At 72.8% G+C, this 57,671-nt stretch carries 36 protein-coding genes and 1 rRNA gene (2 of these 37 running past the window's edge); 12 read left to right on the top strand and 25 right to left on the bottom strand.

Annotation, left to right across the window (positions count from 1 at the left end):
* Window positions 1–930, bottom strand: a 16S ribosomal RNA gene (locus FRAQA3DRAFT_RS27195); it reaches 580 nt to the left of the window's first position.
* A gap of 1,730 nt (window positions 931–2,660) precedes the next feature.
* Here FRAQA3DRAFT_RS27195 and mftE point away from each other — a divergent pair.
* Window positions 2,661–3,395, top strand: a complete 735-nt coding sequence (mftE, locus tag FRAQA3DRAFT_RS27190; protein ID WP_157468765.1) for a mycofactocin biosynthesis peptidyl-dipeptidase MftE — start codon at window positions 2,661–2,663, stop codon at window positions 3,393–3,395.
* Window positions 3,392–4,198: a mycofactocin-coupled SDR family oxidoreductase gene (locus tag FRAQA3DRAFT_RS27185; protein WP_009742263.1), complete on the top strand. Its 807-nt coding sequence runs from the start codon at window positions 3,392–3,394 to the stop codon at window positions 4,196–4,198. Before mftE ends, FRAQA3DRAFT_RS27185 begins: the two co-directional genes overlap by 4 nt.
* Window positions 4,199–4,378: 180 nt before the next feature.
* On the opposite strand, the gene FRAQA3DRAFT_RS27180 is transcribed toward FRAQA3DRAFT_RS27185, so the two are convergent.
* The 3 genes from FRAQA3DRAFT_RS27180 to FRAQA3DRAFT_RS27170 form a co-directional block, all read right to left on the bottom strand.
* Complete coding sequence (locus tag FRAQA3DRAFT_RS27180) at window positions 4,379–5,491, bottom strand: ROK family protein (RefSeq protein WP_009742262.1); 1,113 nt, start codon at window positions 5,489–5,491, stop codon at window positions 4,379–4,381.
* Window positions 5,492–5,755: 264 nt separating this feature from the next.
* Complete coding sequence (locus FRAQA3DRAFT_RS27175) at window positions 5,756–6,718, bottom strand: electron transfer flavoprotein subunit alpha/FixB family protein (protein WP_009742261.1); 963 nt, start codon at window positions 6,716–6,718, stop codon at window positions 5,756–5,758.
* Window positions 6,719–6,730: 12 nt separating this feature from the next.
* Entirely contained in the window at window positions 6,731–7,516 is a 786-nt protein-coding gene (locus FRAQA3DRAFT_RS27170; RefSeq protein WP_009742260.1) for an electron transfer flavoprotein subunit beta/FixA family protein, read from the bottom strand.
* Between the two features lie 544 nt (window positions 7,517–8,060).
* Here FRAQA3DRAFT_RS27170 and FRAQA3DRAFT_RS27165 point away from each other — a divergent pair.
* Both FRAQA3DRAFT_RS27165 and FRAQA3DRAFT_RS27160 read left to right on the top strand, forming a co-directional pair.
* Complete coding sequence (locus FRAQA3DRAFT_RS27165; RefSeq protein WP_009742259.1) at window positions 8,061–9,437, top strand: hypothetical protein; 1,377 nt, start codon at window positions 8,061–8,063, stop codon at window positions 9,435–9,437.
* A gap of 190 nt (window positions 9,438–9,627) precedes the next feature.
* Window positions 9,628–10,701, top strand: coding sequence for an endonuclease/exonuclease/phosphatase family protein (locus FRAQA3DRAFT_RS27160; RefSeq protein WP_009742258.1), 1,074 nt, complete (start codon window positions 9,628–9,630; stop codon window positions 10,699–10,701).
* 138 nt (window positions 10,702–10,839) lie between these two features.
* Here FRAQA3DRAFT_RS27160 and FRAQA3DRAFT_RS27155 read toward each other — a convergent pair whose 3' ends face one another.
* Window positions 10,840–11,616: an enoyl-CoA hydratase/isomerase family protein gene (locus FRAQA3DRAFT_RS27155; protein WP_009742257.1), complete on the bottom strand. Its 777-nt coding sequence runs from the start codon at window positions 11,614–11,616 to the stop codon at window positions 10,840–10,842.
* 290 nt (window positions 11,617–11,906) lie between these two features.
* Here FRAQA3DRAFT_RS27155 and glgX point away from each other — a divergent pair, with 290 nt between their 5' ends.
* Window positions 11,907–14,177: a glycogen debranching protein GlgX gene (glgX, locus tag FRAQA3DRAFT_RS27150; RefSeq protein WP_009742256.1), complete on the top strand. Its 2,271-nt coding sequence runs from the start codon at window positions 11,907–11,909 to the stop codon at window positions 14,175–14,177.
* Between the two features lie 47 nt (window positions 14,178–14,224).
* Here the strand turns inward: glgX and glgP are convergent, their stop codons facing one another.
* The 13 genes from glgP to FRAQA3DRAFT_RS27085 form a co-directional block, all read right to left on the bottom strand.
* Window positions 14,225–16,783 (bottom strand): alpha-glucan family phosphorylase, encoded by a 2,559-nt coding sequence (gene glgP / locus FRAQA3DRAFT_RS27145; protein WP_009742255.1) that lies wholly within the window; start codon window positions 16,781–16,783, stop codon window positions 14,225–14,227.
* Between the two features lie 142 nt (window positions 16,784–16,925).
* Window positions 16,926–18,938, bottom strand: coding sequence for an acetate--CoA ligase (gene acs, locus FRAQA3DRAFT_RS27140; protein WP_051054653.1), 2,013 nt, complete (start codon window positions 18,936–18,938; stop codon window positions 16,926–16,928).
* 126 nt (window positions 18,939–19,064) lie between these two features.
* Window positions 19,065–19,907 carry a hypothetical protein gene (locus FRAQA3DRAFT_RS27135; protein WP_009742253.1) on the bottom strand — a complete coding sequence of 281 codons (843 nt, stop codon included), beginning with the start codon at window positions 19,905–19,907 and terminating at the stop codon, window positions 19,065–19,067.
* Entirely contained in the window at window positions 19,904–21,145 is a 1,242-nt protein-coding gene (locus FRAQA3DRAFT_RS27130) for a cysteine protease StiP family protein (protein ID WP_009742252.1), read from the bottom strand. The genes FRAQA3DRAFT_RS27135 and FRAQA3DRAFT_RS27130 overlap by 4 nt, the downstream gene beginning before the upstream one ends.
* Entirely contained in the window at window positions 21,142–22,629 is a 1,488-nt protein-coding gene (locus FRAQA3DRAFT_RS27125; protein ID WP_009742251.1) for a phosphoribosyltransferase family protein, read from the bottom strand. The genes FRAQA3DRAFT_RS27130 and FRAQA3DRAFT_RS27125 overlap by 4 nt, the downstream gene beginning before the upstream one ends.
* The gene (locus tag FRAQA3DRAFT_RS27120; protein WP_009742250.1) at window positions 22,626–23,834 is read right to left on the bottom strand and encodes an HpcH/HpaI aldolase/citrate lyase family protein; all 1,209 of its coding nucleotides are present in this window, start codon (window positions 23,832–23,834) and stop codon (window positions 22,626–22,628) included. Before FRAQA3DRAFT_RS27120 ends, FRAQA3DRAFT_RS27125 begins: the two co-directional genes overlap by 4 nt.
* Window positions 23,835–24,256: 422 nt before the next feature.
* Window positions 24,257–26,113 (bottom strand): glycoside hydrolase family 26 protein, encoded by a 1,857-nt coding sequence (locus FRAQA3DRAFT_RS27115; RefSeq protein WP_035921588.1) that lies wholly within the window; start codon window positions 26,111–26,113, stop codon window positions 24,257–24,259.
* A 477-nt stretch (window positions 26,114–26,590) separates the two neighbouring features.
* Entirely contained in the window at window positions 26,591–30,364 is a 3,774-nt protein-coding gene (locus FRAQA3DRAFT_RS27110; protein WP_009742248.1) for a hypothetical protein, read from the bottom strand.
* Window positions 30,365–30,739: 375 nt separating this feature from the next.
* On the bottom strand, window positions 30,740–32,410 hold the full coding sequence (locus FRAQA3DRAFT_RS27105; protein ID WP_009742247.1) for an Hsp70 family protein: 1,671 nt from the start codon (window positions 32,408–32,410) through the stop codon (window positions 30,740–30,742).
* Window positions 32,411–32,462: 52 nt separating this feature from the next.
* Window positions 32,463–35,090 (bottom strand): co-chaperone GrpE, encoded by a 2,628-nt coding sequence (locus FRAQA3DRAFT_RS37760; RefSeq protein WP_009742246.1) that lies wholly within the window; start codon window positions 35,088–35,090, stop codon window positions 32,463–32,465.
* Window positions 35,091–35,157: 67 nt separating this feature from the next.
* On the bottom strand, window positions 35,158–35,835 hold the full coding sequence (locus FRAQA3DRAFT_RS27095) for a protein involved in stress response (protein WP_009742245.1): 678 nt from the start codon (window positions 35,833–35,835) through the stop codon (window positions 35,158–35,160).
* 222 nt (window positions 35,836–36,057) lie between these two features.
* Entirely contained in the window at window positions 36,058–37,281 is a 1,224-nt protein-coding gene (locus FRAQA3DRAFT_RS27090) for a DUF475 domain-containing protein (protein WP_035923580.1), read from the bottom strand.
* Between the two features lie 384 nt (window positions 37,282–37,665).
* Complete coding sequence (locus FRAQA3DRAFT_RS27085; protein ID WP_009742243.1) at window positions 37,666–38,241, bottom strand: TerD family protein; 576 nt, start codon at window positions 38,239–38,241, stop codon at window positions 37,666–37,668.
* Between the two features lie 818 nt (window positions 38,242–39,059).
* Between FRAQA3DRAFT_RS27085 and FRAQA3DRAFT_RS27080 the strand changes: the two genes are divergently transcribed.
* The 4 genes from FRAQA3DRAFT_RS27080 (at window position 39,060) to glgB (ending at window position 47,109) form a co-directional block, all read left to right on the top strand.
* Window positions 39,060–41,084, top strand: coding sequence for an alpha-1,4-glucan--maltose-1-phosphate maltosyltransferase (locus FRAQA3DRAFT_RS27080; protein ID WP_009742242.1), 2,025 nt, complete (start codon window positions 39,060–39,062; stop codon window positions 41,082–41,084).
* Window positions 41,084–42,808, top strand: coding sequence for a maltose alpha-D-glucosyltransferase (treS, locus tag FRAQA3DRAFT_RS27075; RefSeq protein WP_009742241.1), 1,725 nt, complete (start codon window positions 41,084–41,086; stop codon window positions 42,806–42,808). Before FRAQA3DRAFT_RS27080 ends, treS begins: the two co-directional genes overlap by 1 nt.
* Window positions 42,809–43,037: 229 nt before the next feature.
* Window positions 43,038–44,408 (top strand): phosphotransferase, encoded by a 1,371-nt coding sequence (locus tag FRAQA3DRAFT_RS27070; protein WP_009742240.1) that lies wholly within the window; start codon window positions 43,038–43,040, stop codon window positions 44,406–44,408.
* A gap of 436 nt (window positions 44,409–44,844) precedes the next feature.
* On the top strand, window positions 44,845–47,109 hold the full coding sequence (gene glgB / locus FRAQA3DRAFT_RS27065) for a 1,4-alpha-glucan branching protein GlgB (RefSeq protein ID WP_085950049.1): 2,265 nt from the start codon (window positions 44,845–44,847) through the stop codon (window positions 47,107–47,109).
* A gap of 81 nt (window positions 47,110–47,190) precedes the next feature.
* Here glgB and FRAQA3DRAFT_RS27060 read toward each other — a convergent pair whose 3' ends face one another.
* A complete protein-coding gene (locus FRAQA3DRAFT_RS27060) occupies window positions 47,191–48,123 on the bottom strand; it encodes a tetratricopeptide repeat protein (protein WP_009742239.1) in 933 nt (310 codons plus the stop codon).
* A gap of 185 nt (window positions 48,124–48,308) precedes the next feature.
* Window positions 48,309–48,614, bottom strand: a complete 306-nt coding sequence (locus FRAQA3DRAFT_RS27055; protein WP_009742238.1) for an MTH1187 family thiamine-binding protein — start codon at window positions 48,612–48,614, stop codon at window positions 48,309–48,311.
* Between the two features lie 227 nt (window positions 48,615–48,841).
* Here FRAQA3DRAFT_RS27055 and FRAQA3DRAFT_RS27050 point away from each other — a divergent pair, with 227 nt between their 5' ends.
* Window positions 48,842–50,557 (top strand): hybrid sensor histidine kinase/response regulator, encoded by a 1,716-nt coding sequence (locus FRAQA3DRAFT_RS27050; RefSeq protein ID WP_009742237.1) that lies wholly within the window; start codon window positions 48,842–48,844, stop codon window positions 50,555–50,557.
* Window positions 50,558–51,479: 922 nt separating this feature from the next.
* Here the strand turns inward: FRAQA3DRAFT_RS27050 and FRAQA3DRAFT_RS27045 are convergent.
* The 5 genes from FRAQA3DRAFT_RS27045 to FRAQA3DRAFT_RS27025 all read right to left on the bottom strand — a co-directional run bounded on the left by FRAQA3DRAFT_RS27045 (window position 51,480) and on the right by FRAQA3DRAFT_RS27025 (window position 56,021).
* Complete coding sequence (locus tag FRAQA3DRAFT_RS27045; RefSeq protein ID WP_009742236.1) at window positions 51,480–51,941, bottom strand: cupin domain-containing protein; 462 nt, start codon at window positions 51,939–51,941, stop codon at window positions 51,480–51,482.
* Window positions 51,942–51,994: 53 nt separating this feature from the next.
* Entirely contained in the window at window positions 51,995–53,047 is a 1,053-nt protein-coding gene (gene meaB / locus FRAQA3DRAFT_RS27040; RefSeq protein WP_009742235.1) for a methylmalonyl Co-A mutase-associated GTPase MeaB, read from the bottom strand.
* A complete protein-coding gene (locus tag FRAQA3DRAFT_RS27035; protein WP_009742234.1) occupies window positions 53,044–54,231 on the bottom strand; it encodes an acetyl-CoA C-acetyltransferase in 1,188 nt (395 codons plus the stop codon). Before FRAQA3DRAFT_RS27035 ends, meaB begins: the two co-directional genes overlap by 4 nt.
* 243 nt (window positions 54,232–54,474) lie before the next feature.
* Entirely contained in the window at window positions 54,475–55,467 is a 993-nt protein-coding gene (locus tag FRAQA3DRAFT_RS27030) for a VCBS repeat-containing protein (protein WP_009742233.1), read from the bottom strand.
* Entirely contained in the window at window positions 55,464–56,021 is a 558-nt protein-coding gene (locus tag FRAQA3DRAFT_RS27025; RefSeq protein ID WP_009742232.1) for a SigE family RNA polymerase sigma factor, read from the bottom strand. Before FRAQA3DRAFT_RS27025 ends, FRAQA3DRAFT_RS27030 begins: the two co-directional genes overlap by 4 nt.
* Before the next feature lie 216 nt (window positions 56,022–56,237).
* Between FRAQA3DRAFT_RS27025 and ccrA the strand changes: the two genes are divergently transcribed.
* Window positions 56,238–57,587 carry a crotonyl-CoA carboxylase/reductase gene (ccrA, locus tag FRAQA3DRAFT_RS27020; RefSeq protein WP_009742231.1) on the top strand — a complete coding sequence of 450 codons (1,350 nt, stop codon included), beginning with the start codon at window positions 56,238–56,240 and terminating at the stop codon, window positions 57,585–57,587.
* Between the two features lie 74 nt (window positions 57,588–57,661).
* A protein-coding gene (locus FRAQA3DRAFT_RS27015) for a sugar-binding protein (protein ID WP_009742230.1) crosses the window boundary here: on the top strand, window positions 57,662–57,671 show its start. 713 nt of this gene lie beyond the right edge of the window; 10 of the gene's 723 nt are visible here — the first part of the coding sequence; its start codon is at window positions 57,662–57,664; its stop codon lies beyond the right edge, outside the window.

Here is a 57,671-nt window from a genome sequence, read left to right as displayed (position 1 = left end):
GAATTAAGCCACATGCTCCGCCGCTTGTGCGGGCCCCCGTCAATTCCTTTGAGTTTTAGCCTTGCGGCCGTACTCCCCAGGCGGGGCGCTTAATGCGTTAGCTGCGGCACGGAGGCCGTGGAAGGTCCCCCACACCTAGCGCCCAACGTTTACGGCGTGGACTACCAGGGTATCTAATCCTGTTCGCTCCCCACGCTTTCGCTCCTTAGCGTCAGTTCCGGCCCAGAGACCCGCCTTCGCCACCGGTGTTCCTCCTGATATCTGCGCATTTCACCGCTACACCAGGAATTCCAGTCTCCCCTGCCGGACTCTAGCCTGCCCGTATCGACTGCAGGCCCGGGGTTGAGCCCCGGGTTTTCACAGCCGACGCGACAGGCCGCCTACGAGCTCTTTACGCCCAATAATTCCGGACAACGCTTGCACCCTACGTATTACCGCGGCTGCTGGCACGTAGTTGGCCGGTGCTTCTTCTGCAGGTACCGTCACTTGCGCTTCGTCCCTGCTGAAAGAGGTTTACAACCCGAAGGCCGTCATCCCTCACGCGGCGTCGCTGCGTCAGGCTTTCGCCCATTGCGCAATATTCCCCACTGCTGCCTCCCGTAGGAGTCTGGGCCGTGTCTCAGTCCCAGTGTGGCCGGTCGCCCTCTCAGGCCGGCTACCCGTCGTCGCCTTGGTAGGCCATCACCCCACCAACAAGCTGATAGGCCGCGGGCCCATCCCGAGCCGATAAATCTTTCCACACCACCAGATGCCCGGCAGTGTCATATCCGGCATTAGCCCCGGTTTCCCGAGGTTATTCCAGAGCTCGGGGCAGGTTGCCCACGTGTTACTCACCCGTTCGCCGCTAGGAGCCGAAGCCCCTCGCTCGACTTGCATGTGTTAAGCACGCCGCCAGCGTTCGTCCTGAGCCAGGATCAAACTCTCCATCAATGATTTCGAGAGTGCCGGAAAACCGGCAGACCCCGACATCGACACCACAAACATGATGCCGTGTCCAAAGGAATCCCTCACAACCCCAAACCAGCCACCCCCCACACACCATCCGGCATGCGAAGAACAACCAGCCAGGCCATGAACGGGGTAAAACCATTGGCACTGACAATCGGCACGCTGTTGAGTTCTCAAGGAGCAGGCGCTACCAGATTCCGACCCTTGCGGGCTTTCGTTCTGGTGCTTCTGTGTTCTGGTGCTTTTTTAAGTTACTCGCCTCTTCGTTCGGTGTCAAATCGCCTCGTTTTGTGCGAGATGAACCTTTTCGAACAGGTACTGCTTTTTCTTGCTGTTCGCCCTTGCGGGCTTCGTTCTGGTGCTTCTTTAACTTACTTGGCCTCTTCGTTCGGTGTCAAATCGCTTCGTTTTGTGCGAGATGAACCGTTTCGAACAGGTACTACTTTTTTCTGCGCACCCGAGACAATTCGCCTTGCGGTGATTGGCTCGTGCGATGTTTCTAGGTTACGAGCTTTGGCTGGATTGTGTCAAATCGCTCCGGCTTTCGGGGTTTCCCACCGACTTGCCGGCGATCGCCACTTTCACACCTTATCGCACCGTCCGCGGCCCGTTTCCTCGGGGGGTCTGTGCCCCCTCGGAGGAGATTTGGTCCTGCGCGACATCGGGCTCTTTGCGGAGCTCGTTGGGCGACGAAGGAGAACTATACACGAGAGGAGCCGGCGTGGGTGAACGCGACGGCATAACTTTCTGACACCGCCGATGGACGGTGCGCTAACCCTCGCCCTGGTCCAACGGCCGGGGCGCCGGGATGATTCCGAGCCAGCGGAGCCGCGCCGCCTGGCGCCTGGCCGCCAGCCCCTCGCCGTCTGCCCAGGTCAAACGACCGAGACAGCGACCGGGTTCCCGGCTGCCGGCTCTCGCCGGCGGTGGGCTCCGACGGGGGTGTGCCCCGCGGTGGCCCGGCCCAAACCTTCCTTGTCAGACCGACGCTCATCGGCACGCCGGCCCGCGGGGCGGACGAGACACACGGGAGCGATCGCTGCAGCGGGGCGGAACGCCTCCTGCGGGCGTCGGACTCGGTTCGCGGGTCGGCGCGGACCCTGGGCGAGCGCGAGACGCGCTGGGACGCCGGACCGGTTGCACCCGGATGCCGACCCCCGCCACACCTGTCGACCGCGGATCCCTCCGCATGCTGGGATGTACCCGATGCGGGTGCCATGCCGCGATCGCCCCGGATCCCGCCGTCGACCAGACCCGACCGATCGGGACGGAGCGGTCACCGGCTCTGGTGACCCGGCTCGCCAGCATCAGATCCAGGGCAGGGGCGGCCGCGAAGCGGGGCCGTACCCGTGCCAGCGGCGGTGCGGCGGCCGGGGTCGGGTCACGGCTGCCGGACGTGTCCCGGCCGGGTACCGCCGACGTCCCGGCCAAGGGGGCAGTCGGAACCGGTGCGTATGGCGAGACGGACGTCACGGGCCGGATGGGCCCCAGCCGGATCGACGCCCTGTCCGGACGGAGGGCGCAGGCGGCAGAGGCGAGGCACCAGGCGGGTCGGACGCCCGCCCCGGAGAGGCAAGGACGTGGCCGTCGCGCGGGACGGGACCCCCGCGGGAGTCGGGACCATCCCAGGGGTCCCCTGAGACGCAGGGGTCCCCTGAGACGCAGGGGTCCCGGGAGACGCAGGGGTCTGGGAGAGGAGAGACAAGGTGTCGATGCTCGGCCGGGCCACCTGGCGGGAGCTCATGGACGACCGCCCGCTGCTGGTACTGCCGCTGGGCAGCACCGAGCAGCATGGACCGCACCTCCCGCTCGACACCGACACCCGGGTCGCGTCCGCCGTCGCCCACGGTCTCGCGGACCGACTGGAACCTCTGCTCATCGGGCCGGTCATGCCGTACGGGGCCAGCGGGGAGCACGCCGGGTTCCCCGGCACGGTCTCCCTGGGCACGCAGGTGCTCGAGCAGGCCGTCGTCGAGCTCGTCCGCTCGGCCGACGACACGGCCCGCGCCGTGGTGGTGGTCAACGGGCATGGCGGGAACACCGCCGCCCTGCAGTCGGCACGGCGGATCCTGGCCGGCGAGGGTCGCCCGGTGCACCTGTGGGCCCCGACCGCAGCCCTGGCCGGGGCCGTGGGCGTCCCGGCGGCGGAGCGCGACCTGCACGCAGGTCGCTCGGAGACCTCGCTGCTGCTGCACCTGGCCCCGGACCTGGTGCGGCTGGACCTCGCGGCGGCCGGCCCCAGCCCGTCGTTGGACGAGCTCATGGCTCACGGCGTCGCCACGCTCAGCCCGTCGGGGGTGCTGGGGAACCCGGCGGGCGCGTCGGCGGCCGAGGGCGCCCGCCTACTCGACGCCTACGTCGACAACGCCGTCGAACGGCTGCTGAGCTGGGCGCGGCGGCATGGCATCACGCCCCCCGCGGTGCGGCCCGTGGACCGGTCCGCGTGACGCGCGGCAATGGCGGCGCGGCCTCGTCGCCGGCGCCCGTCGCACTGATCACCGGGGCGGCACGCGGCCTGGGCGCCGCGGTCGCCGAGGCGCTCGACGTCGCCGGTTATCGCCTGGTCCTCGCCGATATGGCGGTGCCGGAACCGCCGACGAAGGGCTATCCCTACGCGACCGGACGGGATCTTGACGCGGTTGCCGCCCGCTGCCGCGACGCGGTCGCGGTCCGCGCGGACGTCCGCCGGCAGGCCGACGTCGACGCGGCCGTCACCGTTGCCCGGGAGCGCTACGGCCGGCTCGACGCGGCCGTCGCCGCCGCCGGCATCATCGCCGGCGGACCCCCGATCTGGCAGACCGACGACGACTCCTGGCAGACGCTGCTCGCCGTCAACCTCACGGGCGTGTTCCACGTCATCCGGGCGGCGATCCCGGCGCTGCTCGAGGCGTCCGCCGGCCGGTTCGTCGCGGTCTCCTCCGCGGCGGGAACCCGACCGCTGCCCCGGCTGGCCGCCTACTCCGCCGGCAAGCACGGCGTCGTCGGGCTGGTGCGCAGCCTCGCCGCGGACCTCGCGGGGACCGCGGTGACGGCGAACGTCGTATGCCCCGGTTCGATGGACACCACGATGCTGGCCGAGTCCGCCAGGGTCTACGACCTGCCCGACGCCGGGGAGTTCGCCAGCCACGCCTACCTGCGCCGACTACTGCGACCCGAGGAGGTCGCCGCCGCCGTGGCCTTCCTGTGCTCACCGGCGGCGAGCGGGATGACCGGTTCCGTGCTGGCCGCGGACGGGGGCTTCACCGGCTGACCCACCCGCCCGAGGTCGGGCCTGCCCGAGGTCGGGACCCCAACGCCGCGCCAACACGGGCCGTGCGCGGACCGTGCGCGGACCGTGCGCGGACCGTGCGCGAGCCGTGCGCGAGCCGTGCGAGGAATCCCCGGCGGAAGGCGCGGCGGCCCGGTGCGGGGGTGGGTGTAGTGAGGCGGGTCAGTCCGGCCAGCCGTAGCGTTGCGGCGCCAGGACGAAGGCGGCGGCTCCCCGCAGCGCGATCCGGGCCGGATCGTCGCTGCGCCCGATGCGCATCCGCCGGACAAAGGCGAGGCCGGCATGGCGCTCGAAGCCGGCGAGCAGGGCGTCCCAGAAGATCGGGCCGGACTGCGCGAATCCGCCGGCCACCACGGCCGCCTGCAGGTCGAGCAGGCTCGCGCTGGAGGCGAGCCCCGCGCCGACGGCGGCCCCGGCCCGGGCGAGCTCCCGGCGGGCGATCTCGTCCCCGGCCGCGGCCGCGGCGGCGAGGGTGTGGCCGTCGGCTGGCTGACCCGCGGCGGGGGTCCAACCGGCCACCCGCGCCCGGTGCACCGTCCGCGGACCGGAAGCAAGGGCCTCGACGCAGCCCCGGCCGCCGCACGGGCAGTCCGGTCCGTCCACGTCCACGACGAGGTGACCGATGTGGCCGGCGTTGCCGGAGGTGCCGTGGAACAGCCGGTCCCCCAGCACCAGCCCGCCACCGACGCCGGTCGAGACCGTCACCGCGAGCAGGTTGCGCACGCCCCGCCCCGCCCCGGCCCAGTGCTCACCGGCGGCGAGCGCGACGCCGTCGTTGTGGACCAGCACGGGCCGCCCCGGGAACAGCTCCCGCAGCCGGGCGCGCAGTGGGAACGCCCGCCAGGACGGGATGTTCAGCGGCGAAACCTCCCCCGCCGGCCATTCCATGGGCCCGGCGCACCCGCAGCCGACCCCGACGATCGCATCCGGCGCGACCTCGGCCGACGCGAGCGCCGCGCCGACGCACTCCCGCACCGCGCCGAAGACCTCCTCGGCGGACCCGCCCGCACCGCCGTCCGGCTCGCCCTCGGACAGCCGGACCTCGGGCTGCGGGGCCTCGGGGTCGGACGGTCGGACCTCGGACGGCCGGACAGCAGGCACGGGGCGACGCGCCGTCGCGAGGATCGTGCCGTCCGCGTCGACGACCGCGGCCGCAATCTTGGTGCCGCCGATGTCGACAGCGAGCGCACGCCGGGCGCCGGAGCCCCTCGTCCCGACCCCGATCGCCGTCGCGGACGGTTCGCCCTCGAAGGCTCCCTGCGGCTCTGACGACATGGCGATACCCGGTCCCTCCACTCGGCCCGATCCCCCCACTCGGCCCGCGGACGCCTGCTTCCACCGCGGCCCGGCCCTCACCGTAGAGCTCGGCGGGAAGGAGGGAGAGCTCGGCGGGAAGGAGGGAGAGCTCGGCGGGAAGGAGGGAGAGCTCGGCGGGAAGGAGGGAGAGCTCGGCGGGAAGGAGACGGAAACAACAACGGCCGGGCTCCAGCCTCGTCAGGGACGGGTGGAGGCCCGGCCGTGGCCGGTCCGGGGAACCGATCAGCCAGCCTTGCGCTTCTCGATCGCCTCGGTGAGCTGCGGGACGACGTTGAACAGGTCGCCGACGAGCCCGTAGTCCGCGAACTCGAAGATCGGCGCCTCGGGGTCCTTGTTGACCGCGACGATCGTCTTGGACGTCTGCATGCCGGCCCGGTGCTGGATGGCACCGGAGATGCCCACCGCGATGTAGAGCTGCGGCGACACCGTCTTGCCAGTCTGGCCGACCTGGTTCTGGTGCGGGTACCAGCCGGCGTCGGTCGCGGCACGCGAAGCGCCGACGGCGGCACCGAGGGTGTCGGCCAGCTTCTCCACCAGCGCGAAGTGCTCGGCGGCACCGAGACCGCGACCGCCGGAGACGACGACCTGGGCCTCGGTGAGGTCCGGCCGGCCGGACTTGGCCTCGACCACCCGGTCGACGATCTTCGCGCCCTTGGCGGCGTCGGAGATCGCGACGTCCACGGTCTGCTCGGCCGGCGTCGACGACGCCGCCTCGGGGGCCGTGGAGTTCGGCCGGACGACGACCACCGGCACGCCCTTGGTGACCTTCGAGGTGACGATCGTCGAACCGCCGAAGATCCCCTGGGTGGCGACCAGGTCCGCGGACAGCGCGGTGGCGTCCCAGATCAGGCCGGACTCGGTCTTGGCGGCGACCCGGGCCGCGACCTCGCGGGAGTCCGCGGTGGCCGCGACCAGCACGGCCGCGGGCGACGTCTCGCCCACCAGCTTGGCCAGCACCTCCGCCGCCGGTCCGCCGACGTAGCTCGCGATGTCGTCCGACTCCGCGACGTACACCTTGGCGGCGCCGTACTGGGCGAGGTACTCCTTGGCCTTCGCATAGGTGCCCGGGGCACCGAGGAACACCGCGGACGGCTCACCGAGCGTGCGGGCGAGCGTCAGCAGCTCGGCGGTGACCTTCTTGGGTTCACCGTCGGCGTGCTCGACGAGTACGAGAACTTCAGCCATCGAACAAACCCCTCAGATGAGCTTCTGCGCGGCGAGGAACTCCGCGACCTTCGTTCCGCCGTCGCCCTCGTCCTTGACGATCGTCCCGCTCGAGCGCGGCGGGGCGGGCTCGGACGTGACGACCGCCGAGGCGGCGCCCGCGAGGCCCACCGCGGCGCCGTCGAGCCCGGCGTCGGCGGCGGACAGCGTCGTCAGCGGCTTCTTCTTGGCCGCCATGATGCCCTTGAACGAGGGGTAACGCGGCTGGTTGATCTTCTCGACGACGCCGACCACGGCGGGCAGGCTCGCCTCGACGAGGGCGTAACCGTTGTCGGCGAGCCGCTCGATCGTCACCTTGCTCGCGCCCGGGTCCACCGTGACCTTGCGGGCCTGGGTGAGCTGGGGCAGCCCGAGGCGCTCCGCCAGCAGGGCACCGATGACGCCGCCACGGGCGTCCGAGGCCTCGGAGGAGGTGATGACGATGTCCGGGGACAGCGTCGAGATCACCTTCGCGAGCGCCGCGGAGGTCGCCAGCGCGTCCGACCCGTGCAGCGAGTCGTCCGTGAGGTGAACGGCCTTGTCCGCGCCCATCGACAGGGCCTTGCGGATCGTCTCGACCGCCTTGGCGGGTCCCATCGTGACGACGGTGACCTCACCCCCGTGCGCTTCCTTGATCTTCAGGGCCTCTTCGACCCCGTACTCGTCCATCTCGTTCATGACGTTGTCGACGCTCTTGCGGTCGACGGTCTTGTCCGCGGCGTCGAGCTTCTTCTCCGCCCAGGTATCGGGAACCTGCTTGACGGTAACGACGATGTTCACGCCTTGGGGCCTCCGTAGCCAACATCCGATGTCAGTGCTCTTGACATCGTCGCATCTGGGGCGCTCACACGCCCGATGATCGGCGGCGTGACGCGGACCGCACTGTGCCCCTGACCTGGACAGCCAGCTCGGGACGGTTATCGACTACACGCCGTCACCAAGACTAGTCCGTGCGCCCCGCTGCAGCCATACCCCGCGGTGGGCACATCACGCCCGGCCAGTTCCCCCCAGAGCGGGACAAGGCCTCCCCTGCGGACATCACTTTCGGGAGCATTTTGTACCGCGGTTCGGAATGCACGTGCATAAGTTCCATGCATATGGATGAGCAGATGACTGGCCATCCACGTTCCGTGACATTGCCGCGGAGCCATCCCCGCCCCTCACTGCAGCGCTAGAGGCATCGGTCCCGGCCAGGCGTGCAATCTGGCCGGGTTGTGCACACCCTCTTCCCTTAATAGTGACCGTTCCACTACTTTCTGCCTCAAGCGGTGTGCACGGCCGGGCCACCGCCGACTTAGGTTGACCTAACTTCGACGGGGGACAGATGTCGAATACGCCGCCGGACAATCCCGCAGCCACCACCCCCTTCGCGCGTCTGCTGCGCGAAGCCGGGGTATCGGACACCAGGTTCGCCTGTCAGGTGAACGCCCGTGCCCGCCAGCAGCGCCAGATCGAACTGGGCCTGGCCAGGACGACTGTCGGTCACTGGCGACGGGGGATGCGCCCGCGCGACCCGATGGTCGCCGAGCTGGCGGCCGCCGAGATGTCAGCCGCCCTGGGCTATCCCGTCCTGCCGGCCGACCTCGGCTGGCGCGGGGAGTCCTACCGCCACGACGACCTGGGGCTGTGCGGAGCGAACGCACCCGTCGAGACCCTGCGCACCCTTGCCGGACTATCGGGACGAGACATGCGGCGACGTGACCTCCTGCAGGACGGATCGGCCTTCATCGCGTCTGCCTTCGCCGATCCGGTCCTCTCCAGCCTCACCGGCGTCGTCGACCGGATCGTCGGGGTGCAGCCGCCGATCGTGGGCGGTGGCGCCCTGATCCGCGACGTGACCGAGACCTTCCGCAAGCTGGACGCCAAGTTCGGCAGCCGAGAGATCCGCCCCCAGGCGGTCAGCTTCCTGCACGACCAGACCCGGGCCGCCCGCGACAACCGCCCCAACCCGGACCTGTTCAGCGCCCTGGCGGAGCTGACCCAGTTCTGCGGCTGGCTCGCCCAGGACAGCCGGCGCGAGGCGCTCGCCCAGCGCTACTACATCCAGGCCCTCAGCCTCGCCGAGCACGCCGACGACGCCATGCTCGCCGGGCGGGTGCTGTCCGGGATGAGCGACCAGGCCGCCCAGCTCGACCATCCGCGCCAGAGCCTGGCGCTGGCCCGGGCCGCCCTCGGCCGCTCGCTGCGGCACTCCACCAGCGCGGTGCAGGCCATGCTGCACGACAAGCACGCCTGGGCGCTGGCCCGCAACAACGACGAGGCCGGCTGCCGGCGCGCCCTGGACCGGATGGACGCGGCCATCGCCCGCGACGACGGCGACGGGCCGCCTTGGGCGGGCCACTACAACGCCGGCGACGCCGCCGAGTGCCGCGGTCACTGCCTGCTGCTGCTGGGCCGGGCCCAGGAGGCGGAGGAGAATCTGGTCGAGGCGCGCGCGCTGCAGGGCCCGGCCCGCGCCCGCACCCGCAGCTACGCCGAGGCCGACCTGGCGCTCGCCTACCTGCGCCGGCCCGCGCCGGAGCTGGAGGGCGCCCTGGAGGCGGGCTACCGGGCGGTCTCCGTCGCCGGGCAGGTCTCCTCGCAGCGGATCGCCAGGAAACTGGCCGAGCTCGACCAGGCCCTCGGCCAGCACCCGACCGTCGCGGTGCGGGAGTGGCGCGAGCACGCCCGGCCGCTGCTCGAGTCCGCCCCCGCCGCCTAGAGGCCTACCGCCCAGCGAGGCCCACCGCGCCCAGCGCGCCGCCCGGAGCGGGCCCCTCCCCCACCCGACGCCCTCCTCACAGGCCCGCCCCCCGTGCGGCCCGGCGCTCCTGCCGGGCCGCACGGGGGTCCCCGCCAGGTCACCCGGGTCACCCACCGCTCGGGTGCCCCGGTGCGCCGGGCACTCTGGGATGGTGACATCCGCGCAGGAATCCGGGCGCACGGCGCCGGACGCCAAGACCGACACCGGACCGGACGACATCCCGGTCGCCGCCCCCGAGCCCAGAGCCCGGCCCTCCATCCGGGTCGGCACCGTCATCACGGTGATCGCCTGGGTGGTCGCGGCCGGCCTCGCCCTGTTCGCCCTCGGCCGACTGGTCCACCTCGACGACGGTCTCGACTGGCCCTACTCGGCGATCAACGCCGTCACCCCGCTGCTCTACCTGCCGGCCTACGCCACGCTGGCCGTGGCCTTCGCCCTGCGCCGCAACCTGCTGCTGATCCTGTCGGTCGTGCTGGTTGCCGTCCATCTGTTCTGGGCGGTGCCCGAGGTGCTCCCGGGCGGCGCCGAGGACGCGCCCCAGGGGTCGGCCAGGCTACGGATCATGTCGGCGAACCTGCTCTACCACAACGCCCACGCCGACCGGCTCGGCGCGCAGATCCGCTCGGCCAACCCCGACGTGCTCGTCCTCGTCGAGCTCTCGCCGCTGACGCTGTCCCGGGTGAACGCGTCCGGGGCCCTGGCCGGCTTCCCGTACCGGGAGGTGCACCCGGACGACGGCGCGTTCGGTGCGGCGATCTACTCCCGGTTCCCGCTGCGCGACGCCGCCGCTCCCGTGGTCGGCAGGTCGATGTCGCTGCGGGCCACCGTCGAGGTCGACGAGAACCGCCGCTTCGTGATGTACGCGGTGCACACCATCTCGCCGACGTCCGGCTCGTTCACCAACCGGTGGCGCACCCAGCTCACCGCGCTGCGCCACGAGGCCCAGCACGCCACCCTGCCGGTGGTCATGGCCGGCGACTTCAACGCCACCCGCGACCACCGGCCGTTGCGCAAGCTCGTCAGCGCCGGGGTCCGCGACGCGCATGACGTGGTCGGCGGCGGGTGGGAACCGACGTGGAATGCCCGCTCGGTGCTGCTGCCGCCGGTGCTGCGCATCGACCACGTGCTGGCCTCGCCCGCCTTCGCGGTCACCGGCTTCCAGGTCGGCCGCGGCTTCGGCAGCGACCACCTCCCCGTGATCGCCGACCTGGCCATGCGGTAGTCCCCAGATGGCGCCTTCGGCGATCCTGCCGGGGCGAGCTTTCCTGCGTCTCCAGAGGGTTTGGCGTCTGCTTCGTCCCTCGGGATACGCAGGAAAGGGGGGTGGGCAGTGCAGGGGGGCGGGCAGCGCAGGGGGCGGTCAGCGGCCGGTGAAGTCGGCCTTGCCGGGGCCGTGGGCGAGGAAGGACTCCATGCCGATCCGGCGGTCCTCGGTGGCGAACAGGCCGGCGAACAGGGCGGCCTCCAGGCGCAGGGCCTCGGCGAGGGCGAGCTCCGAACCGTCGTCGACGGCCTGCTTCGCCGCCGCCAGCGCCATCGCGGGTCCGTTCGTGTAACGCCCGGCGATCTCCCGGGCTCGGTCGTACACCTCGGCCGCGGGGACGACGACGTCGGCCAGCCCGATCTGCGCGGCCTCGTCGGCGCGCACCTGCCGGCCACTGAAGATGAGGTCCTTGGCCCGCGACGGGCCGATCAGCCGCGGCAGGCGCTGCGTCCCGCCAGCGCCTGGGATCACCCCGAGCAGGATCTCGGGCTGGCCGACCTTCGCGTTGTCGGCGAACACCCGGACGTCGGCGCACAGCGCGAGCTCCAGCCCGCCGCCGAGGGCGTAACCGGTGACCGCCGCGACCACCGGCTTGGGGATGCGGGCGACCACCTCGAAGGTGGAGTTCAGGTCGCCGACCCAGGCCGACGCCTCGGCGTACCCCAGCGGCGCCATCTGCTTGATGTCCGCACCGGCGGCGAAGACCTTCTCGCCGCCGTAGATCACCACCGACCGGATCGCCGGGTTGCGAGTCGCCTCGACAGCGGCCGCCCGCAGCTCGGCGGCGACGCCGGAATCCAGCGCGTTCATCGGCGGCCGATCCAGCCGGATGGTGCCGATCCCGCCGTCGACCTCGAGCCGCACGACGCTCATCCACGGTCCTCCCGCTCTGGCCCGCGCCGAGGCAGGCGGGGCGTCCATCACCCGGCCGGGCCGGGCGACCGTGCGCCGACGCCGACCGCTGCCCGGCCTGGTCGTCGGTCGCTCCAGGGGTGGGTCGCGTCGGCTGCCCGGGGTCGGGTCGTGCGGATCGGTGGGGTGGTCGGAGGTCACGATAGGCCGACCGGCGCTGATCTTCATGCGATCGCGGCGGCGGGAGCCGGGCAGGGCGGAGGTATCCGATCGGCCTACCGCGGGCGAGGGCGTCCACTAACGTCACCGAGGTGTCCGACGCAGGCGGCAATACCCGCACACCCGATCTGTCACCCCACTCCGGCGGCGGCCTGCGCCCGGGCCGGTCCAGCCCGCTCGGGGTGACCTGGGACGGCACCGGGGTCAACATCGCCGTCGCCGCCCCCGGCGCCGAGGCGGTCGAATTCTGTGTGTTCGACGCCGACGACCGGGAGACCCGCCACCGCCTGCCGGAACGCGACGGCGCGGTCTGGCACGGCTACCTGACCGGTGTCGGGCCAGGGCAACGCTACGGCCTGCGCGCGCACGGCCCGTACGACCCCGGCCGCGGCCAGCGTTACAACCCGGCGAAGCTGCTGGTCGACCCGTACGCCCGGCTGCTGACCGGGGCGTTGCGGCCGGATCCGGCGATCTACGGGTTCGGCGGCGGCGATCCCTACGGCTTCGAGCCCGACACGCGGGACTCCGCCCCGTTCGTGCCCCGCTGCGTCGTCGCCGGCCCGGCACGTCGGGACGGCTCTCGCCGCCGCGGCAGGGGCCGGCACCCGGCGGACAACAGGCCCTCGATCCCGTGGTCGCAGACCGTCCTGTACGAGGCGCACGTGCGTGGCTTCACCCGACTTCATCCGGGCCTGCCGGCCCGGCTGCGCGGCACCTACGCGGGGCTGGCCCATCCCGCCGTGGTCGACCACCTGCACCGGGTGGGCATCACCGCGCTCGAGCTGCTGCCGGTGCAGGCCTCGGTCTCCGAGCCGGCCCTGCTCGAACAGTCGAAGATCAACTACTGGGGTTACAACACCCTGGGGTTCTTCGCACCGCACGCCGCGTACGCGGCGACCAAGGACCCGATCGGCGAATTCCAGTCGATGGTGGCCACGTTGCACGCCGCCGGCATCGAAGTGATCCTCGACGTCGTCTACAACCACAGCGCCGAGGGCAGCGAACGCGGCCCGACGCTGTCCCTGCGCGGCCTGGACAACGCAACCTACTACCGGGTGGAACCCACGGACCCGCGGCGCTACCGCGACGTGACCGGCTGCGGCAACACCCTGAACACGTCGTCGCCGCACGTGGTGAAGCTGATCTGCGACTCCCTGCGCTACTGGGTGAGCGAGATGGGCGTCGACGGCTTCCGCTTCGACCTGGCCACCGCGCTCGCCCGCAACCCGGACGCCTTCGATCCCGCCGCCGGCCTGCTGACGGCGATCCACGCCGACCCGCTGCTGTCTTCGGTGAAGCTGATCGCCGAGCCGTGGGACGTCGGCTGGGGCGGTTACCAGGTGGGATCGTTCCCGGCGCCGTGGGCGGAATGGAACGGGCGCTTCCGGGACACGGTGCGGGACGTGTGGAACGGCCGGACCAGCGGGGTCGCCGACCTCGGCTACCGGGTGACGGGCTCGTCCGACCTGTTCGAGCACGATGGGCGCCGGCCGTGGGCGTCGGTGAACTTCGTCACCGCCCACGACGGTTTCCCCCTGGCCGACCTGGTCTCCTACGCACAGAAGCACAACGAGGCCAACGGCGAGGGCAACCGGGACGGGGAGTCGGACAACCGCTCGTCGAACTACGGTGCGGAGGGCCCGACCGACGACCCGGCGATCCTCGCCACCCGCCGCCGGGTGCGCCGCGGCCTGCTGGCCACGCTGCTGCTGTCGGCCGGGGTGCCGATGCTGCTCGCCGGCGACGAGTTCGGCCGTTCCCAGGGCGGCAACAACAACGCCTACTGCCAGGACAACCCGGTGTCCTGGCTGGCCTGGCCGGGCTCCCGACCCGAGGCCGGACCCGACGCCGGGGCTGGCGGGCGCGACCCGGCCGGACCAGACGCGGCCCTGCTACGCCTGGTCAACGGCCTGATCTCGCTGCGCCGCCTCGAGCCGGCACTGCGCCGCGCGGTCTTCTTCCACGGCGGTGAGTCGAGCCCCGGCCGGCTCGCGGACATCACCTGGTTCCGCGCCGACGGACAGGTGATGTCCACGGCGGACTGGAACGCGCCGAAGGTCGCCACGCTGGTCGCCCACATCGCCGCGGGCGCCATCTCGGGCGCCACCGAGGAAGCACGGCGCGGCGCCGGGGGCACGCCGGGCCTGCTGGGCGTGATCCACCCCGACGGCGCGGACACCGCCGTCACCCTGCCCGCGGCGCCATGGGCGCAGCGCTACGACCTGCTGCTCGACACCGCCGACGAGGACCTCGCGGGTTTCCCGGCGACCCTCGCCGATCCCCGCCGGACCCTGCCGCCGGGCACCGTCGTGCCCGTCTGCGCCCGCAGCGTCCTACTGCTGCGGGCGCATCCCCCGACCTGACCAGCCGGCCGGCCTGGGCCAACGGGCGGGCGACTACGGGCGGGCGACTACGGGTTGGCGACGAGGCCCAGCTCGGCGACGCTGGCGGTGAGGCGGTGGCGGGGCAGCACCCGCACGGTGTAGCCGAACGGGCCGGTGCGGCCGAGCGGGATCGTGCCCTCGTAGCGGTGACCGCCCTCGCCCTCGCCGACGAGTTGCAGCGACAGCACCTCCGGGGCGAGGATCCGGTCGGTCTGGTCGATCCGGCCGTAGGAGGCGAGGACGTCGACGTCGGCGGGGGCGAGCCCGCCGAGGTCGATCGTGGCCCGCACCACCAGGGACTGGCCCACCTGGGGGGTGTCACCGAGCCCGGCGGAGTCGACGTTGAGCACCCGCACCCCCGACCAGGCGGCGCGGACCCGGCTCTTCCAGGCGGCGAGGTCCCGGGCGCCGGCCAGGGCGTCGGCGGCGGCGGCCCGGGCGGAGACGCTGGCCGGCACGTAGTACCGCTCGACGTACTCCTGCACCATCCGGCTGGCCAACACCTGCGGGCCGAGGCTGGACAGGGTGTGCTTGACCATCGCCGTCCAGCGCCGCGGCGGGCCGTCGCCGGCGTCGCGGTCGTAGAACCGCGGGGCGACGGTGTTCTCCAGCAGGTCGTACAGGGCGGCGGACTCGATGTCGTCGCGCCGGTCGGGGTCCTCGACGCCGTCGGCGGTCGGGATCGCCCAGCCGTTCTGGCCGTCGAACATCTCGTCCCACCAGCCGTCCCGGATGGACAGGTTGAGGCAGCCGTTGAGCGCCGCCTTCATCCCGGACGTGCCGCACGCCTCCAGCGGGCGCAGCGGGTTGTTCAGCCAGACGTCCGAACCGGAGTAGAGGAACCGCGCCATGCCGATGTCGTAGTCGGGCAGGAACACGATGCGCGAGCGCACGGCCGGGTCGTCGGCGAACTGGACGATCTGCTGGACGAGCTGCTTGCCGCCGTCGTCCGCGGGGTGCGCCTTGCCGGCGATGACCATCTGGATCGGCCGCTGCGGGTGCAGCAGCAGCCGGCGCAGCCGGTCGGAGTCACGCAGCATCAGCGTGAGCCGCTTGTAGGACGGCACCCGGCGGGCGAAGCCGATGGTGAGCACGTCGGGGTCGAAGACGGACTCGACCCAGTCGAGCTCGCCGGGGGCGGCGCCACGCTCCAGCCAGGAGGCACGCACCCGGCGGCGGACCTCGGCGACGAGCCGTTCCCGCAGCTGGCGGCGGGTGGCCCAGACGACCTCGTCAGGCAGGACGGAGATCTTGGCGAAGCCGGCCGCGTCGTCGGCGAGCAGGCCCGGCCCGGGCTGGCGGTCGGCCAGCTCGATGACCGCCCGCGACACCCAGGTCGGGGCGTGCACGCCGTTGGTCACCGAGCCGATCGGCACCTCGGCGGCGTCGAACCCGGTCCACAGCCCGGCGAACATCTCCCGGCTGACGATGCCGTGCAGCTTGCTGACGCCGTTGGAGCGCTGGGCGAGCCGCAGCCCCATGTGGGCCATGTTGAACACGTTCGGGTCGGGCTCGACCCCTAGCTCCAGGATCCGTTCGACCGGCACGCCAGGCCAGGAGTTGTCCCCGCCGAAGTGGCGGGCGACGAGGTCGCGGGGGAAGCGGTCGATGCCGGCGGGCACCGGGGTGTGCGTGGTGAACAGCGTGCCGGCGCGGGCGGCCTCCAGCGCCTCGTCGAAGCTGAGCCCGGTCTCGACGAGCTCGCGGATCCGCTCCAGGCCGAGGAAGCCGGCGTGGCCCTCGTTGGTGTGGTAGACCTCCGGCGTCGGCGTGTCGGTGACCGCCGCGTAGGCGCGCAGCGCCCGCACGCCGCCGATGCCCAGCAGCATCTCCTGCAGCAGCCGGTGGTCGGTGCCGCCGCCGTAGAGCCGGTCGGTCACCCCACGCTCGGCCGGCTGGTTGTCCTCGACGTCCGAGTCCAGCAGCAGCAGCGGCACCCGGCCGACCTGCGCCTTCCAGATCTGCGCGTGCAGAGTGCGGCCCTCGGGCAGCCCGACGGCCACCTTCACCGGCACGCCGGCGGCGTCGGTGAGCTGGGTCAGCGGCAGCCCGTGCGGATCGATGCCCGGGTAGCGCTCCTGCTGCCAGCCGTCGCGCGACAGCGACTGGACGAAGTAGCCCGCCCGGTAGAGCAGCCCCACGCCGATGATCGGCACCCCGAGGTCGCTGGCGGTCTTGAGGTGGTCGCCGGCGAGGATGCCGAGCCCGCCGGAGTACTGCGGCAGGACCTCGGTGATGCCGAACTCCGGCGAGAAGTAGGCGATCGCCGCCGGCGCGCCCGGCAGCTTCTGTCGCTGGTACCACAGGTCCGCGGAGAGGTAGTCCTGGAGATCGTCCGCTATGTCGGTGAGCCGGCGCACGAAGCGGCGGTCCGCGGCGAGCGCGACGAGCCGGTCGTGATCGACCTCGCCGAGCAGGCGTACGGGGTCACCCTTGGTGGCCCGCCAGAGCTCGGGATCGACCGACTCGAACAGGTCCAGCGTCTCAGGGTGCCAGGACCAGCGAAGATTCAGGACAAGTTCCCCCAGTGGAGCAAGCTGCTCGGGGAGCTGCGCACGGACGGTGAACCGTCGTAGGGCTCTCACGAAGACGTGAGCCTAGACAGTGCCGGTGACGTGAGCACACCCGGGTTCGACCTGCGGGTTACGTTCTCCGAACAACTCGCCGCCCGGCCGAACGATCAGTCGGAATCCTCCGGAAATGCACTCCCGAGACGGGCCGGTCTTGCTACTCGTCGTCAGGTGCGGAGGCCACCTTCGCGGCGAGGGCGGACATGACCGCGGGGTCCCGCAGGGTCGTGACGTCGCCGAGCTCCCGGCCCTCGGCGATGTCACGCAACAACCGGCGCATGATCTTGCCGGAGCGAGTCTTCGGCAGGTCGTCGGCCCAGACGATCCGCCGCGGCCGGGCCAGCTTGCCGATGCGCCGGGCGACGTGCTCGCGCAGCTCGGCCTCGACGGCGGAGTCGCCGGCCCGCTCGCCCGCCAGCGTCACGAACGCGACGATCGCCTGGCCGGTCTGCTCGTCGGCCTGGGCGACGACGGCGGCCTCGGCCACGGCCTCGTGGGCGACGATCGCGGACTCGACCTCGGCGGTGGACAGACGGTGCCCGGAGACGTTGATGACGTCGTCGATCCGGCCGATGATCCAGAAGTAGCCGTCGGCGTCGAGCCGGGCCGCGTCCCCGACCACGTAGGTCGTCGGGCCGAAGCGGGAGAAGTACGTCTCGACGAAACGCTCGTCGTCCTTGTACAGGGTGCGCAGCATCGACGGCCACGGCTGGGTGATCACCAGGATTCCGGTGCCCTCGGTGACGGGTCGGCCGTCCTCGCCCAGCAGCGCCGGGCTGATCCCGGGCAGCGGCCTCGTCGCCGATCCCGGCTTCGTCGGGGTGGCCCCCGCCAGCGGCGAGATGAGCACCGACCCGGTCTCGGTCTGCCACCAGGTGTCGACGATCGGGCAGCGCCCGCCCCCGATGACCAGGTGGTACCACAGCCACGCCTTCGGGTTGATCGGCTCGCCGACCGTGCCGAGCACCCGCAGCGAGGACAGGTCGTGGCGGGCGGGGTACCGCGCGCCCCACTTGATGCAGGTGCGGATCGCGGTCGGCGCCGTGTAGAAGACGGTGACCTTGTACTCCTCGACGATCCGCCACCAGATGTCATGGTCGGGGTAGTCCGGAGCACCCTCGAACATCACGCTGGTGACGCCGTTCGACAGCGGTCCGTAGACGATGTAGGAGTGGCCGGTGATCCAGCCGACGTCGGCGGAGCACCAGTAGACGTCGGTCTCCGGGTCGAGGTCGAAGACCGTCCGCAGGGTGTAGGTCGCCCCGAGCAGGTAGCCCGCGGTGGTGTGCAGGATGCCCTTCGGCTTCGCCGTCGACCCGGAGCTGTAGAGGATGAACAGCGGATGCTCCGCCGGCAGGCCGACCGCCGGGCACACCGGGTCGGCGGCGGCGAGCAGCTCGTCGTACCAGACGTCGCGGCCGGCGGTCATCGGCACCTCGGCGGCGTTCTCCCCCGGGCCGCGGACCACCACGATGTGCTCCAGTGCGGGCAGATCGCCGAGCTCGGCGTCGACGGCGGCCTTCACCGGCGCCCGGCGCCCCTTGCGCCGCGCCCCGTCGACGGTGATGAGCACCTTCGCGTCGGAGACCTCCATCCGCTCGCGGACCGCGGACGGCGCGAAGCCACCGAAGACCACGTTGTGGACCGCGCCGATCCGGGCACACGCCAGCATCGCGGCGGCCACCTCGGGAATCATCGGCAGGAAGATGCCGACGACGTCCCCGGCCCGCACGCCGAGGGACAGCAGCCCGTTCGCCAGCCGCTGGGTCTCGCCCAGCAGGTCGGCGTAGGTGACGTCGCGGTGCTCGCCCTCCTCGCCGCGCCAGTGGAACGCGACCCGCTCGCCCCGGCCGGCCTCGACGTGACGGTCCAGGCAGTTGGCCGACAGGTTCAGCTCACCGTCGGCGAACCAGGTGTAGAAGGGCGGGTTCGTGTCGTCGAGCACCTGGGTGAACGGCTTGTCCCAGGTGAGCAGCTCGCGGGCCGCGGCGGCCCAGAACGCCTGCGGGTCCGCCGCGGCGGCGGCCCGGTCGGCGTCCACGGGGCGGCGTCGGATGAACCCGGCCGGTGGATCGAAGCTCTCCACCGACAGCAGGCCCTCCAGCGTGGCCTCCAGGTCGGTCGTGGCCCTCAGGTCGGTCGTGGCACTCAGGTCGGTCGTGGCGCTCAGGTCGGTCGTGGCGCTCACGCCCGGATCGGTGGTCACGGTTCCTCCTGGACGAACGCTGTCTGGACGAAACGGTGTGTGGTGGGACACCGTCCCCGGTCTACCACGAAGACCGGTCGCCGCCCAGGATCACGCCGGGGCGGCGGGAGCCGGATCGGGCCGGTCGGCGCGCACCCGGTCCAGCAGCGCCGCCAGCACCTGCTCGCCCGCGAGCGCCCCCGCGGCGGCGGTGACGGCGACGTTCGGCGCCGACCAGCCGAGTTCGTGCAGCTCACCGTGGGCGGGCCGGACGGCGGCGTCGGCAGCCAGCAGCATCGGGATGTCCAGGACCGAGTCGCCGGCGGCCAGCAGCGTCGCCGTCGCGGCCCGGCGGACCACTTCGTCGACGGCCCGCTGCTTGGTCAGCACCGACGGCACCAGGTACACCTTGCGGCCCTGCGCCGACACCGACCAGCCGGCCGCCCGGGCCGCCGCGGTGACGCCGGTCAGGTCCGGGATGGCGGGCCGCTCGTGGGCGACGAGGTAGACGAACAGGTCGTCGGCGGCGCGGACCGTCCGGGCCCAGCCGCCGGCGGCGAACCGTTCGGCGAGGGCCAGCACCTCGGCCAGCGGCGCGCACGCGGCGGCCACCTCCGTCGCGATCCCGGCCGCCCACGCCGGGTCGGGGGCGCCGTCGACGAGCAGGTGCCCGCCGTTGGCCGCGATCGCGTACCGCGGCCGGATCCCGAGGTCGACGCGGCGGTACTGGGCGAGCGTGCGGGTGGTGACCGGGACGACGACGGCGCGGCGGTGCAGCTCGGCCAGCAGCGCGAGCTCCCGCGCGGTCGCGAAGGACAGCGGGGCGCCGTCGAGCCGCTCGACCTCGACCAGCTCCGGCTCGGCGGCGCCGGCCGGCAGCAGCAGCGAGCGCCGGGAGAAGATCAGCGTCTTGTCCAGGTCGAGGGCCACCAGGTGGCCGCCTCCCGCCGTCACGAGGCGTCCGAGGCGCCCGAGGGGGCCGAGGGATCCAAGGCCTGCGGGATGTCCGAGATATCCGGGCGCCAGCGCGCGTTCGGGGTGTGGAACACCGGCGCCACGCCGACCGGGCGCACCAGCCCCACGCAGGAGAAGGGCAGGTCGGTCATCTCCTCGACTTCGACGCCGCGGTCGGCGGCCAGCGCCAGGACGTGGGGCAGCTCGTCGACGCGGTCCGGGGCGACGAGAATGCGCCACGGCACCCGGCGCAGCAGCACCCGGGTGGTCTCGCCCACCCCGGGCTTCACCATGATCACGTCCGGGATGTCGTAGGCGGCGGCGATGCGCTCCACCGCCGCCCAGCCGGCCCAGGTCGGCCGCCGGTCGCCCGCCCACAGCCGCGGCCAGGTCTCGGCGACCTCGTCCGCGACCGCGTCGAACTGCGCGACGATCGTGGAGATGAAGTGCCGGGACAGGTCGTGCGGCGCGAGCTCGCCGTAGAACTTCGCGCCGTGGAAGTCGTCCGGGCCGATGTGCTCGGCGTTGAGGACGGTCCGGCTGACCAGCCCGCTGACCGTGGAGTTCAGGCAGGCACTCGGGATGAGGAAGTCGTCGCGGGTGCCGTACAGCGGCACGCACCGCGCCGGGTCGGCGAGCACGGCGAGGGTGTCGTCGAGCCCGAGGTCCGCGACCGCCTCGCTGAGCACCCGGGTCATCACCCCCTTGCCGGTCCAGCCGTCGACGAACTGGATCGCCCGGCGGTCGAACCGGTCGGTCAGGTAGCGCACGGCGTTCATGTCCACCCCGCGATCCTTGATCACGCTGATGGCGTGGTGCGGGGTGTCCAGGCCATGTCGCCAGCCGTACCAGCGGCGCATCAGGATCCCGACCGGCGTCCCGGCCCGAGCGATCGAGACCAGGACCGGCTCGGGCTTCGAGACCCGGACGAGCTCGGCGACCAGCCCCGTGGCCAGCGCCACCCGCCGGGCCGAGCGTTCCAGCGCCTGGTGGTAGAGGCGCAGGTAACCGGCGTCGGGCTGGTACTCGACGGGCAGGTCCTCGGAGTAGTGCCGGCCGGCCTGCATCGCCTCCTCGCGGTCCTCGGTGGGCCGTTCGAGGTCGACGGCGCTCAGGTCGGTGAGCAGGAAGGTGACGTCGGCCGGGTCGTACGAGCCCGAGCCGATCGTCCCCGCGAGCGCGGGGTCGCCCGGCCGCCCGGCCACCGGGGTCGCCGGCCCGGAACCGGTGGCGCTCATCGGGCCTGCTCCGCCACGGTCACGCTGGCACCGGTCACGCCGGCACCGATGGCGTCGGCGGGCCGCGGGGCCGGCCGGTAGGCGGGCAGGGTGAGCACGGTGACCGGAGCGCAGCGGCGCAGCTCGGCAACGAGGCCCGCCGGGTCGGCGACCGGCGCGGGCGAGGCGGCGTCCGCGCCGGAGTCGACGATCAGGACGATGTCGTCGTAGGCGCCGGGGCGCACGTTGTAGACGTGACTGACCCGGCTCGGGTCATCCGGCGCCGGGAAGGTGAGCGCCGCCCGGATGGCATAGCCCTCGACGTCGACGGGATGGACCGGCGAGCGGGTCGTCGACTGGTAACGGACCTCGCCGCCACCGGCGGCGGCCAGCGTGTCCGCGATCCGCATCGGGGTGTACATCAGTTCCTCCGTCCCCAGGACGAGTGTGCGGCCATCCGGCCGCGTCAGCGCCGCGCGCACGGCGGCGGCGACCGGTGCCAGGGCGTCGTCGAGCCGGCGCCGGTGGGCCGGCGACCAGCCGTACCGGCCGCCTTCGGGCAGGTCCGACGGCCAGTCGGCGGTCAGCCACCGGACCGGCTGACCGGCCTCGGCGGGCGGAGGGACCTCGGCGGGCGGAGGGACCTCGGCGGGCAACGCGATCGCGTCGGACGGCGAGGGCCCGTCAGGCGACGAGACCGCGGCGGGCGGCACGGGCGCGCGGAAGCGGGCGCGGATGCTCGCCGCCCGGTCGGCGATCTCGGGCGGCACCGTGACGGTGGCCGCGATCAGGGCGACGACGTCGATCCGGACGCCGAGCTCGGCGGCGAGGTCGGCGAACGCCGTGCGCGCCGCGGCCGGCCGAGCGTCGACGAGTGTCGCCACCACGTAGCGCCCGCGGGGAGCGTGGGCGTGCAGGATGCGGATCGTGCCGAGGGCGGTCCGTCCGGTCGACAACTCGTCGTCAACCAGCACGATCGGCTCGCCGCCGCGCAGGATCGCCGGATCCTCGGGAACCAGCCAGTGGTGGGAGGCGTGCGAGTGCGACTCGGTGAACTCCAGCACCGGCGGCACCCCGGGCAGGTCCCGCCTGGTGGTGTGCAGGTAGTGGCTGCCCGCCAACCCATCGGCGACCGCGTGGCCGAGTGCCGTCGCCGTCTCGCAGTAGCCGATGACGAGCGGTCCGGCCGCGGCGAACCCGGGCAGGGCCCGCACCAGGGCCGCGAGACTCGCCCCGGCGGCGAGGCCCGCGCCCGGCGCGACCGGCAGGTGCTTGCCGAGCACCCGGCTGACCAGCAGGTGGGCGCGGCGCGGGTTGCGCCGCAGGGCCAGCCCCACCAGCGCGTCCAGGCCCCCGCCGAGCACGTCCGCGCTCACCTCGACGGCGAGCCCCAGCTCCGACCACAGCCAGCCTGGGTCCGCGGGCACCGGGCCGGGATCGCCGGCCGGCCGCGGCGGCGCGGCGTCCCCGGCGGCGGGGGTGCCCGCGGGCGTCGTCGTGGTCATCGGGCGGCCCCCGCGCTGCCGTGCCCGCGGGTCGCCGCCAGTACCTCGACGAAGGTGTCGCCCTCGCGCAGGACCCCGAACGCCCTGGCCCGGCGTAGCACCGCCTCGGCCCAGGCCCTGTGCGGGCGCAGCTCGTTCATCTTGTTCGCGTAGCTGCTCGGGCGGACCCCGCCGGCATCCCCGGCGAGGATCGTCTCGGCATCGGTGAACTCCTCCTGGCTGACGACGTGCAGTGCGTGCACGGCCGGGATGTGGCTGGGATGGATCACGGTCTTGCCGATCAGGCCGTTGGCCTTGTCCAGGACGACCTCCCGGATCAACCGGTCGAGGTCGGCCGAGACCAGCGCGCTGCGCATCCGGATCGCCTCCTGGCTGCCGTCGACCCGATCGGCCTGCGCGAACGGGGTCACCCGCAGCGAGCTGACGAACAGCCGCTCCGACTGGGCGAAGTACTCCCACACCGGGCCGGTGACGATGTGGTCGCCGCCGCGGGCGCAGATGTTCACGATGTCGGCGATGCAGTCGCGGACCACGGCGATGTCGTAGATCGTCAGATCACGGTCGCGGCGCAGCCCGAACAGCCCGCACAGGTCGGTGGCGCCGAGCCGGATCGCGAGCACCTGCTCGGCGTGTTTGTCGACCAGTCGCCGCACGGCCATGAGCGCCTCGACGCGAGTCTCCCGATTGATCACCGGGGGACTTTCCAGCACCGGCATCGCCCACAGCGGCCGGCCGATGACATCGGACGCCCGCAGCACCGCCTCCAGCGCCGCCTCGCCGCCCTCCTCGGCGAACTTGGGCAGGACGAACCCGGCGAGGCAGCGGGCGCCGGCCGGACCGAGCCGGGCGATCAGGTCGGGGATCTGCCCGACGGCGCGCACCCGGACGAACAGCAGGGGCATGCCGTCGCCGGAACGCGGGGGGTCGTCGGCGAGCGAGCGCAGCGCCGCGACGACGTTGGCCTCGGCGTCGGCCACCTCGGTGTCGGCGATCGAGTCCTCCAGGCAGATCACCATGGAGTTCGCCCCGGCCGCGGTCTGCCGGCGCACGTCGGACGACAGCCGGGAGCGGGTGCCCGGCGCATACAGCGTCGCGCCGAGCGCGGTGGCCAGCAACCGGCGGTCCCCGTCGACGGCGATCTCCTCCGGCGGGCGGTGGAACAGGGTTTCGATCGTCTCGGTGTCGAGGAAGGCGAAGTGGCGCAAGCGACGTTCCCCTCGTGAAAGGCGGCGGCGTCGCTCGATCGAGGTCCCCGGTTCGGTGTGCGCCGGCCGGGCCGACAAGATCGTCAAACGTCGCCTTTCGGGTGACGGTACCTGCCCGGGGGCGTCTGACGACAGACAACGACAACCGTCAGTCAGCCGACATTCGGCGGTCACCCTGAGGTCATCGGCAGGCAGCCGACCTGCAGCTGAGCACCCGGCACCGCCTCGTGCGGCGGACCCCGGGCACGGCGGGGCCGCGTGGTACGACGGGCCCGGGGAGAGGCCCGGGGAGAGGCCCGGGGAGAGGCCCGGTGAGGGAGCCCCGGGGAGACCTGCGGCGGGCAACGGCGCGGGGCCGGGACGGATCACTCCGCCCCGGCCCCGCGCCGCGACATGCCGCTGGCCCGCCGGCCGGCGCCCGGTCAGCTCGATCCGGTGCCGAACAGCTTCTTGTACTCGGCGGCGGACTTCGGGTTCTGCCCGCCGTTCGTGATCGTCGAGCAGACGTTACCGGGGGTGGGATCGCTGAAGTAGGCGTCGTAGCCCATCACGTCACCGGCCGCCTTGAACGTCTCGAACATCTTCTTGATGTAGAACGGGTTGTCGCCGCCGCCGTTACCGCTGCAGGAGGCCACGCCCCATTCGCCGACCCCGACCTTCTTGCCGTGCTCCCGGGCGAACCGGATGACGTAGCACAGCCCGTTGACGTCCTCGCACTGCTTGTTCCACGTCGCGTCGTCCTTCGACGGCGGGAAGTGGTCGTAGGAGTCGATGCCGACGTAGTCGACGTACTCGTCACCGGGGTAGGCGCCCCACGGGCTGTTGCCGCTGGGAACCGGAGAGTTGTGCGCGTTGAACGTCCAGTCGATCTTGACCTGCGGGTCGGTGGACTTGATGGCCGCCGCGATCTTCTGGAAGCAGGTACGGAATGTCGTGGGGTCGGCGTCGGCGTGCCAGTACATGAACGTTCCGTTGAACTCCCAGCCGATCCGGACGATGGAGTCGGCCCGGCCGTGGTCGACCAGGAAGCTGCCCAGTTTCTTCCATTCGGAGTCGTACTCACCGCGGGCGCAGGCACCGTTGTTGCCCTGTCCCTTGGGGTAGGTCGGCTGGCTGATCAGCAGCTTGCCGGCGAACCCCTTGAACAGGTCGACCGGCCAGGTCGGCTGCACGAGCCCCGCCCAGCCCTGGGTCCGGCTGGTGTAGACGTGGACGAGGTCGTTGGGCCGCCCACGCCAGTTGCCGAACTCCGCCAGCTGCGCAAGCTGGTGCGACTGGAAGCCTGACAGCCAGGGCAGGCCCGACTTGGTACCGCCCGCGTCGCCGGCCTGCGCGCCGCCGGTCGCCGGGGTGGAGGCGCCGGTCGTGGCGGTCGGGCTGGCCGGCGGGACCGTCGGCAGCCCGGCGGCCGACGGCGAGGCGGCCGACGCGGACGGCGAGGGGGAGCCGAACTGCCGGCGGCCGCCCTGGCCCACGGCCGCGGATGGTGCGGGGCTCGTGGTCGGGCTGGGCGACACGGTGACGCCGGCGGTGGGCGCCTGCTGCGGCGAGGCACTCGGCGTCGGCGACCCTGCGGCGTCCGGACTCGGCGACGCGGCGCCGGGGCTCGGGGTGGTGGTGGTGCCCGGGGTGGTGGTGTCGGAGCGCCGCACGGGCACGTCGGGCAGCGCCGGCGCGGCCTTGAACTCCTGCGCCGCCGCCTCGGGGCCGGTCACGTCGAGGGCGTCGGCGGCGGTGACGGCGCCCTGGGTCGCCTTGACGTTGACCGTGCCCTTGAAGTCCGCCGGGACCCGGAAGCCCAGGATGAAGCGACCGTCGGCGTCCGCCTTGGTCAGCGCGCTGCCGCCCAGGCTGGTGGTCTCGGCGGCGACGGTGACGTCGTCGCCGGCGGCGAAGTCACGCCCGCCGACGAGCACGATGTCCTCGTCGAACAGGACCAGCGTGATGCGGCTGCGGGCCTGCGGGGTCATCGTGGAGATCGGGACCCCGGGCTGGGCGGTGCCGGCGGGCCCGGCGGACGCCGCCGGGGTGGCGCTCGGCGACGCCGGGGACGGCTGGGGGCTCGGCGTCTCCCCCGCGGCCTGCGCCATCGGGGTGACCGCCTGCAGCAGGCCGGCGACGAACACGGAGACCAGGCCGAGCCGGGCGCCGGTGCGGACCGGTCGGCGGGCCCGGCGGTGACCGGGGCCGGAGCGGCCGGGCGCGCCACGAGGTCGAGTGGGAGGGGAGACCGGACGGCCGACCTGAGGGGAAGGTCGGCGACGAGAGGTCGAGACCATGCTCGCGCGCTGCCTTTCGGGGTTGGCGTGAGACGCACCCGCCGAGCGCACTGCACACCGACAACGGAGCATGGCCGGATCACGACCGTTGATGACGCGTCCCCTCCAAGCAGGTCGCCTACGCGACCGCTCAGCGCCCCATCAGAGCTCGACGACACCGTGGCGGGCGCGTCGACCGGGCTGCCACTGCGGCCCGTCCGTGACGCCGACCGTCTCCGACCTCGGGTCAGGACGGTTCGACAGATGCTCCGGCCGGGCGCCGAACACCCACCTGGCCGGTACTGGAACTACGCGTGATGGAACCAATCGTAAGCGGCACACCGCCGGCAAGGAACAGCACCTCGACGAATACTTTCCGTAGTAGTGCCATCATTGCAGATCTGGTGTGACATCTCCGCTTAGCGGCCACCAAAAGCCAACGGTTAATCAAACCGCAGCATGAAGGAGGTCAATCCGCCGCCGGGACGGATCGGTCGATCAGTGGACGACCAGATCCTCGTCGGCCGGATGGGTGACGGTCCAGCCGGTGGGATGCACCAGCGCCGGCAACAGCCGCACGCCCCACGGCAGCTGCGCCCCGTCCAGGGTGACGTCGATGGTGCGGGTGACGGCCTGGTCGACGGCGGCCAGGCGGGACAGCTCGTGGGCCTCGGCGGCCGCCCGCGGCGGTGCGGTGCCCGGCCGCGCGAACAGGATCAGCTCGCCGACCGGGCCGGAGGTGCGTACCTGGACCCGCATCGTCCGCCGCCGCCACCCGGAGCGACTCACGGTGTAGGTGACCGTCGGCTGGATCAGCGGGACGGCATCCGGCGCCTGGGGCATCGGCCCGGTCACCATCGGACCGCCCGCCACGGACCCCGGGATGCCGGGCGCGGGAGGAACCCCGGGGTCCTCAGGAGCCTCGGGGACGCCGGGACCGTCGGGGACGACCGGCGGCACCGCGCCGGGACCGGGTCCCGTCGGTACCGCGCCGCCGGGAACGAACGGGCCGGGTGCACCGGGCGCGAACCGCGGCTGCCACGCCGGCGCCGGACCGCCTGCGGGCGGCGCGCCCGCACCGGCCGGCGGGAGCAGGGGCATCGGTAGTCCGCCGAGCGGGGTCGTCGGGGGGTTGTCCCCGTGGGCCGCCACCCGGGCCCCGCCCGGCTGGTGGGCGGGCACCGGGTGACGGGCGCCGACCGGCACGGGCAGCGGGATGGCGCCGGTGCGCGGCTGGGCCGGGCCCCCGAGCGGATGCGCGGCGGTGATCGGGTCTGGTCCGGGCGCGTCGGGCCCGGCGGCGGGCCGCCCCGCGAACGGACCACCGGGGATGCCCCCGGGCCCGCCCCCCGGCCCGCCGAGGAGATGACCGCCGGTGGCGGGCCCGGACGCCGTGGGGGCCGGCGGCGGGTCGCTGCGGGTCGCGGGCCGGGCCAGCACCGCCACCCCCGCGGTCGCGACGCGGGCGATCCCACCCGCCCGGTACATCGGATAGGCGGCCACGTGGTAGGCCCACCCGTCCGCCGGGGCGGCGAGATGCCAGCCGCCCTTGATCTCCAGGCTGGTGTTGGTGACCTTGGCGCTGGCGGCGTACGGGTCGTCCGGGCCGGTGGGCGTCCGGTCGCGCCGCCAGAGCACCCGCGCCTCGGTCACCCCGGGCGGCATCTGGAAGGACAGCACGATCGACTCGCCACGGTCGTCGGCGCGCAGGTCGCGCACGGGCTCGATCACCACGTGCCGCACGGCCCGGCCGACGACGGCCGAACCGCCGTGCACCGTCACCGGGGTGTAGATCACCTCGCCGACCGGGGCGGACTCCGCGACCTGCCCGGTGCGGCTCGCGCCGACCAGGCGGACGGGCCCGGTGATGGCGGCGAGCCGCACGTCGTCGCCCTCGGCACCGAGACCACCGAGGGGCAGCGGACCGGAGCCCGGCACAAACCGCGGATCGGTGCTTCCGGGGCCGCCACCGGTCCCGGAAGCACCCGGCGCGACCGGCGTCGCGTAGATCCGCACCTCCCACCCGGGCGGCGGCGTCCAGCGCAGCGCGGTGCGCCCGCTGGTGGTGACCGCGGCGAGGTCATGCACCGGCCGGGGCCGGGCGGTCACCTCGACCTCGGCCTCGGCGCCGGGCGTGCGGGCGGGGTGCCCGGCCGCGTCGTGGTACTCGACGAAGACGTGGTAGCGGTAGGTCGCGCCGACGACGACGTCGGTGTCGTGGAAGACGCCGCCGGTGACCCGGGCGCGCCGCGGCGGCTGGCTGACCGGCGAGCTGGGCGCGACGGTCCGCTCGACCGTGACCACCGACAGGGCGCCGTCGAGCCGCCAGCCCAGCCGGATCCCGGCGGCCGTCCGCTCGGCGCGCAGCTCGGCGAGGTCCCGGGTGCAGACCACCGGCGCCGTGGTGACCGGCTCGGAGCGGCGTTCGCCGCAGATCGCGGTGACCTCGTGCCGCACCGGCGTCCACGCCGGAGCGCCGGCGTCGTAGAGCTCGGTGGACCGGGTGGTGCCCAGGCTGCGCCGGCCCAGCGTCGCCCCGCCGCCCTCGACGAGCACGACCCGCTCCACCCGGTAGGAGACGGGGCCGCCGACCGACGGCGACGCCCGCCAGCGCAGTTGCACCGAGCCGTCGGGACCGGACACCGCCGCGAGGTCCGACGGCGGCGACAGCGGCAGCGCCGCCAGCGCCGCCAGCGCATCCCGGTTGTCCGCGGCGGTGGCGAGGACCGCGGCGAGGGCGGCCTCCTGGGCCTCGGGCGGCAGCGCCCGCGCCGCCTCCACCCGCCGGCGGATCACCGCCTGGGCGGCGATGAGCTCGGCCAGCACCTCGGCCGGGCTGCGGCCGTCCGGACCGGGCACGTCCGCGGCCTGCGCGGCGAGCCAGCGGGCGTCGTCGAGGGCGGAGTCAGCCCGGCTGGCCGCGCGGGCCTCCGACAACGCCCGCCAGCAGGCGTCGGCCGCGCCGAGCGCCGCGGACACCCGGGCGCCGAGCTCGTCGGCGGCGCCGGCGACCGGGCCGCCGACGGCGACCAGCACCGGATGCGCGGCGGCGAGCAGGTCACCGGCCTGGCGGGGACGCCCGCTCTCCAGCGCACGGCGTACGGCGGCGAGCGCCTCGGCCGCCTCCCGGGCCTGGCGCAGGCTGTGCCCGCAGTGCCGGCAGACCACCGCGGCGGCCTCGGTCATCGAGCCGCAGGACGGGCAGGTCGTGTAGAGATCGGTGTCGCAGTACCGGCAGTGCCGGGCGGCGCCGGCCGCCTCCGGGCGCCCGCAGCCGGGGCAGACGACGTAGTCGACGACCCCGCCGACGTTGACCGCGGCCCCGAGCTCCCGCGCCACTCCGAGGACCACGGACTTCGCCTGCGCCGCGGTGAGCCCGCGCCCGGTGGCCAGCGCCGCGCGGACGAGGCCCTCGAAGGCGACGGCGGTGAGCTCCCCGTCGAGGACGACGTGTTCCTCCACCGCCGGGCGCAACTCGTCGGCCGCGTCCGCTATCAGGCCGACCGTGTACGCGGCCGGGTCGCCCTCGATCAGCCGGGCCGAGACGAGGGCCAGCAGGTCGGCGGTGACCGTCTTCTCCCGGTCGTGCGGGCGGCGGCTGTTGGCGGCCGCCGCCGCGGCGTAGGCAGCCCGCAGCCGTTCCGGCGAGGCGTCGGGGGCGAGCCCGAGGAATGCCCACAGCGACGCGCTGGACACCCGGTCCCCGCCGCGCAGGGCGCGCAGTTCGGCCAACCGCTCGGCGATCTGGCGGCGGACCTCGGGCGGCAGCGGCTCTATCCCGCCGCCGACACCGTCCACGATGATCTGCTCCCGGCTGAGCCGGGCGTCGAACTCCTCGACGGTCACCCCGGCGGCGGCGGCGAGCCGGCGCAGGCCGTCGACACGGGAGGCGGGGATGCCGCCGAAGCGTTCCCGGACGGTGGCGAGGTAGCCGTCGACCTTGGCCAGCCGCTCCGCGTCACCGCTGCGCCGGGCGGCGAGCACGTGGGCTCGGACCCGCTCGCGGGACTCCGCGTCGCGCAGCGGCTCCTCCCACTCCACGCGCCGGCGCACCAGCTCGGTGGCGAGCGTGGCGTACTTGGCCGAGTTGCGCTCCCGCTGGAGGAAGGCGAGGACGCGGACGAGATGGGCACCGATGTCGGAGTCGGTGTACGGGACGGTGGGGTCGAGGCCGGCGATGAGGAAGGGGTCGGCGGTGTCCAGGGAGGAGCCCGCCCGCAGCGGTGCGAGCACCCGCTGGCGGTAGCCGCTGCCATCGAACGCCGCGCTCAAGGATCCACCTTCGTCCCACGTGACCGCCGTGCCCATCGGACAGGCCGGCAACCGGCCCGTCTTCGGGCGCCGAACGCGGGGCGGCAGTTTACCGCCCCACATCCGGCAGGCCCCACATCCGAGAGTACGAAGCGGCGCCCCGCCCCGGGTCCCGGACGCCGCAGACGCCCAGCCCGGTCCTTGCGGATCGGCGGCCCGGTATCGCCGTCTGGCGACGATTGGCGGACCTTGACCGTGCGTCCCGGCTGACCCTACCGACTACGGGGCCGATACCCGGAAGCGCCTGCGTACGCGGGAAATTGGCAGCTCATAACACTTGTCGAGGGCATTTTGGCGGGGCCGCGGAAGAAGTCCCTGGTCGCGGGATCGACCGGCTCAGTCCCGCTGCTTGAGCAGGCTCACCTTCGCCGACTCGGTCGCCCGCATCTCCTCCGAACCAACCCCGGCACGCACCTGAAGGACCAGCGCGGTGGCGGCACCCTCGTGCGACGCGGTAACCCGAATTGTCTGGTCCGCCGCCATCGAGAACGTCACCTCGACCTGCGTGCCGCGCTGGTGGCCCGGCGGAATCCCGGAGATCGCACCGGCGACGATCACCTTGTTGTCGTCGATCACCGTGGACTCCGCGGTGGTCCCCTGCTCGAAGACCCGGATGTCGACCTCGGCCTGATCGTCGGTCACGGTGTAGAAGGTCCGGGTCACCGAGATTGGCAGCGCGTCGTTCTGGTGGGCGAGGAAGGCCGCGACCGGCACGCCGCGGTCCTCGGCGAAGATTCCGAAGCCACGGGAGGTGACGTTGGTGACCTTGGTGCGGACGAGGTCGACCACGGACGCGGTCGCGAGCCCCGCGGCGCCGGCGCTGGCCGCCGCCGCCTTCTCGACCTCGGCGGCGTCGGCCGCGGCGAGGTCCTGGTCGGGCCGCAGCGCCCCACTGGCCACCAGGTCGGAGTGGACCTCGCGTTCGAGCGCCTTCTTCTGCCCGTACACGGCGGCGCCCTTGGCCACGGCCAGGTCCGGATCGACCAGCCGGGAGGTGAGCCCGAAGGACTCCTGCAGCCGTCGGGCGACCGCCGGGGTCTTGCTCATGCCGCCGACCAGCAGGCACAGGTCGATCTTCTCGACGCCCTTCTCCCGGGCCCGCTCCAGCACGGAACCGGTCAGGTCCAGGGTGCGTCGCAGCAGCGGCCCGGTGATCTCCTCGAACGTCGCCCGGGTCACCGGCACGCTCACCCGCCTGCCCTTGTGCACGACGAGGACGTCGACGCTGTCCCGCCCGGACAGCGCGAGCTTGGCGTCCTCGGCCGCGGTGAGCAGCTCCTGCTCGTCGTAGACGTCGTCGAGGGGGTCGCCCGCGTCGGGCTGCGCCTCGGTGAACTTCTGCGCCAGGTAGCGGACGAGCTCGTTGTCCCAGTCCGCACCGCCGAGCTCGTGGTCGCCGTCGGTGGCCACCACGGTGATCGCGCTTTCGCTCAGCCGGATGACCGTCGTGTCGAACGTGCCGCCGCCGAGGTCGTAGACCAGGACCGTCGACTCCTCCGCGCCGTCCTGGCCGAAGCCGTACGCGAACGCCGCGGCCGTCGGCTCGTTGATGATGTCGACCACGTTGAGCCCGGCCAGCTCGCCGGCGAGTTTGGTGGCCTTGCGCTCCTCGTCACCGAAGTACGCCGGCACGGTGATGACCGCGTCCGTGACCGGGGTACCGGTCGCCCGCTCCGCGTCGGCGGCGAGCGCCTTGAGCACGAGGCTCGACACCGCCGAGGCGCTGTACTCCACGTCGTGGGCGACGAAGCGCCAGTCGGACGCGCCCATGTGCCGCTTGACCAGCCGCGCGACGTCGTCGGGGCGGATGCGGGCCTGCCGCTTGGCCTGAGTGCCCACCACGAAGGACGTGGCGCCCTCGCCACCGCCGTCGAACAGCACGACCGACGGCGTCGTGGGCTGGGACTCGATGTTGCGGATCACGTCCGGCCGGCCGTACTCGTCGACCTGGGCGATGCAGGAGTAGGTCGTGCCCAGGTCGATCCCGAACACCTTGGTACCCGCCACCGTCTGAACTCTTCCCTTCGCAAGTCTCGTCAGCGTTCGCCGCCACCGCGACTCAGCGCGAGCGGTAGACCTCGGTCTCGGCGGGCCGGACGACGGTCGTCTCCCCGCGGACGAAGCCGGGTCGCACGGTGCGGGCGATGGTCCCGTCCCGTCCCGGATCGTCCGTGGCTACCCGCCGCACACCCAGATGCCGCGCCGGGTCGAACTTCCCGCCCGGTACCGCTGTGTACGGCCGCACGTCCACGGCCAGGTCCAGCACCTGGAGCAGCTGCTTACGCAGGATGCCGGCGACGCTCTGCGGATCGTCCGCCCCCAGGCTACCCATCTGATCGTGCAGCCGGATCAGGCCCCGTAGCAGCGGCGCCATCGCCTCGGTGAGCTCACCGGCCCGCAGCCGGCTGTTCTCCGCGTGCAGCCGGTCCACCAGCTCCGCGTCGTGGCGGCGCAGCCGGGCAAGCTCGTCGACCTGGCTGGCGAGGCGCTCCAGGGCCACCGCCTGGACCGCGCCGATCGACCCGGCCAGGTCACCGTCCCCCGCCGGCCCGGCGGCCGACGGCCCGCCGCGCAGTGAATGCGCAGCCGCCGCAGCCGCCGCGGAATCCTCCTCGCGCCCGGCAGCCTGGTCACGACCGGCGCCCTGGTCACGACCGGCTTCGCCGTCTCGCCCGGCGCCCCGGCCGCCCGCCGCGTCCGCCGCCGACACCCCGTCCGCGTCGTCGTCGGGGCCGGGAGCGGACAGGCCCAGCGGGCCGCCGGTGCGCACCGCACCCTCATCGGCCAGGTCGTCCGGCACCGGGCCGCCAGGGTTATCCGGGCCGCCGGGGAAGTCCGGGCCGCCAGGGAAGTCCGCCACCGCGGGATCGTCCACGTCGTCGTAATACACCGCGCCCGCCGGGCCTTCGACCTCGTCGTGATCGCCGCTTCCTCGGGCCTCTCCCGACCCGATGACCTCTGCCTCGACGTCGCTCGACCCGTCGGCACCGGACCTGTCGTCGGTGGCGCGAACGGCGTGCGCGGATGAGACGCCACCCCGGGACAGGAGGTCCTCCCTCCCGGCCGCAACATCCGCCCGGTGTCCGCCGTGCTCGGGACGGCCATATCGGGGATACCCGGAGTACGGGTCGTCCTCGGGGTCCGGGTCCGATCCGACGTTCCCGGCGCCGTCACGCCCAGCGGGATCGGCATACCCGGCGGGATCGGCATACCCGGCGGGATCGGCATACCCGGCGGGCGCGGGTGGCGCGCCCGCCGCGGGCGACACCGCGAAACCGGCCGCCCGCAGCGCCTCGTCGTCGACGCCGAGCGCGATCGTCCCGGCCTCGCCGGGTGCCCACGCCTCGGCGACCGGCCCACCGTCGTTCGTCGGCCCGGCGAGATCGGCATACCTGCCGGACGCCGCCACCATCGGGTCGTCGGGCTGCACCCCCTGCGGGTACTCGCCCGGATCGTCACGCTCCCCCGGCGCGAGCAGGTCCGGATAGTCCAGGCGGCGGGAGTGCTCCAGTTCCTGTGGGTACAGGCGCCGGCCGCCGTTGCGCTGCGGGCGGCCCGGCTCCGTCGCGGCGTCCAGGTCGACACCGTCCGCCCAAGCCGGCTCGGCGCGCCCGGGTCGGCCCGGGTCGTCCGGATCCGCGGAGTCGGCTTCGTAGGCGAGGTCCGCCTGATGCGCGGGGTCCGCCGGACGCCGGGGATCGGCCTGATAAGCGGGGCCGGCCAGATGCCGGGGGTCGGCCAGATGCCGGGGGTCGGCGTAGCGCCGGACGGCGGGCGGGTGGGGCTCGCCGAGGTAACCGTCGGCCGGCTCGTCGCGCCAGCGCCCGCCGTCGTAGCCGTCGGCCCCGGGCACCACGTCGACGGCGCCTGCCGCGCCCTCGAAGGGGTCGGCCGCGGAGCCGAGGACGTCGTCGTCATGGAAGGCGTCGCCGCTGGGGAGGGCTTCGCCGGTCTGGAGGAAGGCATCGCCGGTGGGGAGAGCGTCGTCGGCCGCGGAGTCGAGGGCGTCGCCGGTGGGGAGAGCGTCCGCGGCACCGGCGTGGTCGCGTTCCCCGCGCGCGTACGGGTCGACCGGCGCGGTCGGGCCGAGCGGCGGCACCCCGAATCCGCGCACGCCCACCGGCACGGACTCGTCCCAGTCCGCGTCGGCCCCGGGGACCGCCCCCCCGCCCGCCTCATGGCGCCCGCCGGAGCGGTGGGTGCGCTCGGGCGGGTCGAAATAGTCCCCCGAGCCCTGGCCCGCCGGCCGCGGATCCCAGCCGCGGAGCAGGTCGTCGCGCAGCGGGCCGGCGTCCCGCACCGACCGCTCGTAGGCCGCCCGATCCTGCGCCGCCCGATCCTGCGCCGCCCGATCCTGCGCCGCCCGCTCCTGGGCCGCCCGATCCTGCGCCGCCCGATCCTGCGCCGCCCGATCCTGGGCAGAACGGTCCGGCCCCCGCCAGGCCGAGTAGCCGCCCGTGGCGAACGGCTCCAGCCCGTCCCGCGCCCCCCGCGGGTCGCGGTTCGGCTCGCCGGTGCCCGACAGCGGATCCGGCTCCAACGGATCGGGCTCCAACGGATCCGGAGCCAGGGAATCGGAAGCCAGGGAATCGGAAGCCAGATCGTCCGGCGGGCCGGAGCGCGCCCCGCCGGGCGGAAACCAGCTTCCCCGGCCGCGGGGCGCGTGATCGCGGCGTGGCTGGAACATCGGGTATCGATCCTCCTCGCCGCCGGGCGGCGGGACCGGGGGGGTCATCGCGAGGTACCGGCGTTACTCACTTACGGCCGGCGGTCCAGTTCAGCCCCCAGCCGTATGCCTCGTCGAGCTCGCGGTGTCCGCTGACGTACCGGACCTCGCGGCTGACGGTGAAGTCGTTGCCGGTGTTGGTCAGCAGCGCGATCGCACACATCCGCGCGCCGCCGGCCTGCTCGTCGAGGCGTACCTCGATCGGGGCACCCTGGGCGGGCGTCAGGGTTACCACCGCCTCGGCCTGGTCGAACGAGGCCACACCCTGGTAGATGAAGGCGAACACGAGCAGCCGGCGGATCTGGCCGATCTGCGCGAGGTTGACGTAGAGGTTCTCCCCACCCACGGCGGCACCGGTCCGGTCATCCGCGTCGAGGTTGACGTAGGGCGGGCCGTCGAACGAGCCGAACGCGTCGCCCAGCGCCTGCACCACGCCGGAGCGGCCGTCGGTGAGCTCGAACAGCGCGGCCAGGTCCAGGTCGATTCCGCCACCGGCGGCGCCGAGCACCCGCTTGAGGAAGCCGCCCTTCTGCTGGCCGCCGGCCGGGTTCTGATTCCAGTTGAGGTTGACGTGCAGCCGGCCGCCGCCGCCCTGCTTGTTCAGCGACACGGTCGGCGCGGACTTCGTCAGCGTCACCTTGCTCAGCGAAACCTGGCCGGAGCCGGCCGGTGACGTGGCGGGACGCTTGGTGTAGTCGATGCCCATGGTCCGCTCCTTTGCGGTTGCCGGATTTGTGATCTGCGATCGGTAGGCGAATACGACCGGTGGGTGGATGGTCGCCGGCTGCGCCCGGATGTCGCCCCGACGATGTCACATCCGGAGTGGACCGCTCCAGACCGCAGCGCCCGCAGGATGTGCGGGACCGCCGACGGCCCGTCCACCGCCCACCGCCCCTCGGCCTGACCGGTCACGGCAGTCGCGCCGGCGTTACAGCGGCGCGCCCACCGCCTCGCGCGGCTGCCCCTGGCCGCCTTCGCCCTCGTCGCCCCTCGCGGAGTCGGCGGAGTCGGCAGAGTCGGCGGAGTCGGCGTGCCGGCGGCGGTGCCGGATGGAGGACAGCAGCGCCAGGCCAATGAAGGCCACCCCGACCAGGCCGGTGACGATCTCCGGGACCTCGGTCTCGATCGAGATCGCGAGGATGATCGCGAGCGCGCCGATCGCATAGTGCGCGCCGTGTTCGAGGTAGATGTACTCGGCCAGCGTGCCGCGGTGGACGAGATACACGGTCAGCGAACGGATGTACATCGCGCCGATGCCCAGGCCGGTGGCGATGACGAAGATGTTCTGGGAGATCGCGAACGCGCCGACGACGCCGTCGAACGAGAACGACGCGTCGATGACCTCCAGGTAGAGGAACAGGAAGGCGGCCGCCTTGCCGGTGGCGAGCACCAGCTTCGGCTGCCCCGAGGACCGCGGGGCGCCGGCCGTCTTCCCGGCGTCCTCGGTGTCCTTCCCGGCGTCCTCGGTGTCCTTCCCGGCGTCCTCGGTGTCGGCGTCGGCGTCGGCGTCGGCGCCGACTCCGCGCGACTCGAAGAACTCGCCGAGACCACGCACCCCGAGGTAGGTGGCCAGGCCCGCGACGCCCGCGGTCAGCACCTGCTGGGTGTGGTCACCGGCGAACGCCTCGCCCACGACGAGCAGCGCGATGAGGCCGATCACGGTCGGGATCACGTCGAGCTGGCCGGCGCGGCGCAGCGGCTCCTCCAGCTTCTTGATCCACTGAACCTCCCGCTCGGGATCGAACAGGAAGTCCAGGAACAGCATGAACAGGAAGATCCCGCCGAACGCGGCGATCGCCGGGTGCGCGTCGCCGAGCTTCTCCGCGTACTGGTCGCCGTCGTTGAGCGCCAGGTCGAAGACCTCGAGCGGGCCGAGGTGGGCGGTCAGCGCCACGATGACGATCGGAAAGATCAACCGCATGCCGAACACGGCGATGAGGACGCCGACCGTCAGGAAGAGCTTCTGCCAGAACGCGCTCATCCGGCGCAGGATCGTCGCGTTGATGACCGCGTTGTCGAAGGAGAGGCTGATCTCGAGCACCGCGAGGATGGCCACGATGGCCGCGTCCCGGGGGCCGCCGATCACCCCCGCTCCGGCCACCCCGATCGCGGTGATCGCCAACGACCACCCGAAGATCCGCAAGGCGTGCACGCCCATCAACACCTTTCCGGACCGGTCGCCAGACCCCGGTCGCGCCGCGCGGGCGGATCCGCGGTCCGTCGGATCCCGCCACGTCGCCTGAACTCGCCGGAGACCGCGTCGGCCCGCGGCCGGTTGGCCCGGAGCGGCGGTCGTCGGCATCGTAGCTGCTCGTCCGGTGGGCGCGACCTGACAAATGGGTTACACCGGATGAGCGGCCCCTACCCGCGCACTACCTCCACACACACCGAGTGCTGGAGCACGCTGCGTCGCCGCCGGTCGTCCCGGGCCGGCGGACGGCGCCACCGGAAATGGCCGGTGCCGGTCCTCGGACCGGCACCGGCCACCCGGCCGCCGGGCACGCGGCCCGGCGTGGTGCGCTGACGCGGACCCAGGTCAGACGTTGACGCCGAAGTCGCGGGCGATCCCGGCCAGGCCCGAGGCATAGCCCTGGCCGACGGCGCGGAACTTCCAGTCCGACCCGTGCCGGTAGACCTCGCCGAACACCATGGCCGTCTCGGTGGAGGCGTCCTCGGTGAGGTCGTAGCGGGCGATCTCGGTGCCGCCGGCGCCGTTGACGATCCGGATGAAGGCGTTGCGGACCTGACCGAAGTTCTGCTGGCGCGAGTCCGCGTCGTAGATGGAGACCGGGAACACGATCTTGTCGATCTCCGTGGGCAGCGTCGTGAGGTTCACGGCGATGGCCTCGTCGTCGCCCTCACCCTCACCGGTGAGGTTGTCGCCCTTGTGCTCGATCGCGCCCTCGGGGCTCTTGAGGTTGTTGAAGAAGACGAAGTGCCCGTCCGAGACGACCTTGCCGTCGGCGCGGCACGCGATGGCGCTGGCGTCCAGGTCGAAGTCGGCGCCGGTCGTGCTGCGCACGTCCCAGCCGAGGCCGACCAGGATGTTGGTCAGACCGGGCGCCTCCTTGGACAGCGACACGTTGCCGCCCTTGCTGAGACTGACTCCCACTGTTCCTCCTGCTGTGCGTCGACTGCGTTGTCTGGGGGCCGCCACCGAGCCGGGCGGCGGCCGCTGGCCGGGAGCGCGGCACGCCCCCGGGTGTCCCGGGTACCCCGGCGGCCGGGCGCCGGCAGCCTACTGCCCGACGCGTTCGGCACGATGACTCTCCGCCCGCGGAGGCCACGTGCCGGAGTACGTGTGCTCTGCGGGACGAACGAGTCGCGCGCGAGGTTCCCACCGCCGGTCCACCCGTGACCGCGCCGCCCCGCCCGTCCGGGTCCCACCCCCTTCGTCCCCGCGTGCGGGACCGCCGGAGCGCCCGGCGCCCCGCGGCGCGACGACAGGGACGGTCACCCCGCCACGCGGGGAACCAGTCCGGCCGCGGACGGCCATCCGACCCGAACCGGTATACCGGGCTCCCGGCCCGCTCGCCGTCGCGGATCCGACAGGTCCCGGACCAACGCCGGATGACACGATCGGGCGGTCACTTCACCCGCCGGTAACGCAGGTGGAACACGATCCATCCGGTTACCCAACGCCACCGCAACGCCGGACGGACCCACCGGACCCGCACCACGCCCGGCACTGTCACCGGTGCGGCAGCGAAAGCGCATGCCGGACGGCACAACAGACGAGGTTCGGACGTTCGTGGGCGCCGCAACTGGGGAACATCGGCTTCGGCACGAACCATCCGGACGGGGCAGGCGGACCCACCCCAACGCCAACAATCACCCATCCGGTGGTCGCGGGCAGTTCACGCAGAGGTGTCGTTATTCGCCACGTGCAGGGCGGACCATTGAGGCGTGGTTCGTCTGGATAAGGTCGCCATGATGATCGGACGTTCAGTAGGCCGGGTTGTCATCTCCGATGTGACCCCGGTCGTGTCGTGTGGGCAGTGGCCCGCGCGCGCGGTCGTGGGCGAAGACCTCACCGTCGGTGCGACCGTGTTCCGCGAGGGTCACGACCTCATCGGGGCGAACGTCGTGCTGTCGGGTCCCGACGGCCAGGGCACGCCGTTCATCCGCATGCATTCCGCGGGCCCCGGCACCGATCGTGTCGAGGCGGAGATCACTACCGGCGACGAAGGCCTGTGGGGATACCGCGTCGAGGCGTGGTCGGATCCGGTCGCCACCTGGCGGCACGGCATCGAGCTCAAGGTCGGCGCGGGACAGAGCGTCGACGAGCTCGCGGTCGACTTCGAGGACGGCGCGCGGCTGCTGCTGCGGGCGCTGCCGGGTGTGCCGGAGGGGCGCCGCGCCGAGGTCGCCCGGGCGGTGGCGGCGCTGCGCGACGACACCCTCGACGATCCCCACGAACGGATCGCCGCCGCCCTGGACCCCCGGCTGACGAGCCTGCTGGACGCGTTTCCCCTGCGCGAGCTGGTCACCCGCTCCCCCCTGTACCGGATCTGGGTCGACCGGCCCCGAGCCCTGTACGGGAGCTGGTACGAGATGTTCCCGCGATCGGAGGGGGCGACCCTCGACCCGCCGCGCTCGGGGACCTTCCTCACCGCCGCCGAGCGGCTGCCGGCGATCGCCGAAATGGGCTTCGACGTGGTGTACCTGCCGCCGATCCACCCGGTCGGCGAGGTCAACCGCAAGGGCCCGAACAACACCCTCGTCCCCGGCCCGGACGACCCCGGCTCGCCCTGGGCGATCGGCAGCGAGCACGGCGGCCACGACGCCGTGCACCCGGACCTGGGGACCATCGAGGACTTCGACCTGTTCGTCGCGCGGGCCCGCTCCCTGGGCATGGAGATCGCCCTGGATCTCGCCCTGCAGTGCGCGCCGGACCATCCGTGGGCGAAGCACCACCCGGAGTGGTTCGTCGTGCGCAGCGACGGCTCGATCGCGTACGCGGAGAATCCGCCGAAGAAGTACCAGGACATCTACCCGCTGAACTTCGACACCGACCCGTCCGGGCTCTATCAGGAGATCCTGCGGGTGGTCCGGCACTGGACCGCGCACGGAGTGCGAATCTTCCGGGTGGACAACCCGCACACGAAGCCGGTCGAGTTCTGGGAGTGGCTCATCGGCCAGGTGAAGGCGACCGAGCCGGACGTGCTGTTCCTCGCGGAGGCGTTCACCCGACCGGCGATGATGCACACCCTCGCCAAGGTTGGTTTCACCCAGTCGTACACGTACTTCACCTGGCGTAACCAGAAGTGGGAGCTGGAGGAGTACGCCCGCGAACTGATCGACGCCGCCCACTACATGCGGCCGAACTTCTTCGTGAACACCCCGGACATCCTGCCGGGCTTCCTGCAGGAGGGCGGGCCGGCGGCGTTCCGGATCCGCGCGGTGCTCGCGGCCACGATGTCGCCGACCTGGGGCGTGTACGCCGGATACGAGCTGTACGAGAACACCCCGGTCCGGCCGGGCAGCGAGGAGTACCTCGACTCGGAGAAGTACCAGTACCGGCCGCGGGACTGGGCGGCGGCCGAGCGGGAGGGCCGCTCGCTCGCGCCCTACCTGACCCGGCTCAACCAGATCCGCCGGGCCCACCCGGCGCTGCACTGGCTGCGCAACCTGCACCTGCACCATGCCGACGGCGACGAGTTCATCGTCTACTCCAAGCGGCTGGCGGACGTGGACGGCTCAGGCGGCTCGGGCGGTCCAGGCGGCTCGGGTGATGCCGACACCGTGCTCGTCATCGTCAACCTCGACCCGCACGACGTGCGGGAGACCACGGTGCGCCTCGACATGCCCGCCCTGGGCCTCGGCTGGGACGACTCCTTCGACGTGACCGACGAATTCACCGGCGAGACCTACCGGTGGGGCCGGGACAACTACGTCCGACTCGACCCGTCGGTCCAGCCCGCGCACATCCTCACCGTGCGAGCCCGGTCGTGATGGAACCAGAACCCCTCAGCGAGCCCATCGGCGACGACACCCCCCGCCCGGCCCCCGCCGGTCCCGTCGGGGAGACGTCCCGCGACCCGTACTGGTTCAAGCGCGCCGTGTTCTACGAGGTACTCATCCGCGGCTTCGCCGACTCCAACGGCGACGGCACGGGCGACATCCGTGGCCTGATCTCCAAGCTCGACTATCTGGAGTGGCTCGGCGTCGACTGCCTGTGGCTGCTGCCGATCTATTCCTCGCCGCTGCGCGACGGCGGTTACGACATCAGCGACTATTTTCAGATCCTGCCCGAGTTCGGCGACCTGGGCGACTTCGTGAGCCTCGTCGACGAGGCGCACCGCCGCGGCATCCGGATCATCGCCGACCTGGTGATGAACCACACCTCCGACGCCCATCCCTGGTTCCAGGCGTCCCGGTCCGATCCGGACGGGCCCTTCGGGGACTTCTACGTCTGGTCCGACACCGACGAGCGGTATCCCGAGGCGCGGATCATCTTCGTCGACACGGAGAAGTCGAACTGGTCCTGGGACCCGGTGCGCGGCCAGTACTACTGGCACCGCTTCTTCTCCCACCAGCCCGACCTGAACTACGACAACCCCGATGTCCAGGAGGCGATGCTGGAGGTCCTGCGCTTCTGGCTGGACCTCGGCATCGACGGTTTCCGGCTCGACGCGGTGCCCTATCTCTACGTGCGGGACGGCACCAACGGCGAGAACCTGCCGGAGACCCACGAGTACCTCCGGCGGGTCCGCAAGGAGGTCGACGCGAAGTACGCGGACCGGGTGCTGCTCGCCGAGGCCAACCAGTGGCCCTCCGACGTCGTCGAGTACTTCGGCAACGACGACGAGTGCCACATGGCGTTCCACTTCCCGCTGATGCCGCGCATCTTCATGGCGGTGCGGCGGGAGTCGCGCTATCCCATCTCGGAGATCCTCTCCCAGACTCCGCAGATCCCACCGAACTGCCAGTGGGGCATCTTCCTGCGCAACCACGACGAGCTCACCCTGGAGATGGTGACCGACGACGAGCGCGACTACATGTGGGCGGAGTACGCCAAGGACCCCCGCATGAAGGCGAACATCGGCATCCGCCGCCGGCTGGCCCCGCTGCTGGACAACAGCCGCGACCAGATGGAGTTGTTCACCGCCCTGCTGCTGTCGCTGCCGGGTTCCCCGGTGCTGTACTACGGCGACGAGATCGGCATGGGCGACAACATCTACCTCGGTGACCGGGACAGCGTGCGGACCCCGATGCAGTGGTCGCCCGACCGCAACGCCGGCTTCTCCACGTCCGACCCGGCCCGGCTCTACCTGCCCCTGATCATGGACCCGGTGTACGGCTACCAGGCGCTCAACGTCGAGGCCGGACAGCGGATGCCGACGTCGTTCCTGTCCTGGACGAAACGGATGATCGAGGTGCGCAAGCGCCATCCCGTCTTCGGTCTGGGTACCTACGAGGAGCTGAGCGCGTCCAATCCGTCGGTCTTCGCGTACGTGCGCGAATTCGGCGACGACCGGGTGCTGTGCGTCGCGAACCTGTCCCGCTTCGCCCAGCCGGTGGAGCTCGACCTGCGGCGTTTCGAGGGATTGGTGCCCGTCGAGCTGCTCGGCCGGGTGCACTTCCCGCCGATCGGCGAGCTCCCGTACCTGCTGACGTTGCCCGGCCACGGACATTACTGGTTCGCGTTGACCGTACCGGGGGAATTCACCCCCTAGCCCCCTGGGGCGGACGGGGGGAGAGTAGGGCGCGAGACTCGGCTTCGTATCGAGGGCCGGGTCGGGCGAAACCGGGGGGCCGGCCGGCGGACCGCGGGACGGGCCGGCGGGAACACCGAGGTCGCCGCGTTGGGTACGCGCGCGACATGGCCGACGAAGGGTAACTTTCGGGACATTCGACGTTAGGTGCACACGATGATCGTCGAGCACAGGCATCGGGAGGTCGAGGATGGGTGACCACCACGCCGAACTGACCGGCCTGCTGACCGACTGGCTTCCCCGACAGCGCTGGTTCGCCGGCAAGGGCCGCGGCGCCGGGCGGATACGGATCCGCCGGGACACCGTCGTCTTCGAACCGCTGCGGCTGCTCGTCGTCGACGTGGACTACGACCACGGGCCGCCGGACCACTACCAGGTGCCCCTGGTGATCCGGGCCGACGCCCCCTTCGGCCACGAGGGCTTCCTGATCGGCGAGTGCGGCGGCGGGCTCGTGTACGACGGTCTGCACGACCCCGACGGCAGCGCCGCCCTGCTGCACTTCCTCGGCCGCTCGGCGCGCCGGGACGACCTCGTCGCCGAGACGACGCGGCCGCTGGACAACCTGCCCGCGCACGCCGTCGGCGCGGAGCAGTCCAACACTTCGATCATCTACGGCGAGGCCTACATCCTCAAGGTGTTCCGCCGCCTGTGGCCGGGCGTCAACCCCGATCTGGAGGTCACCCGGGCGCTCGCCGACGCCGGCAGCACGCACGTCGCCACCCCGGTCGCCTGGTTCTCCGGGGACCTCGAGGGACGGCAGACCACGTTCGGTTTCCTCCAGGAGTACCTGCGCAGCGGGACCGAGGGCTGGCGGCTGGCGCTGGCCAGCGTGCGCGACCTCTACGCCGAGGCCGACCTGCACGCCGACGAGGTCGGCGGGGACTTCGCCGCGGAGGCCGAGCGGCTCGGCGCGGCCACCGCCGAGGTGCACGCGGACCTCGCCCGGACGCTGCCGACGCGCCAGCCCACCGCCGACGCGCTGCGCACCCTGGTGACCTACCTGCACGGCCGGCTCGACGCCGCCGTCGAGGCCGTCGCCGAGCTGCGCCCCTTCTCCGCCGCCGTACGCAAGTCCTACGACGAGCTCACCGGCGCGGCGCCGGCGGTCGTCCATCCCCGGCCGTTCCAGCGGCTGCACGGCGACCTGCATCTCGGCCAGGTGCTGCGGGTCGACTCGGGCTGGGTGCTGTTCGACTTCGAGGGCGAGCCGGCCCGCCCGGTCGCCGAGCGGGTGGGGTTGGAGTCCCCGCTGCGCGACGTCGCCGGGATGCTGCGCTCGTTCGACTACGCGGCCCGTTCCATGCTGCTGGAGCGGGGCGACGAGCCCGCGCTGGTCTACCGGGCGCAGGAGTGGGCCGACCGCAACCGGGAGGCGTTCTGCCAGGGGTACGGCGCCGCGGCCGGTCGCGACCCGCGCGCCGACGCGGCGATGCTGCGCGCGTTCGAGCTCGACAAGGCGGTCTACGAGGTGCTGTACGAGGCACGTCACCGGCCGGGGTGGATCGGCATCCCGCTGGCCTCGGTGGAGCGGCTCGCCCAGGCTCACCCACCGGCCGGATGAGCGGGCGCGGGCGGACCGACCCGCCACCGACGCCGGTGAGCCGGACCATCGTCCCCATCGCGGAGAGAGGCAGGGGTGTCCCAGTGAACAACGGCGACGTCAACAACGACACGGCGCGGACGGGACACCGCGGCGCCGGGCAGCCGACCGGCCGGCTCGACGCCGATCCGGCGAGCGCGCCGGCCCGCGACCGGTCGGGCCGCGTGGCCCTGGCCGACCGGGTACCGGGGCGCCTGCCCGACCTCGACGACCCGGTGACCGGCGCGCCGGCCGCGGCGGCCGGCGACCCCTCGCCCCCGGGCGGCCCCCGACGCGGCGACCAGGCCGGCGACGGCCCCCGACGCGGCCCCAAGCACCCGACACCGGCGCCCCCCACCGCCCGCGAGCTCCGGCCCCCGGCACGCCCCTCGCCGCCGCGCAAGCCCCGGCGGCGCCGATCGGCCTGCCGCGCGAGGACCTGGAGCGGCTCGTCAACGGCACCCACCACGACCCGCACGCGCTGCTCGGGGCGCACCCGGTCGGGGACACGACCGTCGTGCGGGTGCTGCGTCCCGATGCGAGCGCCGTGACCGTGCTCGTCGGCGAGGACCGCCACCCCGCGGCCCGGCTACACAGCGGCGGGGTGTTCGCCGTGGCGCTGCCCGCGGTCCTGCCCGACTACCGCGTGGAGGTGGCCTACCCGCACGGTTCCCACATCGTCGACGACCCCTACCGGCACCTGCCGACCCTCGGCGAGATGGATCTGCATCTGATCAACGAGGGACGGCACGAGGAGCTCTGGAAGGTGCTCGGGGCGCACGTGCGGGAGCTGACGACCCCGGGCGGCGCGACCGTCACCGGTGTGAGCTTCGCCGTGTGGGCGCCGTCGGCGCGGGGGGTGCGCCTGGTCGGCGACTTCGACTTCTGGGACGGCCGGGCGTTCCCGATGCGCTCGCTGGGCCACAGCGGGGTGTGGGAGCTGTTCGTGCCCGGCGCCGGCGTCGGGCTGCGGTACAAGTACGAGATCCTCGGCTTCGACGGGGTGTGGCGGCAGAAGGCCGACCCGATGGCGTTCCGCACCGAGGTCCCGCCCGCCACCGCGAGTGTCGTCACCCACTCGGACTACACCTGGGACGACCAGGACTGGCTCGACCGACGCGGCCGCACGGCCTGGCACGCCGAGCCGATCAGCGTCTACGAGGTCCACCTGGGCTCATGGCGGCGCGGGCTGTCCTACCGCGAGCTCGCCGACCAGCTCACCGCCTACGTGCTGGACAACGGCTTCACGCACGTGGAGATGCTGCCCGTCGCCGAGCACCCGTTCGGCGGCTCCTGGGGCTACCAGGTGTCGGCGTACTACGCCCCGACGGCGCGCTTCGGCAGCCCGGACGAGTTCCGCCACCTCGTCGACACACTGCACCGCGCCGGCATCGGCGTGATCGTCGACTGGGTCCCGGCACACTTCCCCCGGGACTCCTGGGCGCTGGGCCGCTTCGACGGCACACCGCTGTACGAGCACCCCGATCCGCGCCGCGGCGAGCAGCCCGACTGGGGGACCTACGTCTTCGACGTCGGCCGCAACGAGGTGCGCAACTTCCTCGTCGCCAACGCGCTGTACTGGTTCGAGGAGTTCCACATCGACGGCCTTCGGGTCGACGCCGTGGCGTCGATGCTCTACCTGGACTACTCCCGGCCGGAGGGCGGCTGGGTTCCCAACGTGCACGGCGGCCGGGAGAACCTGGAGGCGGTCGCGTTCCTGCAGGAGACCAACGCGACGGTCTACCGGCGCTTCCCGGGCGTGATGATGATCGCCGAGGAGTCGACGGCCTGGCCCGGCGTCACCCGCCCCACCCATCTCGGCGGCCTCGGCTTCGGCTTCAAGTGGAACATGGGCTGGATGCACGACACGCTGGACTACAACTCCCGCCAGCCGGTGCACCGCAGCTACCACCACCACCAGATGACGTTCTCGATGGTCTACGCCTACTCGGAGAACTTCGTCCTGCCGTTCAGCCACGACGAGGTCGTCCACGGCAAGGGTTCGCTGCTGCGCAAGATGCCGGGCAACCGGTGGGAGCAGCTGGCCAACCTGCGCGCGCTCTACGCCTACATGTGGGCGCATCCTGGCAAGAAGCTGCTGTTCATGGGCTGCGAGTTCGGTCAGGACAACGAGTGGAACGAGGCCGCCTCGCTCGACTGGCCGCTGCTGAGCGACCCCCCGCACCGCGGCGTGGCCAACCTGGTGCACGACCTCAACGAGCTGTACCGGTCCACCCCGGCGCTCTACCGCCGGGACAGCGATCCGACCGGCTTCTCCTGGATCGACGCCAACGACACCGCCAACAACGTGTTCTCGTTCCTGCGCTGGTCGGACGGGACCTCCGTCGGCGGCGACCCGACGGGCCCGGACGCGGCGGGTGTGCGTGCGGCGGGCACGGAGGCGGCGGACGGCGGGGTCCTGGCCTGCGTCACGAACTTCGCCGGAGTCGGCCACCACGGCTACCGCCTCGGCCTGCCCTTCCCCGGCCGCTGGCGCGAGGTGCTCAACTCCGACGGGCAGCGCTACGGCGGCGGCAACGTCGGCAACTTCGGCGCCGTGCAGGCCGTCGAGGAGCCCCACCACGGCCTGCCGGCCTCCGCGATCCTGACGCTGCCGCCGCTCGGCACCGTCTGGTTCCGCTATGACCCCGACTCCCCCGACTCCCCCGGCTCCCCGGCATAGCCCCGCCAGGGTCAGCGTCTCGCCGGCGGAGCCGGGGCCGCGGCCGCCGGTTGCCTGGCCGCGGTCAGAACAGCGCCGCGGTCAGAACAGCGCCGCGGCCAGGGAGCGGCGGGCGGGGGCGACGGCGGGTTCGGCGTCGCCGAGTGCCTGGAACAGGTCGACGAGGTGGGCTCGCGCCTGCTCGCGCTGCGGACCGGAGGTGCGCCGCACGACCTCGACGAGACCGGCGAGCGCACCGGCCACGTCGCCCTGCGCGATACCCAGGTCCGCCGCGGCGATCGCGGCCTCGACGTCGTCGGGATCGGCCGCGAGCCGCGCCCGGATGTCCGCCGGGTCGTGGTCGCGCACCCGGCGCAGCAGCTTGGCGCGGGCCAGGCCGGTGAGCGCCTCCGCGTCCCCCGGCGCCTCGCCGAGGCGGACCCGATAGGACTCGACCGCCGTGTCGAGGTCACCGCGCGCCAGCGCCGACTCGGCCGCAGCCAGGTGCGGGTCCCGCGCCGGATCGCCGGCCGCCGCGCCGGGCAGCCCGCCCATCGCCTCGTCGACGAGGGAGAGCAACTGGTCGAGCCAGCTGCGCACCTCCCGCTCGGGGACGGCGCCGGTGAACTCGCCGATGATGCGGCCGCCGACGACGGCCTTCACCGCCGGGATGCCCTGCACCCCCGCCGCCTGGGCGAGGCCCGGGTTGGCGTCGACGTCGATCTTGGCGAGAATCCAGCGGCCGCCGTCCTCCGCGGCCAGCGTCTCCAGCACCGGGCTGAGCTGCTTGCACGGACCGCACCAGGACGCCCAGAAGTCAAGCACGACCGGCACCTGCATCGAGCGGCTGACCACGTCGGTCGCGAAGCTCGCCTCGGTGACGTCGATGACCACGGGACCGGTGGGCGCGCCACCGGGGCCGGCGGCGGCGCCGTTCGCGGCGGGCCCGGCGTTCGCGGGCGGGGGCGGGGTGGCCGGCTTCGGGTCCAGCGGGACGGCGCCGGCGAGACGCAGACCGCCGAGGCTGTCGGGCATACGCCCGGGTCGTCCCGGGCCTCCCGCACCCCGCGGCGATCCGGATGGGACTGGTGGCCTACGTTGCATGCCTCCATCGTGACATCCGGGTGGGGCTGACGGCCCTGCCGGCGGATGACTTTTCGGGGCCCCGTTGTCCGCCCCGTTGTCCGCCCCGTTGTCCGCCCCGTTGTCCGGCGGCGGGGTCAGCCGGCGTCGTCCCCGGCGAGCAGCCGGTCGATGCTCGCCACCTTGCCGTGCAGGGCGTCGGTGACACCGGGGCGCAGGTCCGCCTTGAGCACGAGGCTGACCCGGCCGGCGCGGGCGCCGACGGCCTCGGTGGCCCGGCGCACGACGTCCATCACCTCGTCCCACTCGCCCTCGATCGTGGTGAACATGGCGTTGGTCTCGTGCGGCAGGCCGCTGGCGCGCACGATGCGGACCGCCTCTGCGACGAGCTCGGCGACACCCTCGCCGGTTCCGATGGGCGTGACACTGAAGGCAACCAGCATGCGGTCAGACCTACCACGCCGGCGCCGCGCCGACCATCACTCCGACGCTGCGCCACGCGCCTGCTACGTTGACAAAATGGATCGGTCGGTAAGCTAGCGACATGTCACGAAAAGTCGCGGGATCGACCCCCACTCGGGCGGTTACGCAAACCCGGGACAACGGTCTCTGAAGGCACGCCCTACCATTGCCCGCCGTGGGGTGGAAGAAGACGGATGACGAGGCGTAGGTGGGGCCACGCACGCTGCTCGACGCGCTGACGGACCTGGCTGTGGTCGTCGGCGCGGACGGTCATGTCACCGACATGGGTGCCGCGGCCCGGGCGTTCCTCGGCGACCGGATCCCCCGTGACCCGCATCTGCGCGACCTCGTCGAGGTCGTCGACCCGGCGTTCCGCGCCGCGCTCGGCGAGGCCGTCACCGCCGCGCTCGCCCAGTCCGGGCAGTGGCGCGGCTCCGTGGGCCTGGTCGACCCCGCGGGGGCGACCGTGCCCCACCACGTGACCATCCGACGCGATCCGGAGGGTGGGCTGGTCCTGCTCGCCCGCGACACGACCGACCAGCGCGCCCGCGAGATCGCCGAGAACGAGTCGCGGGCCAAGGACGAGCTCATCGCGCGGCTGGGCCACGAGCTGCGCACCCCGCTCAACGCGATGCTCGGCTTCGCCCAGCTGCTGGAGCTGGAGCCGCTCACCCCCGACCTGCACGACGACGTCGAACGGATCATCACCGGCGGCCGGCACATGCAGGCGCTCATCGACGACGTGCTGGACCTGGCCCGGCTGCGCGCTGGTCGCGGCGACATCAACAAGGGTCCGGTCAACGTCCTCGACATCGTCCAGGGCGTGGTCGAGCTGGTCGAACCGCTCGCCGCGCAGCGCAGCATCCGCCGCGTGATCCACCCGGCCGTGCCGCTCGTCGCCGACGCGGACCGCCGCCGGCTGTGGCAGGTGCTGCTCAACCTGGTCGGCAACGCCCTGAAGTACGGCCGCGAGGGCGGCAGCGTGCGGGTCGGCATCGTGCCGATCACCGGTTCCCGGATCCGCATCGAGGTCGAGGACGACGGCGCGGGCCTGTCCCCGCGGGCGATCGACCGGCTGTTCCGGCCGTTCGAGCGACTCGGTGCCGAGCGCAGCGGGATCGAGGGCAGCGGGCTGGGGCTCGCCCTGTCCCACGCCCTGGTCACCGCGATGGGGGGGGTGCTGACCGTCGCCAGCCGGTACGGGGTCGGCAGCGTGTTCGCCGTCGTGCTCGACGCCGTCGACATGCGCTTCGAGGACCCCGACTCCGACGACGACGGCTTCGGCGACCGCCTCGGCGGCCCCGGCTACGGCGAGACGGGCTACGGACGCCCCGGCTACGGCGAGACCGGTCATGGGCGCACCTACTACGGCGAAGCCGGTCACGGACGCGCCGGCTACGGCGAGACGGGCTACGGCGAAACCACCTATGGCGACCCCGGCAATGGGCGGGCCCGTCATGGCGGCGCCGGGGAGGGTGCCCACGGGGGCCGGCACGTGGGCGTCTCCGGCGGCGGGGCCGGGCACCAGCCGGCTCCCGGTGGCCTGCGGGTCGTGCACGTCAGCGGCGATCCCGCCGTGCGGGCGGCCGTCGCGGACATGCTCGCCGAAAGCCTCGCCGCCGATCCGGTCACCGTGCCGCGGGCCGCCCTCGCGGTCGACGCGGTGCGCCGCGCGCGGCCGGCGTTCATCCTGCTCGACCGCGACCTGCCCGACGCGACCGCGCCCGAGCTGCTCGCCCAGCTCGCGGCGGACCCCACCGCGGCCGCCATCCCGGCGCTCGTCCTCACCGAGGACACCGACCCCCGCGAACGCACCATGCTGCGCCGCGCCGGGGCGGTCGACATCCTCGCCCTCCCGCTGGACCCGGCGAGCCTGGTCGCCGCCGCGACCGCCCTCACCGCCGCGATGACCGCCCCCCGCTGATCCTTCCCTGACCCGGCCCTGACCCGGCCGGCCCGCTGCCCACACCCGACCCCCGCTCACCCGCCGTCTGGTCACCCGCCGTCTGGCGCCCAGCCCCAGCCGTGCAGACCGTGACGGCGCTGCCGGCGTCGGAGCTGTACGCGAGGGCCTTCGGTCATGCCGTGTTCGCCGGTGTCTGGCTGCCACCACCGAAACCGCAGCGGGCGGCACGGTGTCCTGGCTGGTGGACCACGCCGACGCGAGGGCGGTGGGAATGCGATGACCGTGTTGTGGTGACGGCATGGCTCGGGTCTGGGTGAAGCTGGGGCCGTGGCGCGGTTCCGCGGAACACCATGATCACCAAGGTTCGGGTCGGCGCCGGGACGTGTTGCGGTTCCGCGGAACATCATGATCACCGAGGCTGGAGTTGGGGTCCGGACGTGTGGCGCGGTAGCGCGCTCGCCACGCTGCCCTTGGAGCTGGACGAGTAGGTCCTACGTGGTCAGTGGCTTCGCTTAAGCGAGCTTGCTCACCTACGCGACGGCCAAGGCACTCGCGACGGCCAAGGCACTCGCGACGGCCAAGGCACTCGCGACGGCCAAGGCACTCGCGACGGCCAAGGCACTCGCGATGGCCAAGGCACTCGCGATGGCCGAGGCACTGTGGTGCCCGGCTCGGCCGGCCACACCGCACGGAGTCTGGGTCGTCCGGAGTTCGGTGCGCCGCACCGGCCGCCGCGTCCTGCTGTCACCAGTCGGGCACGGAGGCATGCCGAGGCTTCGTCGCGATTCTGGGCAGAAAAACCGTGCGTCAGCCTCGGCATGATCTGGCCGCAATCCGGCCGGTGGCCGGGCTGGCGGGCAAACGGGCGGCAACGGCCGCGGCAACCGCCACGGCCACGGGGTTAGCCAGCGACTACCCAGGGTCAATGAGGGGTTCGAAATTACTCATCTAGGTCGGCCAGGAGCTCGAAGTCTGCGAAGTCGAATCCGGGCGCGACGACGCAGCCGACGAGGACGTGTCGCCCGCCGCTTGGCACGGCGGTCTGCCACTCCCCCGCCGGGACGACGAGCTGCGGCACCTCGCCGGCCGTCGCATCCGGCCCGAGCAGCCCTGCCCGGCCCGGCGACGGCCGGCGGGCCGTGCCGCCGAGAGTGAGCTCGAGGGCGCCACCGCCCTGCCAGAGCCAGATCTCGGCCGAGGCCACCCGATGCCACCGGGACACCTCGCCCGGGCGCAGCAGGAACAGGATGGACGTCATCACGGGCCGCTGCCCGCCGTGCGCCGTGACGAGGTCGGGGCTGGCCCAGGTCCGGCGGTACCAGCCGCCCTCCGGATGAGGTTCGAGGCCGAGGCCGCGGATCAGCTCGTCGGCGGACGTCGTCGGGTCGTCGAGGCGGCTCATCGACGGTTCCTCCCCCCGTGGGTCGCAGGGACGTGGCGGGTCGGCCGGACCGGTCAGGCGGACGGCACCGGCTGCGCCGTCATGACGTCGCCGAGCAGGCGCTCGGCCGCCGACCAGGGGTCGGCGGCACCGGCGACCACCAGGCGGGCGAGCTCCGCCAGGCGCGCGTCGTGCGGCGGAGCGGCCAGGCGGTCCCGCAGCGCGGTCAGGGCCAGCCCCCGGATCTCGTCGGCGGCGCGGGCCAGCCGGCGGCGGTCGAGCTCGCCGGTCGCGGCGAGTTCCCGCCGGTGCGCGGCGATCCGCTCGACGAGTTCGTCGATGCCCTCGCCCAGGGTCGCGGCGACGCGGACCACCGCCGGGCGCCGGCCGCCAGCGCGCATCCCGGTCATCGCGGTCAGGTCGGCGACGGTGCGCGCCGCACCCGGCCGGTCCCCCTTGTTGACGACGAGGACGTCCGCGACCTCCAGCAGGCCGGCCTTGACCGCCTGCACGTCGTCGCCCGCGCCGGGCGCGAGCAGAACACAGGTGGTGTCCGCGAGCGCGGCGATATCGATCTCCGCCTGGCCGACGCCGACCGTCTCGACGATGACGACGTCGAAGCCGGCCGCGTCGAGGACCCGCAGCGCCTGCGCGGTCGCGGCGGCCAGCCCGCCGAGGCGCCCACGGCTGGCCAGCGAGCGGATGAACACCCCGGGATCGCCGGCGTGCTCGCTCATCCGCACCCGGTCGCCGAGCAGCGCGCCGCCGGTGTACGGCGAGGACGGATCGACCGCGAGCACACCCACCCGGTGCCCGGCGCGGCGGTAGGCCCGCACCAGGGCGGTGACGGTCGTCGACTTGCCGACCCCCGGGGCGCCGGTCAGGCCGACGGTCTGCGCGCCGCCGGCATGCCCGGCGAGCGCCGCGCCGATCTCCCGCCACCGCCTGGGGGTGTTCTCCACGGCCGAAAGCAGCCGGGCGAGAGCCCGCCGGTCACCGCCGACGGCCGCCGCGACCAGCTCCGCCGCGACCAGCTCCGCCGCAGCCAGCTCCGCCGGGGCCGGGCCCCGAGCGCGGTCGGGCAGACCCCGCTCGCGGTCGGGACCCGCGGCGGAGCCGGCGGTCACGCCGCCGGGACGCGCAGGATCAGGGCGTCGCCTTGGCCGCCACCGCCGCACAGGCCGGCCGCGCCGATCCCGCCGCCACGCCGGGCGAGCTCGTTGAGCAGGGTCAGGGCGATGCGGGCGCCGGAGGCGCCGAGCGGGTGGCCGATCGCGATCGCACCGCCGTTGACGTTGACGATGTCGGAGCTGATCCCGAGGTCGCGCATGGACTGGATGGAGACCGCGGCGAACGCCTCGTTGATCTCGACGAGGTCGAGGTCGGCGGGGGTGAGCCGTTCCTTGGCCAGCGCGGCCAGGATGGCGTTGGACGGCTGGGACTGCAGCGAGGTGTCGGGGCCTGCGACGAAGCCGTGGTGGCCGACCTCGGCGAGGATCGGCAGGCCGAGCTCCTCGGCCTTGGCCCGGCTCGCCACGATGACCGCGGCCGCGCCGTCGGAGATCTGCGACGCCGACCCGGCGGTGATCGTGCCGTCCTTGCCGAACGCCGGACGCAGCTTGCCGAGCACCTCGGCGGAGGTGTCGGCGCGCACGCCCTCGTCCTGGCTGACGACGAGCGGCTCGCCGCGGCGCTGCGGCACGGAGACGGGGACGATCTCGTTGTCGAACAGGCCGTTCTTGGCGGCGGCGGCGGCCCGCTGGTGCGACCGGGCGGCGAACTCGTCCTGCTCGGCGCGGGAGATGTTCAGCGCACCGTTGTAACGCTCGGTGCTCGCACCCATGGAGATCTGGTCGAAGGCGCAGAACAGGGCGTCCTGGTCGATGGCGTCGAGCGCCTCGGCCGCGCCGTACTTCACCCCGGCGCGCATGGAGCGCAGCAGGTGCGGCGCCCCGGTCATGGACTCCATCCCGCCGGCGACGACGAGGTCGTACTCGCCGCTGGCGATGTAGGTGTCGGCGAGGGCGATCGCGTCGAGGCCGGACAGGCACACCTTGTTGATCGTGACCGCGGGCACCGTCATCGGGATGCCGGCGGCGACGGCCGCCTGCCGGGCGGTGATCGGACCGGTGCCGGCCTGGATCACGTGCCCCATGATGACGTACTGGATCGCCTCGCCGGACAGCCCGGCCCGCTCCAGCGCACCGGAGATCGCGATACCGCCCAGATCCGTCGCGGTGAAGCTCTTCAGCGCCCCGGACAGCTTCCCGATCGGTGTCCGCGCGCCGGCCACGATCACGGAACCAGGCATGGCTGCCTCCTCATCATTCCTGGGGAAGATCCCTCGGGACGTCCTCCCGCGAGTCGACACCGGACGTACCCCTGCGACGACGTCACCTCGGTACGGTCGGTGCGCTCACCCCACGGGCACCTTCAACACCACGATAACGTGATCTTGCTCCTGGCGCCCGGCCCGGCAGCGCGCCCCGTGAGCGGCCGGAGCCGCCCCGCGGTAGCCGGGCGGGGGCCGGAACAGGCCTACCGCCCGGCCCGGTCAGGACAGCGCGCCGCAGGACACCACGAAGGGGGAGGAGTCCGCCGGCAGCCGCACCGTGCTGGAGGCGCTGTCCTGGACGGTCAGGCCGTCGGGGGTGAACGCCAGCGTCGTGGTGATCACGTTGAACTGGGTTCCGTCGTTCGACGAGCCCTTGCTGATCTGCAGGGTCTTGTCGGCGCAGCGGAAGCCGACGGCGGAGTTGCCGTGGACGCCCGCGCCGAGGGTCAGGCCACTCGGCGGCGTCACCGCGACCAGCTGGTCGAGGCTGACGTAGTGCAGCAGGGCGTAGCTCTTCGTCCCGTTGGCCGCCTGGGTCTGCACCAGCAGCTCGCCGAAACCGTCGGCGTCGATGTCGACGACCGCGCTGTTCAGCGGGGTGGTGATGCTGCCGAGGGGGACCTGGGCGAGCTGGCCGTCCCGGGAGAACTTCACGCGCAGGTTCGTCCCGTCCACCGCGACGGTGTCGGGCTGGCCGTCGCCGTCGATGTCGTTCACGCCCGCCGGCTTCGCCACCGGCGTGGGCAGCTGCGGGCTACCCGGGCCGGTGGTGATCGACGGTGCGGACGACTGCGGGCTGGTGGCGGCCACCGACGGCGAGGACGCGGACGTCGTCGGCCGGGTCGGCGGCGGGCTCGTCGGCGCACGGGTGGCCGATCCCGAGGCCGACCCGCCGCCACCGGAGCCGGAGCGGCCCGTGCCGCCCGGCACCGGCACGGTCGCCGCGCGGCTCGGCTCGGCGAACGTGGTCGGCATGACCGGCGGCATGGCCGGCTCGACGACCTGGTTGGACGGGCTCGGCCGGATGGCCACCACCGCCAGCCCGATGAGCGCCGCCATCACCATCCCGCCGAGGGTGAACACGGGGAGGCGCCAGCGGCGCCGGCGCGCGATGCCGGCCTGGATCTGCCGGTAGGCGTCCGGGGAGGGCCGGATGGTCTCAACCGCCTCGGTCAGCAGCCGGGTGAGCTCGTCCGGTTCCAACGCGCTCACCGTAGGCCCTCCAGCTTGCCGCTCAAGGCGGACAACCCTCGGGAGGTATAGGCCTTGACGGAGCCGATGCTGCAGCCCATCACCGCCGCCGCGTCCGCCTCGGACATGTCGGCGTAGTAGCGCAGGACGACCGCCTCCCGCTGGCGCCGCGGCAGCTCTCGAAGTGCCTGGATGACGGCGGCTCGCTCGACGAGAGAGTAGGCCCCCTCCTCGGCGCTGGCGGCATCGGGCATGGGCTTGGGGGCATGCTTGAGAGCGACGAGTCGACGACGCAGCGTGGAACGTGCGAGATTGACGACGGTCTGCCGAAGGTAGGCCAGGGCCTTGTCCCGGTCCTGTAGACGTCCCCAGGCCCCGTGGACCCGGATGTAGGCGTCCTGGACCACCTCTTCGCACAGACCCACGTCATCCAGCAGCAACGCGGCAAGACGCACCAGTGACCGGTAGTGCTCGGAGTACAACGCGGTCAGGGCGGCGTCCGCGTCCCGCGCTACGTCGCTACGGGCGGCGTCGCTCCGCGCAGGCACGGGCCGCCACCCCTCCACGACTGTCATGGGCGCGGTCACACCACGTTGGACGCGGACCGAGCACTCGAAGTTGTCCCGAAAGTTCTATCGCGTCGCACACGAAACAGACAGCCCCCACATCCCGCGACCCCGTCTCCGTACCCATCAGTTGCCTCTGCCGCCCGTCAACGACCCCTGCCGCCCTGTCAACGACCCCTGCCGCCCTGTCAACCGTCATCGACCGCGTACCGCCGGAGGCCGATCGTGAAGGACATCCTGGAAGCGATCATCGCCCAGAGCCCGCCGTCCCCCGCCCGGCAGGCGGAGTTCGCCGCGTTCGCGATCCCGGAGTTCTACCGCGGCGTCGTCGTGCGCCGCGACGAGACCGGGATGTTCGACGGCGTCCCGTCCCGGGACAAGGACCCGCGCCGCTCCCTGCACGTCGACGAGGTGCCCACGCCCGAGGTCGGCCCCGGCGAGGCTCTCGTCGCGGTCATGGCCTCCTCGGTGAACTACAACACGGTGTGGACGTCGATCTTCGAGCCGGTGTCCACCTTCGGCTTCCTCGAACGCTACGGCCGGACATCTCCCCTTGCTTCCCGCCATGACCAGCCTTACCACGTCGTGGGTTCCGATCTGGCCGGAGTCGTGCTGAGGACAGGAGCCGGCGTACACGTCTGGTCCCCGGGGGACGAGGTCGTGGCCCACTGCCTGTCTGTCGAGCTGGAACGCGCCGACGGTCACAACGACACGATGCTGGATCCCGAGCAACGAATCTGGGGTTTCGAGACGAACTTCGGCGGGCTGGCCGAGCTCGCCCTCGTCAAGGCGAACCAGCTCATGCCCAAACCCGGCCATCTCACCTGGGAGGAGGCGGCCGTGCCGGGGCTGGTCAACTCCACCGCCTACCGCCAGCTGGTCTCCGCCAACGGCGCCCGGATGAAGCAGGGCGACGTCGTCCTGGTCTGGGGGGCGTCCGGCGGGCTGGGGTCCTACGCCACCCAGCTCGCGCTGCACGGCGGGGCGATCCCGGTCTGCGTCGTGTCGTCGCCGGGGAAGGCGGAGATCTGCCGCTCCCTCGGCGCCGAGCTCATCATCGACCGGGTCGCCGAGGACTACCGGTTCTGGAGCGACGAACACACCCAGAATCCGCGGGAATGGCAGCGGTTCGGCCGGCGTATCCGCGAACTCACCGGCGGGGACGACCCGGACATCGTGCTCGAACATCCCGGGCGGGAGACCTTCGGCGCGTCCGTCTATGTGGCCCGCCGCGGCGGCATCATCGCGACCTGCGCCTCCACCAGTGGTTTCCAGCACGAGTACGACAACCGGTACCTGTGGATGAACCTCAAGCACATCGTCGGCTCCCACTTCGCCAACTACCGGGAAGCCTGGGAGGCCAATCGGCTCATCGCCCGCGGGATGATCCATCCCACCCTCTCCCGGGTGTACCCGCTTACCGAGACGGGACAGGCCGTCTACGATGTGCACCGCAACACGCACCAGGGCAAGATCGGCGTGCGCTGCCTGGCGCCGGCCGAAGGGCTGGGTATCCGTGACGAGGAGCTCCGCACTCGCCACCTGACCGCAATCAACCGGTTCCGCGGCGTGTAGCTACAGAAATCGCGACGGGCCCGATGCCCGGCTGGCGTCACGTTCGCATTGACGGTCTGAGATGCTGAGGTCCTATGACCGAAC

Source organism: Frankia sp. QA3 (assembly GCF_000262465.1).
Taxonomy (GTDB): domain Bacteria; phylum Actinomycetota; class Actinomycetes; order Frankiales; family Frankiaceae; genus Frankia.
The sequence above is the reverse complement of the archived record's forward strand: the minus strand, read 5'-3'. Positions and strand labels throughout refer to the sequence as shown.

Bases quoted from the DNA above. Each gene is read 5' to 3' on its own strand.
- mftE (WP_157468765.1), top strand. From the start codon at position 2,661: ATGCTCGGCCGGGCCACCTGGCGGGAGCTCATGGACGACCGCCCGCTG.
- FRAQA3DRAFT_RS27180 (WP_009742262.1), bottom strand. From the start codon at position 5,491: ATGTCGTCAGAGCCGCAGGGAGCCTTCGAGGGCGAACCGTCCGCGACG.
- FRAQA3DRAFT_RS27175 (WP_009742261.1), bottom strand. From the start codon at position 6,718: ATGGCTGAAGTTCTCGTACTCGTCGAGCACGCCGACGGTGAACCCAAG.
- FRAQA3DRAFT_RS27165 (WP_009742259.1), top strand. From the start codon at position 8,061: ATGTCGAATACGCCGCCGGACAATCCCGCAGCCACCACCCCCTTCGCG.
- FRAQA3DRAFT_RS27160 (WP_009742258.1), top strand. From the start codon at position 9,628: ATGGTGACATCCGCGCAGGAATCCGGGCGCACGGCGCCGGACGCCAAG.
- FRAQA3DRAFT_RS27155 (WP_009742257.1), bottom strand. From the start codon at position 11,616: ATGAGCGTCGTGCGGCTCGAGGTCGACGGCGGGATCGGCACCATCCGG.
- FRAQA3DRAFT_RS27130 (WP_009742252.1), bottom strand. From the start codon at position 21,145: ATGAGCGCCACCGGTTCCGGGCCGGCGACCCCGGTGGCCGGGCGGCCG.
- FRAQA3DRAFT_RS27125 (WP_009742251.1), bottom strand. From the start codon at position 22,629: ATGACCACGACGACGCCCGCGGGCACCCCCGCCGCCGGGGACGCCGCG.
- FRAQA3DRAFT_RS27115 (WP_035921588.1), bottom strand. From the start codon at position 26,113: ATGGTCTCGACCTCTCGTCGCCGACCTTCCCCTCAGGTCGGCCGTCCG.
- FRAQA3DRAFT_RS37760 (WP_009742246.1), bottom strand. From the start codon at position 35,090: ATGTTCCAGCCACGCCGCGATCACGCGCCCCGCGGCCGGGGAAGCTGG.
- FRAQA3DRAFT_RS27095 (WP_009742245.1), bottom strand. From the start codon at position 35,835: ATGGGCATCGACTACACCAAGCGTCCCGCCACGTCACCGGCCGGCTCC.
- FRAQA3DRAFT_RS27080 (WP_009742242.1), top strand. From the start codon at position 39,060: ATGATGATCGGACGTTCAGTAGGCCGGGTTGTCATCTCCGATGTGACC.
- treS (WP_009742241.1), top strand. From the start codon at position 41,084: ATGGAACCAGAACCCCTCAGCGAGCCCATCGGCGACGACACCCCCCGC.
- FRAQA3DRAFT_RS27070 (WP_009742240.1), top strand. From the start codon at position 43,038: ATGGGTGACCACCACGCCGAACTGACCGGCCTGCTGACCGACTGGCTT.
- FRAQA3DRAFT_RS27060 (WP_009742239.1), bottom strand. From the start codon at position 48,123: ATGCCCGACAGCCTCGGCGGTCTGCGTCTCGCCGGCGCCGTCCCGCTG.
- FRAQA3DRAFT_RS27055 (WP_009742238.1), bottom strand. From the start codon at position 48,614: ATGCTGGTTGCCTTCAGTGTCACGCCCATCGGAACCGGCGAGGGTGTC.
- FRAQA3DRAFT_RS27045 (WP_009742236.1), bottom strand. From the start codon at position 51,941: ATGAGCCGCCTCGACGACCCGACGACGTCCGCCGACGAGCTGATCCGC.
- FRAQA3DRAFT_RS27035 (WP_009742234.1), bottom strand. From the start codon at position 54,231: ATGCCTGGTTCCGTGATCGTGGCCGGCGCGCGGACACCGATCGGGAAG.
- FRAQA3DRAFT_RS27025 (WP_009742232.1), bottom strand. From the start codon at position 56,021: ATGACAGTCGTGGAGGGGTGGCGGCCCGTGCCTGCGCGGAGCGACGCC.